The organism is Streptomyces sp. SS7 (assembly GCF_037993025.1).
Lineage (GTDB): Bacteria > Actinomycetota > Actinomycetes > Streptomycetales > Streptomycetaceae > Streptomyces.
Genome location: NZ_CP141223.1, coordinates 1,142,918 through 1,198,627 on the forward strand (window position 1 = coordinate 1,142,918; position 55,710 = coordinate 1,198,627).

Below are 55,710 nucleotides of genomic sequence, written 5' to 3' on the forward strand. Positions count from 1 at the left end.
GCCGCCGACGGCGGGACAGGTCACCACGGCGGTGGCGATGGGCGACGCGCTGACCGAGCGGCTGATCCGCGCGGGCATCCGCTTCCGGGTGGCGGCGAGCCGCTGAGCGGACCTGGGCGCCTGGCTCATCGGCGACGCCGCCCATCCCCTCGGACCGGTCGCCGGGGGAGCCGCGCCCTCCCCGGTGCCGTACGCCCCCATCGTCCGCGCCTCGTCCGCGCCACCGGGCACGAGGCGCCGCGGGGCCCGCGGGGCGGGATGCCGCTGTGCGGGGGCCAGGCGGCGGAGCGGGTCGACCGGGCCCCGCCCGGCACCGCGGCGCGCCGGCTCACCCCGGCCACTCGACGAGCGTGCAGGTCATGCCCACGATCCAGCCGAGGCCCGCGAGCACGGCGAGGATCAGGGCGGCGTTCACGGCGCGCTCGACGGGCCGGTCGGGGTCGGCGAGGGGCTTCGGGGCACGGTGCGTGGTCATGGCCCCAGCCTCGCGGCGGGCGGGCGGCGCCCGCATCCGTACGGATACTCAGACCGCGTACTCGGCCCCGGTACGCGGGCCGAGCACGCGGGCCGGGTGCCCCGGCGGTCCGTCAGGGGCCGCCCGTGGCCTCGCGCAGGGCCCGCCGGCACAGCGCGTCGGCCCTGCGGGTCGTCTCCGGCAGGCGGAACCGGGGCGTCAGGGCGAGGGTGTGGGCGCAGGCGTCCGCCAGGGTGGTGCGGTGGCCGACGGAGACGAAGACCGGCTTGACATCCCGTCGGGTGCGCAGGGCCCGGCCGACCTCCTCGGTGCCCGCGAGGAGCGGCGAGGAGGCTCCGCGCGGCGCGTCCGGGTCGTCGTACGTGAAGGTGAACGGGTTCTTCGCGACGCCGATCGTGGGCAGGCCGGTGAGGACGCCGAGGTGGCTCGCGAGGCCGAAGCGGCGCGGATGGGCGAGGCCGTAGCCGTCGCAGACGACCAGACCGGGCGGCACGGGCAGGGCGTCCAGGGCCGCCAGCAGGGTCGGGATCTCGCGGAAGGCGAGCAGACCGGGCACGTACGGGAAGGAGATCCGGCCGACGGCGGTGGCCTCTGCGACGACGTCGAGGTTCGCCGCGTCCAGCACGACGGCCGCGGCGGCGACGACGTCCCGTTCGTCGTCGTAGGCGACGTCCACCCCCGTCACCAGGCCGGTCCCGGCCGGCGGGCCCGGCTCGTCGAGCACCACCCGGACCCGCAGCTCGTCCTGGACGGCGCGGGCCTCCTCCTCGGTCGCGGGCCAGCCCGCGGGAATGTCTGCGGTCGTCATGGTGGTGACGAGCGTACGGCTCCCGCGCGCGGGCCCGCGATCGGATTCCCCGGGGCCCGGACCGGTCAGTTCTCCAGCCGTGCCGCCCGACCCTGTTCGCCCGCCGCCCAGCAGCCGCCGTCGGGGGCGCAGTCGACGGTGTCGTAGGAACCCGTGTCGAGGGTGCGCCAGGTGCGGCCGGCGTCGGTGGTCAGGTCGGTGCCGGTGGGGCCGACGGCGAGGGCGGCGGCGCGGCGGTGCGGGAGCCAGGCCACGCCGGAGCGGTAGGCGGGCGGCGGTCCGGCGGCGGGGCGCCAGCTGCGGCCGGCGTCGCCCGTGGTGGCGGCGGAGTCCGGGGAGGGCCGGCCGGCCCGGTAGTCACCGCCGACGGCGAGGCCGTGCGTCCGGTCGCGGAAGGCGAGCGCGAACACCCCGCGCGCGGGGTCGCCCGCCGGGACGGGCGTGTCGGCGGCGGTCCAGGTCAGTCCCCGGTCGGCGGAGTGCAGCACCCGCGCGCGCGCCGCGCCGCCGGTGGCCAGCCACACGTCCCTCGGCCCGGCGGAGACCAGGCACTGGCCGCCGGCCGCGAAGCCGGCCTCGCCGTCCAGGGCGGCCGGCATGCCGGTGTCCGGCAGCACCGTCCAGGAGCGGCCGCCGTCCGCGGTCGACAGGATGCGGAACCTGCCGTCCACCGGGTCGCTCACCGCCAGGCCGTGGCGGCGGTCGAAGAAGGTCATGCAGTCGTAGAACGCCCGGGCGTCGGTGTTGCGGAAGGACTCCCTCCAGGTCGCCCCGCCGTCGTCGGTGCGGTAGACCCGCGAGGCCTCGCCCTCGCCGATCGCCAGCACCACCGCGCGGCGCGCGTCGAACGCCTCGATGTCGCGGAACTGCAGGTCGGCGGCGCCGGGCGGCGAGACGTCCCGCCAGCCCGCCCCGCCGTTCGTCGTGCGCAGCACGGTGCCCTCGGTGCCGGACAGCCACGCGGTGTGCCGGTCGACCGCGGAGAGCCCGCGGAAGCGGACCGAGGGACTGCCGGTGTCCCTCGGCGCCCAGTGCGGACCGTCGTGCGCGCGGGCGGGCGCCGCGGGCAGCGTGGCCAGCGCCGCCGCGCAGACCGCCGCCGCGGCGGCCCACGCCCTTCTTCGCGCAGTTCTTACCGTCCTTACCGTGCGTCGCGTCTTCCCCAAGCGCCTCATGGCGCGGGAAGCTAGTCCACGGCCCCGATGGCGTCCAGAGGGCCTCGGCCGCCTCGGCCTCCCCGACCGCCGTGCCCGCAACGGCGGGAGAGGTGTGTCACTCCGGCGCATGAAGGCGGTGACCGAGGTCACTCGTCATCGGTGGGCACGGATCGGCCGAATCCAGCGTCTCTTCCTGTATCCGGTCCCCGTCCGGCCGGAAGTCCGTCCTCGTCAGCAAGGGAGCAAGGCGTTGTCCACCGTCATCGAGCAGCCCGTTGAGGCCCGCCTGGTCGCCGCCGCGCCTCGGATGCCGAGCATCCCCGCCATGCTGCACTACGACCGGAGCGATCCGTTCGCCGTCCGGATGACCTTCCCGGCCCCCGCGACCCTGGAGGGCGTCGAGGTCTGCTGGACGTTCGCCCGTGAGCTGCTGGCCGCGGGGCTGGAGCGGGCCGAGGGCCACGGCGACGTCCGCGTGCGCCCGTACGGGTACGACCGTACGGTGCTGGAGTTCCACGCCCCCGAGGGCACCGCCGTCGTGCACGTCCACTCGTCGGACATCCGCCGGTTCCTGAGCGCCAGCGGGGAGCTGGTGCCGGTCGGTCTGGAGCACCTCCAGCTCGATCTGGACCACGACCTGGCGCAGCTGATGCGGGACGCCTGCTGAACCGCGGGCGGCCGGTGTTAATCCTTTGACGGCGCCGCCGGCCCCTCCTATCGTCTGAAGCGGTCCTGTTGCCGCCGATTGGAGAAGGACGTTGCTCGTCTGAGGTCCTGAGACACCATGCCCCGCACCCGTGCGGGCGCTGCGTGCGACCTCGGCGTCTTCGAGCCGTCCTCGAGCGACAGGGCTTTCCTGTGCCCGCGCTCCCCCCACCCGCTCCCGCGGTGGTCGCCGCCCTCCGGTGTCTCGACACGCGTCTGCCCCTGACCGCACACGCACACCGCGAGGCCCCTTTGTCATCATCCATCACCTGCTCCTCCCTCTCCTTCTCCTGGCCCGACGGCACCGCCGTCCTCGACGGCCTCGACGCCTCCTTCGGCCCCGGCCGGACCGGGCTCGTGGGCGTCAACGGCACCGGCAAGTCGACCCTGCTGGGACTGGTCGCCGGGCTGCTCACCCCCACCGGGGGCACCGTGCGGGTCTCCGGCGAGGTCGGCCACCTCCCGCAGAACGTCACGCTCGACACCGCCCGGCGGGTCGACGACGTCCTCGGCATCGCCGTACAGCGGGCCGCCCTGCACGCCATCGAGGCCGGCGACGCCGCGGAGGAGCACTTCGAGGCCCTCGGCGACGACTGGGACGTGGAGGAACGCGCCCTGGCCACTCTCGGCGAGCTGGGCCTCGGCCACATCGGCCTGGACCGCACCGTCGGCGAGGTGTCCGGCGGCGAGTCCGTCCTGCTGCGGCTGGCCGCGCTGCTGCTGCGCCGCCCGGACGTCCTGCTGCTCGACGAACCCACCAACAACCTGGACCGGCACGCCCGTCGGCGGCTGTACGCGGCCGTGCAGTCGTGGCCGGGCATCCTGGTGGTGGTCAGCCACGACCGTGAACTGCTGGAGCTCGTCGACCAGATCGCCGATCTGCGCGCCGGGGAGATCACCTGGTACGGCGGCACCTTCTCCGCCTACGAGGAGGCGCTCGCCGGCGAGCAGGAGGCGGCCGAGCGCATGGTGCGCGTCGCGGAGGCCGATCTGCGCCGGCAGCAGCGCGAACTGGCCGACGCCCAGGTCAAGCTCGCCCGCCGCAAGCGCTACGGGCAGAAGATGTTCGAGCAGAAGCGCGAGCCGAAGATCGTCATGGGGGCGCGCAGGCGGGCGGCGCAGGAGTCCGCGGGCAAGCACCGCATCCTGCACGAGGAGCGCCTCACCGAGGCCAGGGAGCGCCTCGACGAGGCGGCGGAGGCGGTGCGCGACGACGACGAGATCCGGGTCGAGCTGCCGTTCACGGCCGTCCCGCCGGGGCGTGACGTCCTCACCCTGCGGGACCTGGAACTCGCCTACGGCGCGCGCGTGGCGGGCGGTCTCGATCTGCGCGGGCCGGAGCGCGTGGCGCTCGTCGGGCGCAACGGCGCGGGCAAGACGACCCTGCTGCGCACCGTCGCGGGGGAGCTGGCGCCGGTCGCGGGAGAGGCGCACGCGCACGTGCCGCTGCGCTTCCTGCCGCAGCGCCTGGACGTCCTCGACGACACGCTGACGGTCGCCGAGAACGTGGCGCGGTTCGCGCCGGGCGCCACGAACAACCGGATCCGGGCCCGGCTCGCCCGGTTCCTGTTCCGGGGCGCCCGCGCGGACCAGAACGCGGGCACCCTGTCCGGCGGGGAACGCTTCCGGGCGGCCCTGGCCGCGCTGATGCTCGCCGAGCCGGCCCCGCAGCTGCTGCTCCTGGACGAGCCGACGAACAACCTCGACATGGCGAGTGTGCGACAGCTCACCACGGCCCTGGAGTCCTACGAGGGCGCCCTCGTCGTCGCCAGTCACGACCTGCCGTTCCTGGAGTCGATCGGGATCACCCGCTGGCTGCTGCTGGACGGGGAGTTGCGCGAGAGCAGCCTGGAGGAGGTGACGGACCCGGCGTAGGCGGGGCCCTCCCGGCCGAGGGGCGGGCGGGAGCCAGGGGTTTTGTCCTGGTGGGCCCGCGCTGCATGATGGCGGACCGGCGCCGTGTCAGGGGCGCCGGTCGGACCGTCCGGCGCGACCCGCCGGCCCGGCCCGAGCCACCGCTGATTCGGAGACCCGTCCGTGCCCAGCAGGAAAGCCCTCGTCCGCCGCCCCGGCCCCCGTCTCGCCGAAGGGCTGGTGACCCACATCGAGCGCGAGAAGATCGATGCCGACCTCGCCCTCGACCAGTGGGAGGCGTACACGGAGACGCTGCGCGCGCACGGCTGGGAGACGATCGAGGTCGCCCCGGCCGACGACTGCCCCGACGCCGTGTTCGTCGAGGACAGCGTGGTCATGTACCGCAACGTGGCCCTGATCGCGCGCTCCGGCGCCGAGTCCCGGCGCCCGGAGACCGACGGGGTGGAGGAGGCCGTGGCCCGCCTCGGCTGCTCGGTGAACTGGATCTGGGAGCCGGGCACCCTGGACGGCGGCGACGTGCTGAAGGTCGGCGACACGATCTACGTCGGCCGCGGCGGGCGGACCAACGCCGCCGGGCTCCAGCAGGTGCGGGCGGCGTTCGAGCCGCTCGGGGCGCGGGTGGTCGCCGTACCGGTGAGCAAGGTGCTGCATCTGAAGTCGGCGGTCACCGCGCTGCCCGACGGCACGGTGATCGGGCACATCCCGCACGTGGACCGGCCCTCGCTGTTCCCGCGGTTCCTGTCGGTGCCCGAGGAGGCCGGCGCGCACGTGGTGCTCCTGGGCGGCCCGAAGGTGCTCATGTCGGCCGCCGCGCCCCGGTCCGCCGAGCTCTTCGCCGACCTCGGCCTCGAACCCGTCACCGTCGACATCGGCGAGTTCGAGAAGCTCGAAGGCTGTGTGACTTGCCTCTCGGTGCGGCTTCGGGAACTGTACGCCTGAGCGGGTGAGCGGATCACCCCTTCGGCCCTGGGACCTGCGGCTCCCGGAACTGCTCGGCACCCCGGGAAAACCCTTGGGGAGCCTGGCTGATCAGCAATCTTTACAGCGCCCTTAACCTACGGCTTCGTAACCTACGGTTTCGTAGCCTACGATCCCGTAGGTTCCGGCATTCGCTCGCCGGAGTGTTCCGCTCCGTTTTTCTGTCCCCCTGGAGTACCTCGTGACGATCACCTCCCCTCACCTCGGCAGCCCCGCCGTCTGGACCGACGCCAAGCTGCTGTACGCGCTCGAGGAAGTGGTCGAGACCGAGCTCAACCGGCATCTGAAGGTCGCCAAGGACTGGATGCCGCACGAGTACGTGCCGTGGAGCGACGGCCGTAACTTCCCCGGCTTCTTCGAGGACGGTGAGGCCTGGGACAAGGAGCAGTCCAAGGTCACCGAGATCGGCCGGATCGCGCTGGTGGTGAACCTCCTCACCGAGGACAACCTGCCCAGCTACCACCACGAGATCGCCTCCCTGTTCGGCCGCGACGGCGCCTGGGGCACCTGGGTGCACCGCTGGACCGCGGAGGAGGGCCGGCACGGCATCGTGATGCGCGACTACCTGCTCGCCTCGCGCGCGGTGGACCCGGACAAGCTGGAGCGGTTCCGGATGGAGCACATGAGCGAGGGCTTCGAGTCGGACAACCGCCACTCGATGCTGCACTCGGTCGCCTACGTCGCCTTCCAGGAGCTCGCGACCCGCATCTCGCACCGCAACACCGGCCACCAGTCCGGCGACCCGGTCTGCGACCGCATGCTGGCCCGGATCGCGACCGACGAGAACCTGCACATGGTCTTCTACCGCAACCTGCTGAAGGCCGCGTTCGAGCTGGCCCCCGACCTCACCATGCAGGCCGTGCGGGACGTCATCGTGAACTTCCGGATGCCCGGCCACGGCATGCCCGGCTTCGAGCGGTTCGCCGCGCAGATGGCCATCGGCGAGGTCTACAACCTGCGCATCCACCACGACGACGTCCTCCAGCCCGTGCTGCGCCACCTGAAGGTCATGGAGATCGACGGCCTCGGCGCCGACGGCCGCCAGGCCCAGGAGGAGCTGGGTCTGTTCCTCGGCGGCCTGGACTCGGAGGCGGCGAAGTTCGACGAGAAGCTGGCGGCGCGCAAGGCGCGCATGGCGGCGCGCGCCGGGGCCTGACGCCCGGGCTCGGGCCATCGAGGAGGGGCGCGCCGAAACAGCGGTGCGCCCTGTCGGGGGGTGTGCGGCATCATGCCGCCATGCTCGACGACACCACGCGCCCGGCGGTCGGCCTCCTGCCGGGCCTAGTCGTACTCCTCGTAGATCACGCCCTCGGCGGCCGTCGCGCAGCCGCATGCGCCGGACGCCGGTCCACGCACTGAGCAGGGGGCGGGGCGGCTGGATTCGAACCAGCGTGTTCCGGTTCTGGAGACCGGTGCGGCTGCCACTGCGCTACGGCCCCGCCCTTGTCGTGGAGTTTAAGCCTGGCCCGGAAGGGGCCGGGAAGCCGGGCCCACGCAGGGGACCCGCGGGGCGGGCCGGTCAGTCCTCGGGGAATCCCTCCGGTGCCGCCGGTGCCGTGCGGTGGACGCTGCGTACGGCGGTCACGTCCGGGGAGACCGACGGGGGCGGGACGTGGGCGCTGAGTGCCGCGAGGCGGCGTTTGACGCTGGTGGCGATGGACTGGCCGAGGACCAAACGGGTGGCCGTGGCGGCGCGGGGGGCGTGGTCGAGCAGACGGTGGGCCTCCGGGCTGCGCAGGCCGGTGTGGCGCAGGTACAGGTGGGCGAGGCGGTGTTCGCCGGCGGCCAGGGTCCGGCCGATGCGGTCGGCGGCCTCGAGGTCGAGCCGGTTGTCGGCCGCGCCGAGCACGGCGGCGGCGCGTACCCGGCCGAGGTCCAGCAGGGTCACCCCGGCGGCCGTGGCCGCCTCCACCAGTACGGCGGCGGCCCGGGGTCCGATGCCGTTGCTGGCGACGGACAGCCGGGTGAGCCGCCCGTACGGCGCCCGGGACAGCGCGTCGGCGAGCCGGAGGGCGCCGGGGTCACCGAGCCGGGCCGCGGACACGTACAGCTCGTCGACGGCCCCCGAGGCGATCACCGCGGCGAGCGCCTCGGCGCCCGGCGGGCCCAGCGGGTTGCCGCCGACGAACAGCCGCTCGATGCGCCGGCCGCCGTCGGCGGCGGCCAGGAGCGCGTCGGCGAGCCGGGCCGCGCCGGACGCGGTGAGGCCCGTCTGGACGAGGTCGAGGGTGCGCAGGGTCCGCGCGGACTCGATGAGTTCGGCGGCCGCCCGGCCCGCCCCGCCGCCGAGCGGGTTGCGCTTGAGCCAGACACCGGTGACGACCTGCGGAGAGGCGCGCAGCTGGTCGGCGATCCGGCAGGCGCCGCCGGCGGTGATGCCGTTGCACCCGAGGTAGAGCGTCTCGACCGGCGCCTCGGTGCCGGCCACGGCCGCGGCCCCGTCGTCGCCGAGGGCGTCGGTGCCCAGCAGCAGGTGCCGTACCGGCGACGGGCCGTCGCCCAGGGCCTCGGCGATCAGCGCCGCCCCCTCGGCGCCCAGCGCCTGCTTGCACAGGTCCAGACGCCCGTCCGGCAGCGCGGTCCCCGCCGTGAAGTCCAGCCGCTCCCCCGCCGGCCGCCCGGCGCGCAGCCAGTCGAGCAGCGGGGCGAGATCGGCGAGCGGCCGGGGCACGACCGGGGGCACTCCGGCGAAGCCGGCCGGCCGGTTCTCCTCGTTCACCACTCCGCCTCCCGGTAGTCCTTCAGGAACACGCCCGACACCGGGTCCCCGGCCTCGCCGCGCACGATCGGGTCGTACACCCGGGCCGCGCCGTCGACGATGTCGAGCGGGGTGCGAAAGCCGGCGTCCGCCATCCGGGCCTTCTTCGGCGCGGGGTTCTCGTCGGTGATCCAGCCGGTGTCGACGGCGCACATGTGGACGCCCCGGGCGGCGAGTTCGGCGGCGCTGGTGCGGGTGAGCATGTTCAGGGCGGCCTTGGCCATGTTGGTGTGCGGGTGCCCCGGCATCTTGTTGCGCACGGTGAACCGGCCCTCGACGGCGGTGACGTTGACGACGTACCGGCGCGGGTGCGGGGAGGCGAGCAGCAGCGGCAGCAGCCGGTCGCACAACAGGGCGGGGGCCACGGCGTTGACGAGCTGGGTCTCCAGGACCTCGGCCGCATCGAGCGCTCCGAGCGTCGCCGACCAGGAGTTCTCCGGGGAGGGGTCGGGCAGCAGACCGGCCTCGTCGGCCTCGCGCAGGGCCGCGGGCAGCGCGGCGGCCCCGCCCGGGAGCATGCGCATCGGCGTGAACCCGGGGGCCCTGCGCGCCCCTCGGGGCAGCGCGTCGACCTCGCCGGCCGCGAGCAGGGCGTACGCCTGCGGAGGGCGGCGCACGGTCTGGGCCGCGTTGTTGACGAGGATGTCGAGGGGCCGGCCCTCGGCGCGCAGGTCCTCGCACAGGCCCAGCACCTGGCGCGGGTCGCGCAGGTCGACGGCGAGCACGGTGAGCCGCTCCAGCCATCGGTCGCTGCCCGGCTCGGCCCGGAAGCGGCGCACGGTGTCGTGCGGGAACCGGGAGGTGACCTGGACCTCCGCGCCGTCGCGCAGCATCATCAGCGCCAGCTGGAAACCGATCTTCACCCGGCCGCCGGTCAGCAGGACGCGCCGCCCGCGCAGATCGGTGCGCAGGGCGCGGCGGGCGGTGTTGTCGGCGGCGCAGCCGGGGCAGAGCCGGTGGTAGAACGTGTCGACCTGTCGATACGGCGACTTGCAGACGTAGCAGGTGCGGGGCCGCAGGAACACGCCTCCCGCGCCGGTGTCGGCGCCGGTCAGGGGCGCGTCCTCGCGCCGGTCCGGGGCTCCGGTGGCGGTGGCGGCCATCGCGGCGGCGTCGGCGGCCGACAGCTCGGCGCCGCGGGCCTTGCGGCGGCGCAGCCGTCCGTCGCGCGTGAAGGACGCGGCGACCTGCTCGGCGCGCAGCCGTACGGGATCGTCGACGGGCAGCGCGCGCAGTCTGCCCACCAGCGCGTGGAAGGCGGCCAGTTCCGTCTCGGTGACCGGCGCGGTGACCGCCGCCCGTCCGCTCTCCTCGCCCATCCGTCCCCGCCCCCGTGCTCGCCCTACCGCGGTCCCGGCCGGATTCGAACCGGCGTCTCCACCTTGACAGGGTGGTGAGTCTGCCTCTGCTCTACAGGACCCTCCGCGCCCGGACGACCGGATTCGAACCGGCGTATCCGGCTGGGCAAGCCGGCGCGACTGCCTCTGCGCTACGTCCGGTGGCGCCCTCGGATCCTAACCGCACCCCCGCGACGCGGTCTCCGGATTTTCGCGGCGGCCCTGCCCGGCGCGCCCGGTGACGGGTCAGCAGGACGCGCGCCTGATCTGGAGGCGCTCCTTCTCGGACAGCCCGCCCCAGACACCGAAGCGCTCGTCGTTGGCCAGGGCGTACTCGAGGCAGGCCACGCGCATGTCGCACATGCCGCAGATGCGCTTGGCCTCGCGCACCGAGCTGCCGGGCTCCGGGAAGAAGAAGTCCGCCCCGGTCTGCGCGCACAGCGCCTGGCTCTGCCAGCCGAGGTCGGACGTGGGGATCGTGTCGGTATGCATGGCCAGGATCGTGCCGCGCGGCGAAAAACGTTCGATCAACGCCGGATATACGCGGCGGGCGCTGGCCTCCGGCCGCCCCGATGATGACGCCGTGAGGGGCCTCGGCGCACGGCGGCGCGCGGAACGCGCCCTGCGGTTGTCGGGGGGCGGTGCAAGACTCGGCAGTGCAGGCAACGGGACCCTTGTGAGGAGGGCGCAGATGCTCACCACGCGTTTCGTCGACGGCGCTCCGAACTGGATCGATCTCGGCACGCCCGACATCGACGGCGCCACCTCCTTCTACGGCGCCCTGTTCGGCTGGCGCTTCGAGTCCGCGGGTCCGGACGCCGGCGGTTACGGCTTCTTCCGGTCGGAGGGCAGAACCGTCGCGGGCGGGATGCAGACCACGCCCGCGCAGGGGCCCCCGTCCTGGACCGTGTATTTCCAGTCGTCGGACGTGGAGGCCACCGCCCGGGCCGCCGAAGAGGCCCACGGCCGGGTGCTCTTCGCTCCCATGGACGTGATGGGGCAGGGCACGATGGCGATCGTCGCCGACTCGGCGGGGGTGCCGTTCGGGCTCTGGGCGCCCGCGCGGAACAAGGGCGTGGACCTGGCCGGCGAGCCCGGTTCGCTGTGCTGGGTGGAGCTGTACACGCCGGACGTCGCGGCGGCGGCCGCCTTCTACTGCACGACGCTGGGTCTGGAGACCTCCGCGGTCCCCTTCCCCGGTGGCGTGTACACCAGTGTCAACCCCGCGGGCGCGGGCGAGGACGCCATGTTCGGCGGGTTCGTGACGCTGGCCGACGATCCGATCGAGGCGCGGGACGGGGCGTACTGGCTGCCCTACTTCGAGGTCACGGACGTGGACGCGGTGGCCGCCGAGGCGGAGTCGCGGGGCGGCCGGGTGCGGATGCCGGCGGCGGACGTCGAGGGCGTGGGCCGGATCGCCCGCCTGGCCGACCCCTACGGGGCACGCTTCGCGGTGATCAGAAGCGCGCAACGCGACGGCTGAGACAAGACCGGCCGACGGCCCCGCTCCAGCGGAGACACGGGGCACCCGGGAGCAGCCGACGCCCGCGTCGGACGCCGACGGCGGGGCTGCGGGGACCTGAGAAACCGGGGCGGTGGGCCGGCTCGGGCCGAGGCGCGAGGTGGCCACGTGCGGGCGGGCCGACGGCCGGGCGCAGGCCGAGGGGGTCGCCTGCGCGCGCGACCCGGTTCAGGCCGAGGCGCGGTGTACCAGGGTGGTCGGCAGGACCACGCCGGCCGGGGGCTCCTCGGGGGTGCGCGGGTCGAGGCGGCGCAGCAGGAGGCGGGCCATGATGCGGCCCATCTCCTCGATGTCCTGACGGACCGTCGTCAGCGGCGGGTCGGTGGCCTCGGCGACCGGCAGCATGTCGTCGAAGCCGACCACCGCCACGTCCTCGGGCACCCGCCGCCCCCGCTCGCGCAGCACCCGCAGCGCGCCGGAGGCGGTGAGGTCGTTCGCGGCGAACACCGCGTCCACGTCCGGGCGTCGGTCCAGGAGGGCGCGCATCGCGCGCTCGCCGCCGCCGGGCGTGAAGTCGCTCTCCACGACGAGCCGAGGATCGGCCTCGCCCATGACGTCCCGGTAGCCGTCGAGGCGGTCGGCCGCCGAGGTCTGGTCGAGCGGGCCGGTGAGGTGCGCGATCCGGGTGCGGCCGAGGCCGAGGAGATGGCGCACGGCCTCGCGGGCCCCGCCGCGGTTGTCGCTGTCGACGTACGCCACCCCGGCGTCGCCGTCGCTCCAGCCCGGGCGGCCGCCGAACACGGTGGGCAGACCGGCGCCGCGGATGAGGCCGGGGAGCGGGTCGTCGAGGTGGAGGGAGAACACCAGGGCGCCGTCGACATGGCCGCCGGCGAGATAGCGGGCGACCCGGGTGTGGTCGTCGCGGCCCTCGGTGAGCAGCAGGACGAGCTGGTTGTCCTGGGCGGTCAGCTCCTTGCTGATGCCGCGGAGCTGGAGCGCGAAGAACGGGTCGGCGAAGACCCGGGTCTCGGGTTCGGCGATGACGACGGCCACGGCGCCGTGCCGTCTGGTCACCAGGGAGCGGGCCGCCTGGTTGGGCACGTACCCGAGTTCCTCCACGGCCCGCCGGACCCGCTCCACCAGGGGTTCCCGGACCCCGTCCCCGCCGTTGACGACCCTCGACACGGTGGCCCTGGACACCCCGGCGCGCGCGGCCACGGCCTCCAGGGTGGGACGCTGCGCGGTCTCGGTCACGTCGGGGCTCCTCCTCGGACCTCAATGGGTGCGGATCAGGATAGCTCCGCGAGGTGGCCGGTGAGAGCGCTCTCGGATCAGGGGGCCGTCGGCCCGGGCGGCGGGGCGTCCTCGCCGCGGGCCCGGCTCGGCTGGACCCGCTTCGGCTCGCCCGGCATCTTCGGGTACTCCGGGGGGTACGGGAGGTCGCCGAGGCCGTGGTCGTGCTCGTCGCGGCGGGCGAGTTCCAGGAGGGGCTCCAGGGAGAAGGCGTGCTCGTCCATGTCGGCGTGGACGTCGCCGACAGCGGCGAAACGGGCCGGCATCGTCGCGAGGTCGAAGTCGCGGGGGTGCGCCTCGCCGACCTCCTCCCAGCGCAGGGGCGCCGAGACGGGGGCGTGCGGGCGGGGCCGTACGGAGTAGGCGGAGGCGATGGTGCGGTCCCGGGCGGTCTGGTTGTAGTCGAGGAAGATGCGCTCGCCGCGCTCCTCCTTCCACCACTTGATCGTCACCCGGTCCGGCATCCGCCGCTCCATCTCCCGGCCGACGGCGATGGCGGCGCGCCGCACCTGGGTGAAGGTCCACTCCGGCCGGATCGGCACGAAGACGTGCAGGCCCCGGCCGCCGGAGGTCTTGGGCCAGCCCCGCAGGCCGCCGAACTCGTCGAGCACGGCGCGTAGTTCGTGGGCGGCTCGGACGGCGTCGTCGAAGTCGGTGCCGGGCTGCGGGTCGAGGTCGATGCGCAGTTCGTCGGGGCGGTCCACGTCGTCGCGGCGGACGGGCCAGGGGTGGAAGGTGAGCGTGCCGTACTGGGCGGCCCACAGCACGGCCGCCTCCTCGGTGGGGCACATCTCGTCGGCGCTGCGCCCGCTGGGGAAGGTGATGTGGGCGGTGGGGATCCAGTCGGGCATGTTCTTCGGGGCCCGCTTCTGGAAGAAGGACTCGCCGGTCACGCCGTCGGGGTAGCGCTCCAGGGTGGTGGGGCGGTTGCGCAGGGCACGCAGGACGCCGGGCGCGACGGCCTGGTAGTAGCGGGCGAGGTCCAGCTTGGTGAAGCCGCGCTCCGGGAAGAAGACCTTGTCGGGACTGGACAGCCGTACGGTCCGGCCGCCCGCTTCCAGTTCCACCGCATCAGCCATGCGAGCCACGGTAGGCGCACCCCCCATGACGCGCATACCGGGCGATCCGCCCGCCGCGTTCGCCGTTTTCGCCGTGGGGGACGGTCGACCGCCGCCGTTTCCGCCGTGGGGGACGGTCGCCCGGCCGGAGCGTCGGCTACGGCCGGGCGAGGGACGAGGGCGCAGCTTCGATGGCCCTCGCCCCCTCTTCGGAGCCGTCGCCCGCGCGGATGGGTGCGGCGTGCGGGTGTCCTGGGCGGCTCGTAGAGTCGAAGCCATGGATCTTCCGGTGATGCCGCCCGTGAAGCCGATGCTCGCCAAGTCGGTGGCGGCGATCCCGGCGGGGATGCAGTACGAGGCCAAGTGGGACGGGTTCCGGGCGATCGTGTTCCGCGACGGCACCGAGGTCGAGCTGGGCAGCCGTACCGGGAAGCCGCTGACCAGGTACTTTCCCGAGCTGGTGGAGGCGCTGAAGGAGCGGCTGCCCGAGCGGTGCGTGCTGGACGGGGAGATCGTCGTCGCGCGGGAGGGGCGGCTGGACTTCGACGCGCTCACCGAGCGCATCCACCCGGCCGAGTCGAGGGTGCGCACGCTGGCGGAGCGGACACCGGCCTCGTTCGTGGCGTTCGACCTGCTGGCGCTGGCCGACACGGCGCTGCTCGACGTACCGCTGAGCGAGCGGCGGGAGCTGCTGACCAGGGCGCTGGCGGGGGTGACGCCGCCGGTGCACGTGGCGCCCGCGACGACCGACGTCGAGGTGGCCCGGCGATGGTTCGAGCAGTACGAGGGCGCGGGCCTCGACGGGGTGATCGCCAAACCGCTGACCCTGCTCTACCGGCAGGACGAGCGGGCCATGTTCAAGGTGAAGCACGAGCGCACCGCCGACGTGGTGGTCGCCGGCTACCGCCTGCACAAGAGCGGGCCGGTCGTCGGGTCGCTGCTGCTGGGCCTGTACGACGACGGGGGCGCCCTCCAGCACGTGGGCGTGTCCGCCGCCTTCCCCATGAAGCGCCGGGCCGAACTGATCGAGGAGCTGGAGCCGTTGCGGATGGCGGACGTCACCGGGCACCCGTGGGCGGCCTGGGCTCAGGAGGCGGCCCATGAGACGGCGCGGCTGCCGGGGGCGCCGAGCCGCTGGTCGGGCAAGAAGGACCTGTCCTGGGTGCCGCTGCGGCCGGAGCGGGTGGCCGAGGTGGCGTACGACCACATGGAGAACGGGGCGCGCTTCCGGCACACGGCCCGCTTCCGCCGCTGGCGCCCGGACCGCACCCCGGAGAGCTGCACGTACGGCCAGCTGGAGGAGCCGGTGCGCTACGACCTCGCGGAGATCCTCGGGACGCCCCCGCAGCCTCCGAAGGCGCCCCCGCCGGCCCGCTGACGCACCACGCCGACTCACGGCGTCATGAGGATCTTCACCGCGCCGTCCTGCTTGCGCTGGAACATCTCGTACGCGTGCGGCGCCTCGGCCAGCGGCAGCCGGTGGGTGGCGAAGTCGTCGACGCCGAGCGGGTCCTCGTCGGTGAGGTACGGCAGGATGTCGTCGGCCCAGCGGCGCACATTGGCCTGGCCCATGCGGATCTGGACCTGCTTGTCGAACAGGGTGAGCAGCGGCAGCGGGTCGGCCGTGCCGCCGTAGATACCGGTCAGGGAGAGGGTGCCGCCGCGCCGCACCAGCTCGATGGCGGTGCGCAGGGCGGCGAGCCGGTCCACGCTGAAGCGTTCCGCCAGGGGACCGCCGAGCGCGCGCGGCAGCACCGCGGCGGCGTTCTGGACCAGCCGGGCGGCCGCGCTGCCGTGCGCCTCGGTGCCGACGGCGTCGATCACGGCGTCGGGGCCGCGCCCGTCGGTCTCGTCGCGCAGGGCGGTGACCAGTTCCTTCTCGCTGTCGAAGGCGCGCAGGTCGTACGTCTCGACGCCGCGCGCCCGCGCCCGGCGCAGCCGCTCGCCGACCAGGTCGACGCCGAACACCCGCCCGGCGCCGCGCAGCCGGGCGATCCGGCAGGCCATGTCGCCGATGGGGCCGAGGCCGAGCACCGCGACACTGCCGCCGGGCGGGACGTCGGCGTAGGCGACGGCCTGCCAGGCGGTGGGCAGGACGTCGGAGAGGTACACGAACCGGTCGTCGGGCGGGCCCTCGGGGACCTTGATCGGGCCGAACTGGGCCTGCGGGACGCGCAGATACCCGGCCTGGGCGCCGGGCACCGCGCCGTACAGCCGGGTGTAGCCGAACAGGGCGGCGCCCATGCCCTCGGCGCTGACCTGGGTGGTCTCGCACTGCGTGGGCAGGGAGTTGAGGCACATCCAGCAGGTGCCGCAGGCGATCTGGAACGGCACCACGACCCGGTCGCCGGCCTTCAGATCGGGCACCGCGGCGCCGACCTCCTCGACGATGCCGATCGGCTCGTGGCCGAGGATGTCGCCGGGGGTCATGAACGGGGTGAGCACCTCGTACAGGTGCAGGTCGGAGCCGCACAGCCCCGTGGACGTGATGCGGACGACGGCGTCCGTGGGTTCCTGGATCTGCGGGTCGGGCACGGTCTCCACCCGGACGTCCCGCTTGCCCTGCCAGGTCACTGCCTTCATGGTGCCGCGCTCCCTCCGCCGGTCCGGCCCGTCCCGGCGGGCCCGGGGCATCCGGTTCCCGGCTGGGCCCCGGGTACCCGGACCGCGGGCCCCGTCACACCGGACCCGTCCACGCGCAGGCGCGACCGGTCGGACGAGCGCACAATCGAGGGACGGAGACGGGGTGGCGATGGTGGGTGAGCGACGCGGGAGACGCTCCAGGGCGGCGGTCCGGGCGACACCGGCCGGGGTCCTGCTCGCCGCCGCCCTCGCCGCCTCCCTGTCCCTCACCGCGGGCTGTACGACGTCCCGCTCGCCCGCGCCAGACGACGGGCGCAGCACGTCGGGGCGGCCGGAGGACACCGGTCCGCCCGCCACGTCCCTCGGCCCGGTGCTCGCCGTGAAGATCGACAACGCGGACGCGGCCCGCCCGCAGACCGGGGTGGACGCCGCGGACGTCGTCTACGTCGAGCAGGTCGAGGGCGGGCTGAGCCGGCTGATGGCGGTGTACGCGAGCAGGCTCCCGCAGGCGGTGGGGCCGGTGCGCAGCGCCCGCGAGTCGGATCTGGAGCTGCTGGGCCAGTTCCGGCGGCCGCTGCTGGCGTTCTCCGGTGCGCAGCACAAGCTGCTGCCGCTGATCGACCGGGCGCCCCTGGACGCCGTGACCCCGGGCGACGCGTCGAGCGCATACTTCCGCGGCCCGGACCGGGCCGCCCCGCACAATCTCTACCTGCGCCCGGACCGGCTGCTGTCCTCGGCGCCGGGCGCGGCCGCGCTGACCACCGGTTTCCGTTACGGCCCCGCGCCCTCCGGCGGCCGGACGCAGGCCGCGCGGACCGTGCGCTATCCGGCGGCCCGCTTCACCTTCACCTGGTCGGCGGACCGGGCCCGCTGGCTGGTCTCCATGGACGGCACGCCGACGGTGACGGCCGACGGGCAGCGGGTGGCCCCGGCCACGGTGGTGGTGCAGTACGTGCGGACGCGCGCCTCGGCGTTCCACGACTTCCTCGGCAACAACACGCCGTACACCGAGACGGTGGGCTCGGGGACGGCGGAGGTGCTGCGCGACGGACGGGCCTACGACGTGCGCTGGAAGCGGCCGACGGCGCGGGACGGCACCGACTTCACCACCGCCGACGGCAATCCGGTCGACTTCGCGGAGGGGCAGGTGTGGGTGGTCTTCGCGAAGGCTCCGCCGGACACCCCCTAGACGGGTCGGACACCCCCCGGATACGGGGGGGAGACGGGGCCTGGGCGGTCAGCCGTGCGGCACGAGCCGTTCCGGGGGGTTGCGCAGGCCTTCCGCCGCGTCCGAGACCCTGCGGATCAGATCGAGGAACTGCTCCTGCTCCGCGGCGGAGAGCGGGGCGAGGAAGACCTGGTTCATCCGGGCCGTGCGGACGCTCAGCCTGCGGTGGGTGCGCAGGCCGTCGTCCGTGAGGCGCAGCAGGGAGCGGCGGCCGTCCCGGGGATCGCGGACCTTGTCGAGCAGCCCGCGGCGGCCGAGCCTGCTGATGACCTCGGCGATGGTCGACCGGTCGAGACCGACGCGCTCCCCCACGGTGCGCTGGTCCAGTCCCGGCTCGGCGACGAGCGCGTTGAGGACGGCGAACTGCGGGGAGGTGATCTCCTCGGAGACCATCGTGTTCCACAGCAGGTAGTGCGCCTGCTGCAGCCGCCGGGCGAGGTGCCCGGGGTGGGTGGTGAGGTCCAGCGCGGCCATGTGCACTCCCCGTCCGAATCAGTCCGTGCACTGAACAATACGCGCCCGCCTGCCCGCCTGCGCAAGCGGCCCGACGTCTTCCCAGCTCTTGACGCTCTTCAGGCACCAGTGGCAGCGTGGGCCACCTCGCTGGAATACTCAGTGCGCTGATTAATTCGCAGAGATGGAGCTCCACGGATGGACAAGGTGGTCGCCACGGCCCGGGAGGCGGTGGCCGATATGCCGGACGGCGCGTCGCCGGCGGACCCGCGCCGCCGAGGACGGCTCGCCGCAGATCCTCGACGCATGCGCCCTGCCGTTCACCGGCAGGCGGTGCGTGAACCGGGTCGTCACCGACCTCGGGGTGATCGACGTGACCCCGGACGGGCTCCGGCTGACCGAGGTCGCGCCCGGGGTCGGTGTCGAGGAGGTCGTCGCCCGGACCGGCGCCGAGCCGACCGTCCCGGAGGACCTGCGGTGCACCAGGTCCACGTCGTCGACGCCCTCCGTGAGCCGCTCCCCCGGACGGCCGCACTCCTCGCCGGTCTGCGCACCTCGTGGCCGGGCGTCACGATCAACCGGCTGTGCGCCTCCGGCGCCCGGCCCGCCGGCACCGTCGCCCACCGGCTCGCCCGCCGGGGCGGCGGGACCGGTGTCACCGCCCTCCGCAACGGCGTGGGCCAAGGCCTCGCCCTCGCCCTCGTCCTCGTCCTCGTCCTCGTCCTCGAACGTTAGGCCTCCAGGAAACGTCATGACACTCACTCAGCACGACATCGACCAGGAGATCGCGGCCGAGCGCGCCGCGTACGACAAGCGCCTCGCCGACGGCGCGCCCGTCGAGCACCAGCCGCGCCGCGACTACGCGCCGTACCGCTCCTCGGTCCTGCGCCACCCGAAGCAGCCGCCCGTCACGATCGACGTCTCGAAGGACCCGGAGCTGGTGGAGCTGCACTCCCCCGCCTTCGGCGAGCGCGACATCACCGAGATCGACAACGATCTGACGCGGCAGCACGCCGGCGAGCCGATCGGCGAGCGCATCACCGTCTCCGGACGGCTGCTGGACCGCGACGGGCGCCCGATCCGCGGCCAGCTGGTCGAGATCTGGCAGGCCAACTCGGCGGGCCGGTACGCCCACCAGCGCGAGCAGCACGACGCCCCGCTGGACCCGAACTTCACCGGCGTCGGCCGCACCCTGACCGACGCCGACGGCCGGTACCACTTCACGACCGTCCAGCCGGGCCCCTACCCGTGGCGCCAGCACCTCAACGCCTGGCGGCCCGCCCACATCCACTTCTCGCTCTTCGGCACGGCGTTCACCCAGCGGCTCGTGACCCAGATGTACTTCCCGAGCGACCCGCTGTTCCCCTACGACCCGATCATCCAGTCGGTGACGGACGACGCGGCCCGCCAGCGGCTGGTCGCGACCTACGACCACAACCTGTCCGTGCCGGAGTTCTCGATGGGCTACCACTGGGACATCGTGCTGGACGGCCCGCACGCCACCTGGATCGAAGAAGGACGCTGACCTGCCATGACGAAGATCGACACAAGCCGTCCGGAGACCGTGCTCCCCACCCCGTCGCACACGGTCGGCCCCTTCTACGGCCATGCCCTGCCGTTCCCCGGCGGCGGCGACATCGCCCCGCTCGGCCACCCGGACACCGTCGCCCTCCAGGGGTACGTGTACGACGGCGCGGGCGACCCGCTGCCGGACGCGTTCGTGGAACTGTGGGGCGCCGACCCCGACGGCCGGGTGCCGCGGGTCGACGGCTCGATGCGGCGCGACCCGGCCACGGGCGGCTTCCTCGGCCGCAACGGCGTGGAGTTCACCGGCTGGGGCCGCGTCCAGACCGACACCGACGGCCACTGGTCGGCCCGCACCCTGCGGCCCGGGGCGCGCGGGAACAGCGCCCCCTATCTCAGCGTGTGCGTGTTCGCCCGCGGTCTGCTGGTGCACCTGTACACCCGGATCTACCTGCCGGGCGACGAGGCCGCGCTCGCCGCCGACCCGCTGCTGGCACGGCTCGACCCGGCGCGCCGGGCCACGCTGATCGCCACGGACGGCCCGCTGGGCACCTACCGTTTCGACATCCGCCTTCAGGGCGAAGGCGAGACGGTGTTCCTGGAGTTCCAGTGACGGACGCCCGACCCGAGTCCGGTCTGCTCTCCCCGGGGTGGACCGGCTCCCCCGCCGCCCTCACGACGAGCGACGCCGCCTATCTGCGGGCGCTGCTGGACGCGGAGGCCGCGCTGACCCGTGCCCAGGAGGGACTGGGCCTGGCCCCCGAGGGCGCCGGCGCCGCGGTCACCACGGCCGCGGCCGGCGCGTTCGACGCGCACTCCCTCGCCGTACGGGCCCGCGACGGCGGCAACCCGGTGATCCCGCTGGTCGCGGACCTCACCCGGGCCGTCGGCGGCACCTTCGGCCCGTACGTCCACCGGGGCGCGACCAGCCAGGACATCATGGACACGGCGACGATGCTGGTCGCCGTGCGCGCCCTCGGGGCGATCCTGGCCGACCTCGGCCGTACGCAGGAGGCGCTCGCCCGGCTCGCCGCCGCGCACCGGGACACGGTGATGCCCGGCCGGACCCTCACCCAGCACGCCGTACCGACGACGTTCGGGCTGAAGGCCGCCGGCTGGCGTTCCCTCGTCCTGGACGCGCGCGACCGGATCACCGCCGTACGGGGCTCCCTGCCCGCCCAACTCGGCGGCGCCGCCGGGACCCTGGCGGCCTTCACGGCGTACGGCGCCCCGGACGCGACGGCACTGGTGGGCGCGTACGCGCGGGAACTCGCGCTCGCCGAACCGGTGTTGCCGTGGCACACGCTGCGCACCCCCGTCGCCGACCTGGCCGGCTGTCTCGCCTTCGCCGCGGGCGCGCTGGGCAAGGTCGCGGCGGACGTCCTCACCCTCGCCCGCACCGAGATCGCCGAACTGGCCGAGGGCAGCGGGGGCGGCTCCTCCGCCATGCCGCACAAGGCGAACCCGGTGCGCTCGACGCTGATCGCGGCCGCCGCCCTGCGCGCACCGCAGCTCGCGGCCGTGCTGTTCGGGGCGCTGACCGCCCCGGACGAGCGGCCGGCCGGGCCCTGGCACGCCGAGTGGGAGCCGTTGCGGGACCTGCTGCGGCTGGTCGGCGGCGCCGCCCGGGACGCGGCCGAACTGACCGAGGGCCTGCGGGTGCGCCCCGAGGCGATGCGCGCCGGCCTGGACCTCACCCACGGACTGATCGTCTCCGAACGGCTGTCCGCCGAGCTGTCCGCGGTGCTGGGCCGGGCCCGGGCCAAGGAGCTGCTCACCTCGCTCGCCCCGCGCACCTACGCCGAGGGCCGCCCGCTCGCCGAACTCCTCGCCGAGGAACCCGACGTGCAGGACGTCGGCCTCGGCGACCTCACCGACCCCGCCCGCTACACCGGCTCCGCCGGTGTCCTCACCGACCGTGCGCTGGAGCGACGTTGACCGAGGAACTGCTCAACCACCGTGCCGAGGGCCCCGCTTCCGCGCCCGCGCTGCTGCTCGGCCCCTCCCTGGGCACCTCGTACGCCCTGTGGGACAAGGTCGCGCCCGAGCTGTCCGTCACCCACCGGGTGATCCGCTACGACCTGCCCGGGCACGGCGGTTCCCCCGCCTCCCTGATCGGCCCGGGAGCCACCGTCGGCGACCTCGCCGCGCTGGTGCTCGCGCTCGCCGACGCGCTCGGCCTGGAGCGGTTCGCCTACGCGGGCGTGTCCCTGGGCGGTGCGGTGGGTCTGCATCTCGCGCTGCACCACCCCGAGCGGGTGTCGAAGCTCGCGGTGATCTGCTCCTCGGCCCACTTCAACGGCAGCAGGCCGTGGCAGGAGCGGGCCGCGCAGGTGCGCGCCGAGGGGCTGGAGAAGCTCGCCGCGAGCGCCGACGCCCGCTGGTTCACTCCCGGGTTCACCGTGCCGGAGCTGGTCGCCGACCATCGCGCGGCCGACCCCGGGGGCTATGCCGCCTGCTGTGACGCGCTGGCCGCGTTCGACCTGCGGGAGCGGCTGGCGGAGATCGACGTGCCGACCCTGGCGATCGCGGGGCGCCGGGATCCGGCGACCCCGCCCGCGCATCTGCGGGAGATCGCGGACGCGGTGCCGGACGCGGCGCTCGTGGAGATCCCGGGCGCCTCGCACCTGGCGCCCGCCGAGCGGCCCGAGGCGGTGCTGACCGCGCTGCGGAGCCACTTCGACGGCGGGGCCAAGCGGGGCATGGAGGTACGGCGCCAGGTGCTGGGCGACGCCCATGTGGACCGGGCGCAGGCCCGGCAGTCCCCGTTCACCGCCCGCTACCAGGACTTCATCTCGCGCTACGCGTGGGGCGAGATCTGGACCGACCCCACGCTCAGCCGCCGGGAACGCAGCATGATCACGCTGACCGCACTGGTCGCGCACGGCCACTACGACGAGCTGGCCATGCATGTGCGGGCCGCGCGGCGCAACGGGCTGACGCCGGACGAGATCGGGGCCGTGCTGCTCCAGACGGCCGTGTACTGCGGGGTCCCGGCGGCGAACTCGGCGTTCGCGACGGCACAGCGGGTGCTGGAGGAGGAGGACTGACCCCGACGGCGGCGCGGCCGGCCACCACGCACGGGCGCCGGCACGCCCCCTCCCCCGGCCGGCACCCTCACCCGGCCCCGGACCAGCACCCCCACCCGGCTTGCACCGGCACCCCTGCCCGGGCCCCTCACCGGCACCCGGCCCACACCCAGACCGGCACCCGCACCCGGCGCCGCGCCCACACCCCTCACACCGCTCCGCACCCACCCGGGCACCCTCGCCCGGCCCCACACCCACATCCTCACCCAACCTGCACCCACACCCGGCCCCGCACCGGCACCCGCACCGCGCCGAAAGGACTCAGCCCGTCCCCAACGCCCTCTCCGCCTGCTCCACCAGTCCGTCCGCCCCGCAGGTCCGCGCCAGGGACAGCCCCCGGTTCAGTTCGGACACCGACCGCGACAGAATGCCGTACTCGATCCGCGCGGCCGCATGCTCGTACTGGCTCGGCGAGGACTCCAGCAGCGTGACGGCCTGGTGGGCGAGCCGGACCGCCCGCTGACCGGTCTCCAGCGCGGCGGCGCACCGCAGCGCCTCCCCGATCGCGGTGTCGGTGCCGAACCGCTCCGCCCGGCGGCGGACGTCCGCGGCGAGCAGCGCCGCACGGGCCGGGTCGACGGTGGCGAGGGCCCGGGCGAGGTCGGCCGCCCAGGGGACCATCACCGGGTTGAGGTGGCCGCGGACGGCCGCCGCCTTCTCGGCCTCCTCCAGTTCGTTGATCCCCTCGGCGGTGCGGCCCACGGCGAGCAGCAGCCGGCCGCGCACCGAGCGGGGGTCGGGCAGCACGATCGTGGACGGGTAGGGCGGGGCGAAGCCGCACTCCTCCGCGACCTCCCACGCCTCCTCGACATGGCCGCGGCAGAGCAGCACGTCGACCAGGTTGCAGGTGGCCGACCAGTACAGCGGCAGTCCGCGGCCGACGCGCTCGGCGAGCCGGAGGGACTTCCGCAGGGACTCCTCGGCCTCCTTCAGCCTGCCGCGGCGGCGCAGACCGAGTCCTAGGTAGGCGTGCGCGAGGGCGAGATGGCCGCCGCTCCAGCCGGCCGACTCGTAGGTGCGCAGGGCCTCGTTGAAGAAGGTGTCGGCCCGGTCGAGCCGGTCGGTGTAGGCGTAGGAGCTGGAGAGCATCATCAGCAGTTCGATGCCCCAGACCTGGTCGGTCCAGCCGAGGCCCGGGGCGAGACCGCCGTTGACCAGGGCGCGGTCGCAGTACTCGACGACCTCCTCCGCGTTCTCCCCGCGGGTCACCGCGTCGAAGCCGCGCAGGATGAGCAGGGCCCGCTCGGCGTTGTCACGGCCGGTGCAGGTGGCGGCGAGGGCGGTGAGCTGCTCCGAGCGGTTCGGGGAGATCGCCTCGCCCGCGTGCACGCACTCCCACATGAACTGCACCGCCTGCAGCCGCATCTTCGCCGGGCCCGGGTCGAGCCGGTTCGCCTCCGCCTCGACCGTGCGGACGGCCTCCTCCATCTGGTCGTTGTGCAGCAGGGCCTGGGAGAGGCGGTAGACGGCGTCGATCCGCAGGTCGCCCTCCAGACCGGGCAGGGCGAGCGCGGTGCGCAGGTGCTCGACGGTGCGGGCGGGCGCGGTGAGGAGGGTGGCACAGCCGAGGTCGTACAGCACGTGCGCGTGGACGTCCGGGTCCGGCGGTTCGGCGAGGGCGCGCTCCAGACAGCGGCGGGCCGCGTCCGGGGCGCCGACCGCGAGGTGTTCGCCGGCCGCTCCGCGGAGCTGCTCGACGAGTTCCTGGTCGCCCTCGGGGTGGACCTGGATGAGGTGCCGGGACGCGGCCGCGAGTCCCTTGCCGGCCTCGGTGACGATCTTGGCGGCGATGCCGTGCATCGCGGTGCGCAGGCTGGCGGGGATGCTGTCGTAGACGGCCGTGGCGATGAGCGGATGGACGAACTCCAGGTCGCCCTCGGCGGCGGGCAGGGCGGCCGGGTCGGGTTCGGTGAGGATACGGGCGGTGCGCAGCAGTTCGGCGCAGCGCACCGCGGTGTCGCGGCCCATGACGGCGAGCCGGGACGCCTCGTCGATGGAGATGCCGACGCCGCCGAGGATGGCGGCCGCCATGGCGAACCGGGTGGCCTCGACGCCCAGTTCCTCCAGGCGGTCGACGAGTCCGCCGCCGCGGGCCGCCCGGTTCAGGGGCCGCAGTTCCGCGGCCGAGGCCTCGGTCGGTTCCAGGCCCTTGTCCTTGACCTTGGCGAGGAGTTCGACGGTGTCGTAGGGGTTGCCGTCGGTGACGGCCCACACCTCGCGGCAGAACGCGGCGTCCGCGTGCTCGCCGAGGGTGGCGCGGGTCAGTCCGGCGACGGAGGCCGGGGTGAGGGTGGTGATGCTGGTGACGCGGGGGCCGGCGGCCTCGCCGATCGTGTCGAGGTAGCGGCCCCGGTCGCCGCCCACCTCCTCGGGCCTGCGGGCGACGACGACCAGGACGGAGAGGCGGTCGAGGCGTTCGGTGAAGGCCGCGAGCCAGCGCAGGGTCTCCTGGTCGGCCCAGTGCGCGTCGTCGATCAGCAGGACGAGGGGGTAGCAGCGGGTGGCGAGCCGGCTGACGGCGGCCACGAGTCCGTCGCACACGTGCTGCGGGTCGGCGGGGGTGTCGCCGGGTTCCGCCACGCCGAGCGCGGGGCCCGCGATGTCGTACCAGTCGCCGAGGTACTCGCGGGCCTCCTCGGGCAGCAGGGACAGCAGCGCGGGCTGGAGCAGCTGCCGTACGACGTTGAAGGGGACGGACCTGAGCGTCTCGCCGCCGCGGGCCGACCAGATCGCGCAGCCGCGGTCCTCGGCGATACGGCGGGTCTCGGCCAGCAACGCGGTCTTCCCGACCCCGGCCTCGCCCCGGAGCACCAGCAGGTGGCCCGAGGAGGACCGGTCGGCGCAGAGCGCGTCCACCGCCCGCGTGATGGCGGCGATCTCCTCGTCGCGCTCCCACAGGGAAGCCGAGGCGGCCCCCGCCGGCCGTGCCTCCGTCATCCCGCTACCTCCCCGAGTATCGCCCGGACGACGTACAGAACTCGAGCGTAGCCGTCCGGAGGGCGCCGTGTAGGCAGTCCGCGCAGGTCTTGCCTCCACGAGTGACACGACGGACCCCGGCCCGGCCGGACGGGCCTGCGGCGCGGGCCCCGAAACGTCAACGACCGTCGACGTACCCCGATTTGACGTCGAATTCACGCCAAGCGCGGCGCCGGGCCGGTGCGGGCCCGGGTGACGGATTCCCCTCCCTCTCATCCGCCTTTCACCGATGCCTCATACGGTTAGGGCATGACGCAGGTGACTCCTCCCGGGTGGTACCCCGACCCGGGGCAGACGAATGACGGTCCCGCCACCGAGCGCTGGTGGGACGGCAAGGCGTGGACGGACCAGACCCGCCCCGCGGGCTCGGCCGCCGCATGGGGTCCGCCGGCGCAGGCGCCGACCGACGGCGCGTATGCGGCGTATCCGGCCTATCCGGTGTACCCGGCCCCGCCGGACGGCACCGGCCCGCGGCGCGGGCTGCGCACGGGCATAGCCGTCGCGGTGGCGGTCGCGGTCCTCGCCAGCATCGGGGTGGGCGTGTACGCGCTGTCCAAGGGCGACGGCGGCAGCGGTGGCGGTACGGCGCAGGGGCCGGGGGGCCAGGGCGGACCGGGCGGGGGCGGCGGGTCGGACGGCGGACCCGGCGGCTCGGGCGGCTCCGGCGGGGCCTCGCCGTCGCCGCGGGAGTCGGAGGCGCCGAAGATCAGGAGCGGGTCGGTGACCGACGCGCTCAACGGGATCAGCATCCCGATCCCGAGCGGCTGGTACGGGCAGGAGGGCAGCTCCGGCGCGGCCGTGACGTCCGATTCGTCGTACAAGTGCCCGGGCGACACCTCCAAGTCCTGCACCAAGGGCGGTGTGTACTCCTCGCCCGTGGAGCTGCTGGGCACCAAGGGCGACACCGCCGAGGAGGTCGCCAAGGCGGACATCGCCGAGAACGCGGAGCAGTCCTACGGCGGCGACACCTACGGGGCGATCACCTCGCACCAGGTGCTCGCCTCCAAGGCGGTGACCGTCGCCGGGCAGAAGGGCTATCTGGTGCGCTGGAAGGCGATCACCAGCAAGGGCGCCGACGGGTACGTGGAATCGCTGGCGTTCCCCTCGCCGGCGGACGCCAAGCGGCTGGTGGTGCTGCGGTTCGGCCTGGACGCCGACCAGAGCGTGTCCGTCATCGACACCATCACGAAGGGCATCAAGGTCGCGTCCGGCTCGGGCAGCGGCACCGACGTGTGAGGCCCGGGCGATCGGCCGGGTGGGGCGCCCCTCCGCTCAAGGGGAACCCCACCCGGCCGGTGGGCGCGCGCCGCCCCCGTCCCCACGGTGCGGCGCGAGCAGGTCACCGTCCGGTCATCCCGTGGACGGCGGCCTGGGTCCTGGCGGCGACGGGCTGTCGAGCCCGAGCGCGGGCAGTACGGCGGCCTCCACGAACCGGACCAGGTAGTCCGGGTCGGCGAACTCCCCGTCCACGACGGGCCGGGCGCGGACGACGCCGAACATCTGCGCGGGGATGTACTCCAGGGCGGGGTGGTCGGCCGGGACCTCCCCCCGCTCGACGCCGCGCCGCAGGATCGCGCGCAGCGCGTCGATCTCCGGGTCGATCAGCGCCTCGCGCAGGGCCCGCGCGAGGTCCTCGTCGCCGTGCACCGCGTGGCCGAGGGCCTGGAGCAGCGTGCCGTCGTGCGACGACCAGCGGCCCGTGGCCCGCGCGGCCTCGCACAGGTCGCCGGCGAGGGAACCGGTGTCGATGCCGGCCAGCCGCCCGGTCCTGCGGGACCGCAGCGCGGCCACGACGAACTGGGGCTTGGTCTTCCACTGCCGGTAGAGCGTGGACTTGCTGCACCGGGTGGTGGCGGCGACGCCCTCCATGGTGACCGCTTCGTATCCGCAGGCGCGGATCTGTTCGAGGACGGCGTCGAAGAACTCCTTCTCACGCTCGGGCGTGATCTTGGAGCGGCGCGTTGCGGCGACCGGCTCCGGTCCCTCCGCGGCCTGCGACGTCATCGCCTCTGCCTCGCTTTCTCTCGCTGTCCTTCTCGCTGTGCTTCCAGTGTGTCGTATCTCAATCGATACGCAAGTGTACCGGTACTCGCTCGTATCGGTACAGTACCGTATCGGTACGATGCCGTATCGATCGATCAAACGCACCACCGTCCAGTGAAGGGGCCGGGGATGAATGCCCGCACCGAGCCTGAAACAGCGGAGCCGGTCCAGCCGGCCCGGCCGCCGATAGTCAGGGAGCTCCTGCTCGTCGCAGGGCTCTTCCTCGTCTACAAAGTGGGGCGGCAGCTGGCCACGGGCCACACCGCCGAGGCCTTCCGCAACGCCGCTGACGTGTGGCACGCCGAACGCCGGCTGCACCTGCCGGGCGAGGGCGCGGTGCAGTCCCTGCTGCTGCACGGGGACGTCCTGGTTCGGGTCGCGAACACCTACTACGCGACCGTGCACTTCCCGGCCACGCTGGCCTTCCTGGTCTGGCTCTACCTGCGGCGCCCGGCGCACTACGTGTGGGCCCGGCGGGTGCTGGCCGCCGTCACCGCGGCCGCCCTGGTGCTGCATCTGACGTTCCCCCTCGCCCCGCCCCGGATGCTCACGGCGGCGGGCCTGACCGACACCGCGCGCGTCTACGGCCCCTCGGTGTACGGACCGCCGCAGACGGACCAGTTGTCGAACCAGTTCGCGGCGATGCCCTCACTGCACTTCGGCTGGGCCCTGATGGTCGCGGTCGGGCTGATCGTGGCGACCCGGTCGCGATGGCGCTGGCTGTGGCTGCTGCACCCGCTGGTGACGCTGCTGGTGATCGTGGGGACGGCGAACCACTACTGGCTGGACGCGATCGTGGCGGGCGCCCTGCTCGGCGCGGCGCTCGCGGTGATCCGCGTGCCCGTCCGGACGGCGGCCACGACCGGCCGCGGCGGCCCGCGCCCGGTCCGGGCGAAGGCCGGGGACCACGTCCTGGTGGGGGCGGGCCGATGAACGCCACCCTCGTCGCCGTCGTCCTCTCCCTGTTCTCGGCCGTCGCCTACGCGGCCGCGGCCGTCGCCCAGGAGCGGCTCGCCTCCCGCTCCCCCGGCGCCGGGCTGGTGCGCATGCTGGGCCGGGGCGCCTGGTGGGCGTCGGTGGGCCTGAACGCCGCGGCGGCGCTGCTGCACGTGGTGGCCCTGAAGTACGGTCCGCTGACCGTCGTGCAGCCGCTGGGCGCGCTGACGCTGGTGGCCGCGGTGCCGATGGGGGCCCGGGTCGCCGGACGGCGGGTCACCGCGGCCGAGTGGCGGGGCACCGCCTTCACCCTGGCCGGGCTGGGCGCGATCCTGGTCACGGCCTCGGGCCCGGCCCCGGAACACGCGCTCAGCGGCTCCGAGGCGGTCGCGGTGGCGGGGGCCACGGCGGCACTGATCGGCCTGCTGGCCCGGCCCGGCACCCGGCCGGGACTGCGGCACGCGAGCGCGTCCGGCATCGTCTCCGGGGTGGCCTCGGCACTCACCCAGACGGTGACGGTGGCCGCCACCGACCGCTCCGGCTCGCTGCTGAGCGTCCAGGTGATCGGGGTGGCTCTGCTGGTCGCGGCGTTCGCCACGGCCGGGCTGCTGCTGTCGCAGACCGCCTACCGGGGTGGGCTCGGCGCGCCGCTGGCGATGGTGACGCTGGCCAATCCCGTGGCCGCGGCGGCGATCGGGCTGGTACTGCTCGGCGAACGGCTCCAGGGCGGGCCGGCCGGGGTGCTGCTCGCGCTGGCGGGGGCGGGGCTCGCCGGACGGGGCGTGGTGCTGCTGTCGCGGGCCACGCCGGAGCCGCTGCCGGTCCACGACGAGGAGCACCCGGTGGCCGCCGTGCTCAAGCTGAAGCCGGAGACGGCCTCCGCCGAGCCGGCCCTGCTGCCCCGGCCCCTGACCGGACCGGAGCACCTCACCCCGCTGTGACCGGGCGTCAGCCGAGCCCGCGGGCGTCCTGCTTGAGCGCGGTGTCGACCGTCAGGGCGGTGGCGACGACCAGGCTCAGCAGCGGTTCGGGCAGCTGGTAGTGGATCTGCAGGACGTAGTTGTCGGCGGTGGTGAACATCGTCTTGGCGAGGCCCTCCCAGGTCTTGGTGATCCGGGCGACCTCGCTGCCCGCGTGGTCGACGACGGCGAAGTTCCACGCCCGCCAGTTCTCCGCCTTGATCGCGCCGATCTGCTGACCGCCCGCGTTGATGGCGAAGTTGATCTTCCCGAAGACGTTCTGCTGGACGATCTCGCCGACCTGCTGTCCGTCCGGGCGCGTCACGATCACCCGGGACTTGAATATCTTCGCCGGCCGGGTGAGGAGCAGCACGGGCTGTCCGTGGGCGTCGCGGATCTCCAGCCGGTGGGTGAGGTACTGGTCGATGCTGGCGACGAACCGAATGATCTTGCGCAGGGTGCTCTGGCCGACCTGGACGACCGAGCCGAGCTGGTCGCCCTGCTGGTCCATGACCTTGTACTCGTTGGTCAGTTCGATGAGCTTGGCCTTCTGGTTCACCACCAGGACCGGCTCGCTGAACAGCGTGCCGCCGCCGGGGCCGCTCGGGGCGACCCCGGCCTCCTGCTGCACCTGGCGCTGGACACGCGGGTTGGGCCCGCTCTGCTGGGCCGGGACGGCCGGCGCGGGCTTGCCCTGCTGGTCGGCGTGCGTGTGCTCGGTCCACTGGGTGCCGTCCCAGTAGCGCAGCGTCTGGGCCGCACCGTGCGGATCCGGGTACCAGCCTGCAGGTGTGTTCGAATGCGTGGTCACCGGGGCACATTACCGCGAGCCCACCGACACCCGACCGGACCCGCCCGCTCCCGGACGCTCGCCCTACTCCGTGACGATCGCCGGGTCGCTGACGCCGGGGTGTCCGTTCTCCACATGACCGGCGAACCGCCGTACGAAGTCCGCGTCGCCGTCGGCGGTGACGGTGACGTCGTACCAGCGCCGGCTCCGCGTCAGGTCGACGCGGTGGCGGACCAGGGCGCCGGGGCGCACCCGTACGGAGGCGGGGTGGCCGCCGTAGCCGTCGGTGAGCCTCAGCACGGCCGCGTGGGCGGTCTTGTTGGTGAAGGTGAGCTCGAGGCCGTCGCCGCTGTGCCGGGCGATCGCCTCCAGCCCCGCCTCCTTGCCCCGGAAGGTGCGCAGGAACCCGTTGGGGCCGTGCACGGTGAGGTCGTAGGAGCCGCCGGAGGCGGCCGGGTTCCAGGTGTCGGAGACCGTCCTGCCCGAGCCGGTGGTGTAACTCCAGGGCCCGTCCGCGCGGTTGCCGGAGGTGACGAGGAAGGCGGCCCCGGCCTTGGCGCCGGAGGCGAAGGTGAGCGTGATCTCCCCGGCCGCGCCGTGCGCCGAACCGTCCACGAACGGCGCGTACTTGAGGGGGCGGGTCGGGCGGTGGCCGGGCTCCTGCTTGGGCAGGGCGGGGTGCGCGGGCGGCGTGGGGACGTAGTCCGGGTGGCGGTCGCGGTCCGGCGGCGCGTAGCCGTCGGTGCCGGGCAGCGAGACCGGGCGGGTGTCCTTGCGGCCGAAGTCGAACGCGGAGGTCAGGTCGCCGCAGACGGTGCGCCGCCAGGGGGAGATGTTCGGCTCGTGGACGCCGAAGCGGCGCTCCATGAACCGGATGACCGAGGTGTGGTCGAAGGTCTCGGAGCAGACGTAACCGCCCTTGCTCCAGGGGGAGACGACCAGCATCGGCACCCGCTGGCCGAGGCCGTAGGGGCCGGCGACATGGCCGCTGTCGCCCTTGAACACGTCCGGCCCGGTGTCGACGGTGGACCGGCCCTGGGCGGCGGAGGCGGGCGGGAACGCCGGGACGACGTGGTTGAAGAAGCCGTCGTTCTCGTCGTAGGTGAGGAACAGGGCCGTTTTCGACCACACCTCCGGGTTCGAGGTGAGGGCGTCGAGGACCTGGGAGACGTACCAGGCGCCGTAGTTCGCCGGCCAGTTGGGGTGCTCGGTGAAGGCCTCGGGGGCGACGATCCAGGAGATCTGCGGCAGCTTCCCGGCCTTGACGTCCGCCCGGAGCCGGTCGAAGAAGCCCTCGCCCCTGCGGGCGTCGGTGCCGGTGCGGGCCTTGTCGTAGAGGGCGTCGCCCGGCTGGGCGTCCTGGTACTGGGTGAAGTAGAGCAGTGAGTTGTCGCCGTAGTTGCCGCGGTAGGCGTCCTGGATCCAGCCCCAGCCGCCCGCCCGGTCGAGGCCGTCGCCCACGTCCTGGTAGATCTTCCAGGAGACGCCCGCCTTCTCCAGCCGCTCCGGGTACGTCGTCCAGTGGTAGCCGGCCTCGTCGTTGCCGAGGACCGGACCGCCGCCCTTGCCGTCGTTGCCGGTGTAACCGGTCCACAGGTAGTAGCGGTTGGGGTCGGTGGAGCCGATGAAGGAGCAGTGGTAGGCGTCGCAGACGGTGAAGGCGTCGGCGAGCGCGTAGTGGAACGGGATGTCCTGACGGTTGAGGTACGCCATCGTCGTCGCGGACTTGGCGGCGATCCAGCCGTCGTACTTGCCGCCGTGGAAGGCGGCGTGGCCGTCGTTCCAGCCGTGCGGGAGGTCCTGGAGGAAGGCCATGCCGAGGTCGTCGGCGTCGGGGTGGAAGGGCAGCACGTCCTTGGTCCCGTCGGACTGGTGCCACACCGGGCTGCCGTTCGCGAGGGTCACCGGACGCGGGTCGCCGAAGCCGCGGACGCCTCTCAGCGTGCCGAAGTAGTGGTCGAAGGAGCGGTTCTCCTGCATCAGGACGACGATGTGCTCGACGTCCTCGATCGACCCCGTGCGGTGGTTCGCGGGCAGCGCCGCGGCACGCTCGATGCTGCCGGAGAGCGCGGTGAACGCGCTCGTGGCGCCCGCGAGTTGGAGGAAGCGGCGCCGGTTGACCTCGGACATGGGTGAGGGACCTCTCGTGCGGAAGGTGTGTCTCACGTGACGGGAATCGAGTGTTCCAAGGGCATCGAACGTGAGGGAAGGGTGCGGTGGCGCCCGCGTGAAAGTCGCCGGTACGCGAGATGTGCAGCCCCTCAAGAGCGCGCCAAGCACAAGAGGTCCGGCGCGGCACTACTCCCTTAGGGTGACCTGATTCCGGCCTGATCCGGACCAACCCTCCCGGTATGGACCACCGGTGGTGCGGCCGGGCCCCGCCGGGGACCGGCGGCACGCCCCGCGGGTCCACGACCAGCACATGAAGCGCTTGCGTCCACGGCGCCCCACCCATACCCCGGACGGAAAAACACATGATTCGGTTGTCTTCCGAATCAAGGGATCAAGAGCGCTTTTCCGTCATCTTTCACGGCAAGATCACAAAACCCGCACAGACACCTCACTAAGTTGACGCCGACAGATGCGGAGACGACCGGCCTCGGAGGGGGAGCCGGCGTTCCGCGAGGGGGGTGCGCCGGCTCCGGGGGAGCCGCGCCCGCCCCTGCCCGGGGGAGGGGACTTCACCGCATGCAGCGGACCACACGCACCACCACGCCGACGGCCACGCCACCGGACACCCGGGCCCCGGCCCGCTGAACGGCCCACCCACCGACCGGAACACGAACCACCCCACACCTCGGCCGTGGAGCCCACCCATGCACGTTCCCCACGGCGCGCGCCGCTCCGGCGCGGCGCGCGTCACCCTGCTCACCGAAGGCACCTACCCGCACAGTCACGGCGGCGTCAGCGTCTGGTGCGACCAGCTCGTCCAGGGCATGCCCGACCTCGACTTCGACGTCATCGCCGTCACCGGCACCGGACGCGAGCCGCTCGCCTGGGAGTTGCCCGCCCAGGTCGCGCGGGTGCGGTCCGTGCCCCTGTGGGGCGACCCGCCCGCGGGCCGCCCGCCCCGCGGCCGCGCCCGCAACCGACTGGCCTGCGCCTACGAGGAGTTCCTCGCCGCGCTGCTCGACCCGCGCGCCGAGGGCGGCTTCGGGCCCGCCCTGTACACACTGGCGCGGGCCGCGGCCGACGGCGGGCTCAGCCCCTTCCTGCGCGGCGACCGGGCGGTCGCGGTCCTCACCTCGGTGTGGAACCGGCCGGGCCTAGCCGTGCGCGAGGCGCGCCCGACCCTGCACGACGCGCTCACCGCGACCGCGCTGCTGGAGCACGCCCTGCGCCCGCTCACCGCGCCCGCCCCCGAGAAGGGCGTGGCGCACGCCGTCAGCGGCGGCCTGGCCGTCCTGCCGGGCCTCGCCGCACTGGACCGGCACGGTGTGCCCCTGCTGCTCACCGAGCACGGCGTGTACCTGCGCGAGCGCTACCTCGGCCACCGCACCGCGCCCTACCGCTGGCCGGTGAAGGCGGTCGTCCTCGGCTTCTTCCGGCTGCTGGCGGAGGAGACCTACCGGCGGGCCGCGCTGATCACCCCCGGCAACCGCTACAACCGGCTGTGGGAGGAGGAGGGCGGCGCCGCCCCGGAGTCGATCCGCACCGTCTACAACGGCGTGGACCCGGCCGCGTTCCCGCCCGCCGGACCCGAACCCGAGGACCTCACCCTCAGCTGGGCCGGCCGGGTCGACCCGATCAAGGACCTGGAGACCCTGATCCGGGCCTTCGCCCTGGTCCGCGCCGAACTCCCCGGCTGCCGCCTGCGGTTGTTCGGCGGCACCCCGCGCGGCGGCGAGGCCTACCGGGAGCGGTGCGAGGCGCTCGCCGCCGAGCTGGGGCACGCGGACGCGGTCACCTTCGAGGGCCGGGTCGACGACATCAAGGACGCCTACGCGGCCGGCAACGTCGTGATGCTGTCCAGCATCAGCGAGGGCTTCCCCTTCACCCTGATCGAGGCCATGTCGTGCGGGCGGGCCACCGTCTCCACCGACGTGGGCGGGGTGCGCGAGGCGGTGGGCGACACCGGGCTCGTGGTACCGCCCCGCGACCCCCGGTCGATGGCCTCGGCCGCCCTGCAGCTGCTCGGCGACCCGGTACGCCGCCGCGCGATGGGCGAGGCCGCGCGGCTGCGGGTGATCGAGCAGTTCACCCTGCGCCGGACCATCGACACCTTCCGCTCCATCTACCTCGAACTGGCCGCGCCGGCCCGGGAACCCGCGGCGATACCCGTGCCGCCCCGGCCGCTCGCGCCGGTCGGCACGGTGGCGGGATGAGCGGGCCGATCTCCCTGGAACCCGGCGGCTCCGAACGGGACACCCTGGCCCTGCGCCTCGCCGAGACCCGCCCGCCGCGCCGCCGGCCGCGCCGGCCCTCCGACGAGACCACGCTCACCCTGCGGCTGCCGCGGCGGGGGCCCGACGAGGAGGCGGTGAGCGAACTGGCCGCCGAACTCGCCGACCGCATCGGGCCCGCCGTCCACCCCTACGAGGTGGCCGCGCTGCTGGAGGCGGAGGGCCTGCCGGCCGCCCTGATCAAGGAGCGCTACGGCCACCCGGGGCTGTTCTCCCTGGCCGCCGCGCTCTACGAACGGGTCCCGCGCACCTTCCCCGACCCCTCCCCCGCGGCCGACGTATGGCGCCCGGACACCGTGCGCTGTCTGCTGCGCGGCGTGCTGTTCGCCCTGCCGGGGCTCGCCTTCCTGCTCACCCGTCCGCTGTGGAACGCCGCGGACCACGCCCCCGCGCTGATCGTCGCGGGCCTGCTCTCCTGGGCCTGGGGGCAGGGACTCGGCCACCGCGCCCACCTGAGGATGACGGCCGGCCGGCGCGCGGCGGGCCGTGCGCTGCTCACCGGCGCGCCCGTCGGCGCCGCCCTCGCCACGGCGGCGGCCGTGCCGTTCGCCGGGAGCCTGCCGGTGCTCCTGGCCGCCGCCGCGCAGTCGCTGTACCTGGCGGCGGCGGGCGTCCTGCTGGTGCTGGCGCGGGAACGGCTGCTGCTCGCCGCGCTCTCCCCCCTGGTCGTGGGGGCTCTCGTCCTGCCGTGGGCGGAGCCGGGCGAGGCACTGCGGGCCGGACTGCCGGCGCTGGCCCTGCTGGCCACGCTGACCGCGACCGCCCTGGCGCTGCGCACGGCCCTCGCCGCGACCACAGCGCCCCCCGCGCCCACTTCGCCAGCCGGAAACCGTCCGCGGCTCAGGTGGTCGGTGCCGTACGGTCTGTTCGGACTGGCCGCCGGGGTGCTGGTGCTCCTCGAGGGGCGCGAGGAGCCGTACGCGGTGATCGTGCTGACCGTCAGCATGGGGCCCGCGGAGTGGCTGCTGTACCGCTACCGCGGACTGTCGGTGGCGGCCCTGCGCGCCACCGCGACCCCGGCCGGGTTCCTGCTGCGCTCGGCCGGCGTCCTCGCCCTCTGTCTGCTCGCCTATCTGCTGCCCCTGGTGCCGGCGGCCCTGGCCACCGGGGTGGCGCCGGCCGCGCTGCTGCTCCTGGCGGCCACCCTGTGGACCGCGCTCCTGCTCCAGGCCTTCGGTACCGCCTGGCCGTCCGCCGTCGTCTGTCTCACCGCCGCCGCTGGCGCCGGGGCGGCCGCCCTCCTCGGTCTGCCGCCCGGCCCCGCCGACGCGCTCCGCCTGGCCTGCGCGGGCGCCGCACTCTGTCTGACGGCGTACGCGCTGTGGCAGCTCGGCCGCCCCGCACCGCACGCCTGAGCGCCCCCGCGCACGGGCCGCACGGCTCCCCACCCTTCCCCACGCCCCACGCCCCACGCCCCCCACTGCACTCCCGCACACACGCACACACGCACACACGCACACACGCACACACGCACAACCAAGCGGAAGGAACCCGGAGTTGACCTCCACACCGCTCGCCGCCGTCACCGGAGCCGAGGGATTCATCGGCTCGCACCTCACCGAGGCGCTGGTCGCCTCGGGGCACCGGGTGCGGGCCATGGCCCAGTACAACTCGTTCTCCTCGTACGGCTGGCTGGAGACCCTGCACCCGGACGTCCTCGACCAGGTGGAGATCGTCCTGGGCGACGTCCGGGACCCCGGCTCGGTGCGCGGCCTGCTCGAAGGCGCCGACACCGCCTACCACCTGGCCGCGCTGATCGCGATCCCGTACTCCTACCGGGCGCCGCACAGCTATGTGGACACCAATGTCACCGGCACGCTGAACGTGCTGGAGGCGGTGCGCGCCCTCGGCACGCCCCGGCTGGTGCACACCTCCACGAGTGAGACGTACGGCACCGCGCAGACCGTGCCGATCACCGAGGACCATCCGATCAACACCCAGTCCCCGTACGCCGCTTCGAAGGCGGGCGGCGACCGGCTGGCCGACAGCTACCACGCCAGCTTCGACACCCCCGTGGTGACGCTGCGGCCGTTCAACACCTTCGGGCCGCGCCAGTCCATGCGCGCGGTCATCCCCACCGTCATCGGCCAGGTGGCCGCCGGGGAGCGCACCCTCACCCTCGGCGATCTGCGCCCCACCCGCGACTTCACCTTCGTCAAGGACACCGCGCGGGCGTTCCTCGCCGTCGGCACCGCGCCCGCCGGGCGAGTGGTGGGACGCACCTTCAACGCCGGCACCGGCGGGGAGATCTCCGTCGGCGACCTGGTCGCGCTGATCGGGAAGGTGATGGACACCCCGCTCGACGTCCGCGAGGACAGCGCCCGGGTCCGGCCCGCGAACTCCGAGGTGATGCGGCTGGTCGCCGACGCGAGCCGGCTCGCCGCCGCCACCGGCTGGCAGCCCGCGCACACCCTGGAGGAAGGGCTCGCGCAGACCGTGGAGTTCTTCCGCGACCCGGCCAACCTGGCCCGCTACAAGACCGGCATCTACAACATCTGACCGTCCGGCACGAACACGCACCGAGTACCACACCAAGGGGGAGACCCATGCACGCAGTGATCCTGGCCGGGGCAAGGGCGTCCGGCTGAGGCCGTACACCACCGCGCTGCCCAAACCGCTGGTGCCGATCGGCGACCAGCACGCCATCCTGGAGATCGTGCTGCGCCAGCTGGCCACGGCCGGCTTCACCAGCTGCACCATCGCCATCGGCCATCTCGGCGAGATCATCCGCGCCTACGTCGGCGACGGCGCCGCCTGGGGCCTGCGCATCGACTACGCCACCGAGGAGAGCCCGCTGGGCACGCTCGGCCCGCTGCTCACCCTGCGCGAGGACCTGCCCGAGTCGTTCCTGGTGATGAACGGGGACGTCCTGACCGACCTCGACTACGCGGACGTCCTCGGCGCGCACCGTGCCGCGGGGGCGCCGCTGACCATCGCCACGTACGCCCGCAAGGTGCACATCGACTTCGGGGTGCTGACCACCGACTCCTCGAAGGTGGTCGCCTTCACCGAGAAGCCCAGCATGGACTACCGCGTCTCGATGGGCGTCTACGGCCTGTCCCGCTCGACGCTGGAGGGCTACACGCCCGGACTGCCGCTCGGCTTCGACGAGTTGGTCATCGACCTGATCAGAGCGCAGAACCCGCCGCAGGCCTACGAGTTCGACGGGTACTGGCTGGACATCGGGCGCCCCGACGACTACGACCGCGCCAACGCGGAGTTCACCACCCGCAAGTCCCATCTCCTCAAGGGGGCCTGAGCACCCCATGCGCATTCTCGTCCTGGGCTTCACCGGCTATCTCGGAGCCCATGTCGCCGCACGGCTGCGGGCCCTGCCGGGCGCGCTGGTCCTCGGCGCCGGCCGCTCACCGGACGCGGACCACACGGTTGATCTCGCCTCGGTCCGTCCGGCCGAGCTGGCCAAGACCCTGGCCCTCGCCGCGCCCGACGCGGTGGTCAACTGCGCGGGCGCGACCGGCGGCGAAGCGGTGACCCTCGCCGAGGTCAACGCGCGCGGCCCGGCGGTGCTGTGCGCGGCGCTGCGGGAGGCGGCCCCGGGGGCCCGGCTGGTGCAGCTGGGCTCGGCCGCCGAGTACGGTCCGGGCGTCGCGGGCAGCCCGGTCACCGAGTCCGACGCGACCTGCCCGGCCGGCCCGTACGGCGCGACGAAGCTCGCGGGCACGGCGGTGGTGACCGCGTCCGGTCTGGACGCGGTGGTGCTGCGGGTCGGCAACCCGGTGGGTCCCGGCGCGCCGCCCGCCGGACTGCCGGGCCGGCTGGCCGCGCTGCTGCGGGAGGCGGGCCGGGACCCGGACGCGGTCCTGCGCCTCGGTGACCTGTCCTCCTACCGGGACTTCGTGGACGTCCGGGACGTGGCGCACGCGGTGGAGCTCGCGGTCACGGCGCCCGGCCCCCTGCCGCGCATCCTGAACGTCGGCGGGGGCCGCGCCGTGCCGGTGCGCGAGGTGGTGCTCGGGCTGGCCTCGCAGGCCGGGTTCCGGGGACGGGTCGAGGAGGGTGCGGGCGGCGGACGGTCGGTCCGCTCGGGCGAGGTGTCCTGGCAGTGCTCCGACGTCACGGCCGCCGAGCGGGCCCTGGGCTGGCGGCCCGCGCACACCCTCGACGACGCGCTGGCCGCGCTGTGGGAAGGCGACGGCACGCCGTGAGCCTGCTGATTCCGCTGTACGTGCACCCCGTCGACGATCCGGGCGCCTGGCACCGTCTGATCCAGGGTGCGGGGCGCACGTACGGCGTGATCCTCAACCCCGCGAACGGGCCCGGCGCGGGCCCCGACCCCGCGTTCGCCGCGGCGGCCGGAGCCCTTCGGGAGGCGGGCACGCGCGTCCTCGGGTACGTCGACACCGACTACGGGGTGCGTCCGTGCGCCGACGTGGTGGCCGACGTCCGCCGGCACCAGGCGTGGTACGCGGCCGACGGCTGCTTCCTCGACCGGGTGACGGCAACCCCGGACGGGCTGCCCGCCTGTCGCCGGCTGGTGCACGGCGTGCGCCGGACCGGTGCCGGGACGGTGGTCCTCAATCCGGGGGTGCACCCGGCGCCCGGCTACGCCCGCCTCGCCGACCTGACCGTGACCTTCGAGGGGCACTGGTCCACGTACGTCTCGGCGTTCACCCGGCCGGCGTGGACCACCCGGCACGCGCCCGAGCGGCTCTGCCACCTCGTGTACGGCGTCCCGGCGGCGCTGGTGCCGCTCGCGGTGCGCACCGCGGGCGAGCGGGGCGCGGCCGTGTCCGGTCCCGTCACGGGCGTACTTCCCAATCCTGGGGGTGAGTTCGACCCCCGCACTGAGCGGAACAGGACGATGAGGCACACGGCAAGGGCACTCCTGCTGGCCGGCGCGCTGGCGCTGGCGGGCTGCTCCGGCACGGGGGGGGCGGGGACGGCGGGTCACCGCCGGCCTCCGGTTCGCCCTCCGGTACGGCGGACTCCTCGACCGGGGCGCGGTGGCGGCCGCGGCCGGGGCTGGCCTGGCAGTGGCAGCTCAACAGCCGGGTGGACCCGTCGGTGGACGTGCCGGTTTACGACATCGACGGCTTCGAGAACACGGCCGCGGACGTGGCCCGGCTGCACCGGGACGGGCGCAGGGTCATCTGTTACGTCAACGTCGGCGCCTGGGAGGACTTCCGGTCCGACAAGGGCGCCTTCCCGAAGTCGGTGCTGGGGCGGCAGAACGGCTGGGCGGGCGAGCGCTGGCTGGACATCCGGAAGATCTCCGTGCTGCGGCCGATCATGGAACGCCGTTTCGACATGTGCCGCGACAAGGGCTTCGACGCGGTCGAGCCGGACCTGGTGGAGGGGTACGGCAACAAGACCGGCTTCCCGCTCACCGCGCGCGACCAGCTCCGCTACAACCGCATGATCGCGGAGCTGGCACACGACCGGGGCATGTCGGTGGGCCTGAAGAACGACCTGCCGCAGATCCCGCAGCTGCTCCCCCACTTCGACTTCGCGGTCAACGAGGAGTGCGCCCAGTACGGCGAGTGCGCGCGGCTCACTCCGTTCATCGAGGCCGGCAAGGCGGTCTTCCACGTGGAGTACGCCGAGCCCACGAGCAGCTTCTGCGCCGAGTCGCGGCAACTGGGGCTGTCGTCGATGCAGAAGAAGCTGGAGCTGGGGGTCTGGCGCAAGCCCTGCTGAACCCGCGGCAGGCGCTCCGCGGTCCGGGTTCCTCAGCCCGTACGGCCGACCGCGCTGCGGTCCCCGCGGTCGGACCGCGGGGGTGTGGTCGAGGTGGCCTCGGCGACCTCGCGTTCGAGGGCGTCGAGGGCCTCGCGGGCGGCGGCGATCCGGGCGAGCAGCAGCCCGCGGTCCTGCGCGGGCGGGGCGGGCGGCCGGCGGGTGTCCTCCATCTCGCGGGCCCGGCAGACTGCGGGCGACCGCGGTGAGCAGGACACGGAGCTGGGGCAGGAAGCGGGCGGTGCGCAGGACGCGGGCCAGCCGGAGCAGGCGCAGCACGGTGGTGTTCTCGCGTACGACCGGCAGGAAGGCGCACAGGACCACGGCCAGGTCGAAGAGGTTCCACGGGTCCTGGGGAAAGCCCCGGGGGCGGTCGGCGTGCGCGCCGATCCGGACGAGGATCTCGACGGTGAACACGACGAGGCAGGCGTGCTCGGCGAGCCGTAACCAGCGGTGCCACTCCTCGACCAGACCGGAGTACGTCTCCACGCCGAGCAGTGCCGCGTTCAGGAGGATCACGGCGAAGACGGTCAGCGCGAACCAGCGGGCCTCGGTGACGGTGCGGCAGCGGTGCGCGAGGTCCCGGCGGGCCGCCCCGGACGCGCTGACGGTCGCCTGGTGGTACTGCTCGGACATCCTGCTGCCGACACTCCTCGGATCGTACGGTGTTTCCGCCAACGCGGCCGGAAGGCAGGCTTGTTGAACGATCGCCTCCCGGGGGATACTTCTACAGAACTGTAGACGACCTCGGGAGAGAGCGGACCCGTATGTTCGGCATGAGCGAGCTGGCACTGATCCTGGTGGTCGTCGTCGTGATCCTCGCGATCAAGAAGCTGCCCGAGCTGACCCGTTCGGCGGGCAAGGCGGCCCGCATCCTCAAGAGCGAGTCCGGGGCCCTGAAGGACGAGGACGCCCCCGGCCGGGCCCCGTCGGCGGCCCGGATCGTCCCCGGCGCGGTCGTCGACCGGGACGACTCCGCCCCGCGTCCCTGACCGCTTCGCCGCTCGGTCAGTCGTCCGAGTCGGGCTTGCCGCGGGCCGCCGCGTAGGCCTGGGTGGGCGTCATGGGGACGCCGTTCAGCTCGACCGTCCGGTACCGGCTGACCTCGGCGCAGGTCCTGGCCTCGTCGGCGGTCTGGGCGTGGGCGTGGGAGACGGCGGCCCCGGTGTCGGCGGGGGCGGGCGAGGAGGTCCCGCCGGGGTAGGTGGTGCCGCTCGGCCAGTCGCTGCCGATGACCAGGGTGACGCCCGTTCCGCTCCCCTGCCTCAGATGGGAGGACGGCAGTCCGAGCGCCTTCGCGGCCGTCCGCGCCGCGCCCTGCTGTCCGGTGCCGTAGGTGAGGGTCGTGGTGGTCGCCGGGCTCGGGGCGTTGGCGGTGGTCGTGGCGGAGTCGAAGCCCGCGTCGGTGAGGGCGCCGGCGACGGCGGAGGCCCGGCCGGTGATGGTCGTGCCGTTCTCCACGGTGACGGCGACCTCGGACGCGGGGACCGCCGGACCGGTGGCCTTGGCCGTCGCGGAGGCCGCCGCCGACTTCCCGCCGGAACCGGTGGTGAGCGACTGGTCGTTGGCGATGGTGGAGAAGAGCGTCTTCGCGCCCGCGCCCACCACGACCCGGTCGCTGTCCGCCGGATCGGGGGCCGTCTGCATGGTGGTGAACGTCATCCGCTTGGTGGGGACCTTGTTCAGGTCGGCCGCGAGCCCGATCAGCTTCTTCACGCTGCCGAGGCCGTCGTCCACGGTGAGCGCCTTGGTGGCGGCGTCGGCGAGGCCGTAGACCGCGGTGGGGTCGGTGAGCGTGCCCGCGCTCTTGAACTTGCGGATCATCGCGCTGAGGAAGATGTGCTGGGAGACGGTACGGCCGAGGTCGCTGCCGTCGCCGAAGCCGTGCCGCGAGCGGACGAACTCCAGCGCGGCGACGCCCTTGAGGGTGTGGGTGCCCTTGGACAGCTTCAGGTGCGAGTAGGTGTCGTAGACGTCGGCGTCCACGCACACGGAGACACCGCCGACCGCGTCGGACATCTTGACCACGCCGGAGAAGTCGAGCTTGACGAAGTGGTCGATGGGGATGCCGGTCAGCTCGTGGATGGTGGAAACCTGGCAGGCCGGGCCGTACTGCAGGGCGCTGTTGATCTGGCCGTAGTAGCCGGACGTGGACTGCCCGGTTTCACTGTCCTTGCAGGCCGGGACGTTCGTCATGGTGTCGCGCGGGATGCTCATGACGGTGGCGTTGGAGCGGTCGGCCGCTATGTGGACCACCATCTGCACGTCCGCGTTGCCGTTGCCGGACTGCACCCCGGTCCGCGAGCAGCCGCCGCCGAGTCTGCAGTCCGCCTTGCTGGTGCGGCCGTCCGAGCCCATGACCAGGATGTTGATCGGGGTGCGGCCGAAGGCGTCGGCCTTCTCCTTGCCGCCCTTGCCGTCGATCGAGACGCTGTTGATGTTGCCGTTGAGGTGCTGGTAGAACCACCAGCCCGCACCGGCCGTCCCCAGCACCAGCAGCGCCAGGCACAGTCCGGCGATCCGCAGCACCCGCCGGCCGCGCCGCACCGGCCGGCCGCGGCGTGTCCCCCGGCCGGGGCGTCTGCGCGAGGCCGCCCGTGCCGCGGTCCGGCCGCCCGTCGGAAGCGGCTCGTCGGGCCCCGCCGTGCGCTGCCCGGGCACCCGGTCGGTGCGGCTGCGCGTGGCCTGGCCGGCCGGACCGTCCCACGGGTCGCTCATTCACCACTCCTCCGAACGGTCCGACAGATGCACACAGGTAGAGGCGGCAATCGGGATCGAGGTTGCTTGCGTAGTTGCGCAATCTAACAAAGCCCTGACCGGAGCAGCCCCGGTCCCGGGCGAATTCACAGGTGAGGGATCTCATGCAACCCGAGGAGCGGGTTTCGCCTCAGGGGGCCCGGGGGCGGGCCTCAGTCGCCGGCGCCGGGCAGTCGTCGTACCGGCACGGCCCTCTGGTGGGCGCGGGCGGTCAGCTGGCCGACCATCACGCGCACCACGGTGACGACGTCCGGGTCGTTGAACGTAGTACACCTGCCGCCGCCCCTCGCGGCGCGAGCCGACGAGTCCGGCGAGCTTCAGTTTCGCCAGATGCTGGCTCACGGCGGGCAGCGCACCGCCGACGCGGTCGGCGAGCCGGGTGACGTCGCTCTCGCCCTGCGACAGGGCCCACATGAGGTGCAGCCGGGCCGGAGCGGCGAGCAGGCCGAACGCGGCGGCCGCCTCGTCGAGCACCTCGGCGGACGGGTCCTCGAAGCGACCGACGCTGGTTGCCACAGCCCTCTCCCGTCCCCTGCGCGTCACCGCCGACGCACGTGCGGGTACCCAGTGTAGGCGTCGGCGGCGGCACCGGGAGCCGCCGAAGGACCCACCTCCGCTTGACGGTTTGCGCAATGTCCTGAACGAGTGACAGAACCGCGACGACTCGAACGCAGTGACCTGTGCGGGCTCGCCCGCCACCCCGTCGCGTCTCTAGGGTTGCGCAAACAGGCAACTCACCATGGGGCCGGTGACCCCGGGGAACGGGTGCCGCCCGAGCGACTCGACTGGAGACACGACGACATGGGCATCATCGGCTGGATCATCCTCGGCCTGTTCGCCGGAGCCATCGCCAAGGTCCTGCTGCCCGGCCGCGACCCGGGCGGCCTGATCGGCACCACCCTCATCGGCGTCGCGGGCGCCTTCGTCGGCGGCTGGCTCTCCTCCCGGTTCCTCGACCGCCCGGTGGAGAACCACTTCTTCGACCTCTACACCTGGGGCGCGGCCATCGGCGGCTCGCTCGTCCTCCTCGTGGCCTACCGGCTGCTGTTCGGCAACTCGCGGAACTGAGCGGGGCACGGCGGGAACTTGTCCGACCACCCGTTAGTTTCTACATTGTTGTAGATATCGAAGAGGCGGCGACCGCCTCCGGAGCGGCCGTCGCCGACCGACCGTACGACCGTATGGAGTTCTCATGGCCCTGTGGGACCGCATCAAGGAATCCGCGTCGTCGATGCAGACGCAGCTCGTGGCGAAGAAGAACGACCTCAAGAGCGGCGCCTTCCGCGACGCGAGCATGGCGATGTGCGCCCTGCGTCGCCGCCGCCGACGGCACCATCGATCCGTCCGAGCGGCGCCGCGTGGCCCAGCTCATCGCCACCAACGAGGTGTTGCAGAACTTCGACGCCACGGATCTTCAGCGCCGTTTCGACGACAACCTGAACAAGCTGACCGCCGACTTCGACTTCGGCAAGGTGAGCGTGCTCCAGGAGATCGCCAAGGCCAAGAAGAAGCCCGCCGAGGCCCGTGCCGTCATCCAGATCGGCATCGTCATCGGGGGCGCCGACGGCGACTTCGACAAGACCGAGCAGGCGGTCGTCCGCGAGGCCTGCTTCACCCTCGACCTGCCGCCGCACGAGTTCGACCTCTGACGGACCGGCGCAGGGGGCCTTGCCGTCGGCCCGGCCGGCCTGATCGGGACGACGGGCCCTACAGGGGTGTCGCGGCGTACAGGATGAGGAACATGCTCACCGCGGAGTTCGCCGAGGACATCGCGGAGACGGCCGTGCCGGCGGCGGCGCCCCACGCCGCGAGGCCCACGGCGGTGAACGCCGAGGGCCAGCCGCGTCCGACCGGGGCCGGGCCGAGCAGGGCCGCCCCCCGGCGCGGCACCGGTCCCGCCGCGGCGAAGCCCGCCAGCGTCGGCACGGGGGTGCCGCGGGAGACCAGGGCCGCCTTGCCGATCGCGCGGGCCACGGTACGGCGGCTGCCCACGGCCTGGGCCGCGTCCTCGTCGGCCCACCGCTCCGTCGTGTAGGAGACGGCGGTGCGCAGCGGCCGCAGGAACGGGTTGGCGCGCGCGGCGAGCCGTACCGCCAGCAGGAACCGGTGGTGCCCGGCCGTCAGATGGGCGCGCTCATGGGCGAACAGGGCCCGCCGCTCGGCCGGTTCGAGGCCGTCCAGCAGGGCGGTGGTCACCACCACCCGGCCCCGCCGGCCGCCCGGCAGCGCATAGGCGTACGGCACCCCGTCGGGCAGGACGACCACCTCGGTACCCGGCAGCCCGGCCAGCGCGCGATGCGCCCCGCGCCGTACCCGCCCGTGCCGCCACAGCGTCCGCCCGCAGGCCGCGAGCACCGCGACCAGCGCGGGGATGGCCGCCTTCCCGGCGACCTCGTCGTAGGGCACCGCCGCCCGCACCTCGGGGTCCGACCACCCGTCGGGCAGCGGATTGCCCGGCAGCTGGGCCGTGCCCACCACCATGACCAGTCCCAGACACACGGTGCTGCACACCGCCATCACCACCGCCACGCCCGACAGCAGCCGGGTCGCCGCGCGCGGATGCAGATGCTGCTCCGCCAGGCGGGCCACCGGCCATGCCGTCAGCGGCAGCACCAGCGGCAGAAAGACGAACACCCCCATCGGGTTCGGGCCTTCCCCTTCACTCGCCGTCGGAACGGCCGAGCAGCTCCCGCAGCAGCCGCTCGTCGTCCGGACCCAGACCGGTGACGAAGCTGGCGAGCACCGCCTCGCGGTCGCTCTCCGCGTCCAGCACCCTGCGCATCCGGTGCGCCGCGAGACCCGCCTGGTCCCGGCCGGCGTCCAGGCGAAGGACCGGCCCGCCCGTTCCCGGGTCACCACGCCCTTGGCCAGCAGCCGGGTCAGGATCGTGATCACCGTCGTATAGGCGAGGTCGTCACCGAGGCGCTCCTGCACCCACCCGGCGCTCACCGGCCCCTCCGCCTCCCCCAGCACCGACAGCACCAGCGCCTCCAGTTCGCCCTGTCTGCGCCGCCGCGGACCCTGCCGGTCGTCCGTCACGCCCTTGTCTCCCTTCCGCCGCCGACGCTTTTGCGGCCCGCCATCGTATCGACGCCCCCGGTTCACCCGACGCACCGCGCACCGCCGCTCCGGTCGACTACACCAGCGTAGAAGAACGGCCGGAGAAGGGCACCGGGCGGGCGGCCGGGGCCGCCGGACGCTCCCGGCGACGGACGTCACGGGACATCAAGTCCTGTGCCTGGCAAGGGAGTTGTTCGACCAGCCGGACACACAGAGTCTTCACACAATGGCCGATGTGAAGGTATCTGAAGATTAAATCAACGGGCGTAGGGTGTCCGATCATGCAAGGCCCGAACGACCTCACACGGTCCCCCCGTCTCGCCGATCTGGCGGCCCTCGTCCGGCTGCCCGCCGCCCTGAGCGTGCCCGGTGACGTACTCGCGGGCGCGGTCGCGAGCACCGGACGCGTCCGGCCCCGTACCGTCGCCACGATGGCGTCGTCCGTCGCCCTCTACTGGGCCGGCATGGCGCTCAACGACTACGCGGACGCCACCGTGGACGCGGTCGAACGCCCCGAACGCCCCCTGCCCTCCGGCCGCGTCGCCCGCCGCACCGCGCTGGCCACCGCCGGCGGGCTGACCGCCGCCGGCCTCGGTCTCGCCGCCCTGGCCGGCGGGCGCGCCGCACTCGGAGTGGCGATACCGCTGACCGGACTGGTCTGGGCGTACGACCTGCGCCTGAAGTCCACCCCCGCCGGGCCCGCCGCGATGGCGGGGGCACGCGCCCTGAACGTACTGGCCGGCGCCGACCCGGGCCGCCGTACGGCGGCGCTCCCGGCCGCGCTGCTGGTCGGCGCCCACACCTACACCGTCACGGCACTGAGCCGCCACGAGGTGACGGGCGCGCCCCGCTCCGTACCGGCCGCGACCCTGGCCGGCACCGCGGCCACCGCCCTCGCCGCCGGCGCGCTCCCCTACGCAGGGGCGCTCGCCTTACCACGGCCGCCACGGCTCACCGGACGCGGAAGACCCGCGGGGCGGGCGGCCCGCATCGGTGCCGCCGCCGGAGCGCTCGCCTATCTGACCACGTACGGCGGCGCGCAGGCCCGGGCGGCCCACCGCCCGTCCGCGCGACACGTCCGGGAGGCCGTCGGCGCCGGAATCCTGTCGCTGATGCCCCTCCAGGCGGCGCTGACCGCCGGCGGCGGCGCCCCGGCCCTGGCCGGTCTGCTCGCCGCGGCCCACCCGACGGCCCGCCGACTGGCCCGGAAGGTGTCGCCCACATGAGCACCCTCCCCGCCCCGCCCGCGCGGCTGCGCTACGGCTTCGGGACCAACGGCTTCGCCCACCACCGTCTCGACGACGTCCTGACCGTCCTCGCGGACCTGGGCTACGACTCCGTCGGGCTCACCCTGGACCACGGCCACCTCGACCCCTTCGCCGCGGATCTGCCGCGCCGGGTCGGCCAACTGGCCTCCCGCCTGGACCGGTTGGGTCTCGCCGTGATGGTGGAGACCGGGGCGCCCTATCTGCTCGACCCCTGGCGGGGGCACGTCCCCACCCTGATGTGCGCATCCGGCGCCGAACGGCGCCTGGACCTCCTCGCGCGGGCCGTGCGCGTCGCGGCCGACCTCGGCGCCCCGGCCGTCCAGCTGGCCAGCGGGCCGGCCCCCGAGGGCGTCCCCCGGGAGGAGGCCCTCAAGCGGCTGACCGGGGGCTGCGAGGAGGTCCTGGAGATCGCCCGCGAGCACGGGGTGGCCCTCGGGTTCGAACCCGAGCCGTACATGTTCGTCGACACCGTGCAGCGCGTACTGGAGCTGCGCCACCGGCTCGGCGACCCGGATCTCTTCGGTGTCACCCTCGACATCGGCCACGCCCACTGCGTCGAGGACGCCCCGCTGCTCGACTGTGTCGCGGCGGCGGCACCTCATCTGGTCAACGTGCAGATCGAGGACATGCGGCGCGGGGTGCACCGGCACCTCGAACTCGGCACGGGCGAGATCGACTTCCCACCGGTCCTGGCCGCGCTCAAGGCCGCCGGCTACCGCGGACCCGTCTCGGTGGAGATCCAGGGCGCGGCCCTGAACGCGCCCGAAGTCGCCCGCACGTCACTTGAGTTCCTGCGGGCCGCCGAGCCGCACTGACGGCTCGTCGGCGCCGACGTCTCGTCATCTCCGTTTTCCCGGTACGGCGGTCGCCGTACGCACGCCCGACGAAGGAGGCATGTGCCGTGGACCCTCGCATCCCGACCGCCCTCGACCAACGGCTGACCGCGGACGCGGCGGCCTGGCTGACCGACGCGGTCGCCCGGATCGGCCAGGACCCGGCGGCGGTACGGGGCCTCTTCCCGGCCGTGGGCCGGCGCTGCGGCCGCGACCCGCTGATCGCCGGCTGGACGGTGGCGGACGCCGCCCGCGCCCGGCTCCTCACCGCCCTGCCGCTCGCCGGCGCGGCGCTCGGCGAGGAGATCACCGCCCTGCACCGGTACGGCGACCCCGCCGAGCAGCGGGCGGTGCTGCTCTGTCTGGCCCTGCTGGAGGACGCGGACGCGTCCTTCGCCGATCGGGGGCTGCCCCTGGTGCGGGCGACGCTGCGCGGCAACGACACCGATCTGATCGAGGCGGCCCTCGGACCGTACGCCGCGCGTCACCTGGACGCCGAGGGCTACCGGCAGGCCGTGCTGAAGAGCGTCTTCTGCGGCATCCCGCTCGCCCGGATCGCCGGCCTGACGGACCGCGCCGACCGCGAACTCGCCCGGATGCTGGCCGACTTCGCCCATGAGCGGGTCGCCGCGGGCCGAGATGTGCCGGCCGACGTCTGGCCCGTGCTGCGCGCCCACCCCGGCACGCTGGAGGCCTCCGGGCTGTCTGCGGAGACCGGGTCCGCCTCCCCCGGCCGCCGCGACGCGGCCGTCCGGGCCCTGGCCGCCTTCTCCGCCGCCGCCGTCTCCACCTCTCCCGAGACGGCTCCCTGACCGGACGCAGACGCAGACACGGACACAGGCAGAGCCACAGCCACAGCCACAGCCACCGACACAGACACAGACTCAGACACGGACACAGCACCCGCAGGAGCGGTCTGATGCGCATCTTCGACCCCCACATCCACATGACCTCCCGCACCACCGACGACTACGAGGCCCTCTACGCGGCCGGGGTCCGGGCGGTGGTGGAGCCGTCGTTCTGGCTCGGCCAGCCGCGCACCTCGGTGGACAGCTTCACCGACTACTTCGACGCGCTGCTCGGCTGGGAGCCCTACCGCGCCGCGCAGTTCGGCATCCGGCACCACTGCACCATCGCCCTCAACCCCAAGGAGGCGAACGACCCGCGCTGCGCCGGGGTCCTGGACGTGCTGCCGCGCTATCTCGCCAAGGACGGGGTGGTGGCCGTCGGGGAGATCGGCTACGACTCCATGACGCCCGAGGAGGACGAGGCACTGGCCCGTCAACTGGCCCTCGCCGTCGAGCACGCGCTGCCCGTGCTGGTGCACACCCCGCACCGCGACAAGGCCGCCGGCACCCGCCGCACCCTCGACGTGGTCCGGGAGTCCGGCATCCCGCCCGAGCACGTCCTCGTCGACCACCTCAACGAGCTCACCGTCGCCCTGGTGGCCGACAGCGGCTGCTGGATGGGCTTCTCCATCTACCCGGACACCAAGATGAGCGAGGACCGCATGGTGCGGATCCTCCAGGAGCACGGCACGGCGCGGATGCTCGTCAACTCCGCGGCGGACTGGGGCCGCAGCGACCCCCTGAAGACCCGCAAAACCGCCGACGCGATGCTGGCCGCCGGTTTCGACGAGGACACCGTCGACCAGGTGATGTGGCGCAACCCGGTGGCGTTCTACGGGCAGAGCGGGCGGCTGGACCTCGCCGACGTCGAGGCCGACGGAAGCGCCCTGTTCGAGGGCAACTCCGTCAAGCGCGGCGGGGAGTGAGCCCGGGGTGCGTTTCCGACACGGCGACGGCACCACCGTCCACCTCGCCTACTGCAGCAACGTCCACCAGGCGGAGGACCTGGACGGGGTGGTGGGCCAGCTCGCCTCCCACGCCGAACCGGTCCGTCAGGCCCTCGGCGCCGATCTGCTCGGCATCGGGCTGTGGCTGGCCCGGGACGTGGTCACCGAGCTGTCCGCCCGGCCCGCGGCGGTGCGCCGGCTGCGGGCCGAGCTGACCTCGCGCGGCCTGGAGACCGTCACCCTCAACGCCTTCCCCTACGAGGGTTTCCACCGCGAGGTGGTCAAGAAGGACGTCTACCTCCCCGACTGGACCGACCCCGCCCGGCTGCGCTACACCGTCGACTGCGCCCGGATCCTCGCCGGGCTGCTCCCCGACGACGCGCGGCGCGGCAGCGTCTCCACCCTGCCGCTGGCCTGGCGCACCCCCTGGCCGGCCGCGGCGCGCGACACCGCCCGCCGGTCCCTGGACCGACTCGCCGCCGAGCTCGCCGAGTTGGAGCGGGAGACGGGCCGGGCCATCCGGGTCGGCTTCGAACCGGAGCCGGGCTGCGTGGTGGAGAACACCGTCCAGGCCGCCCGGGAACTCGGCGGGCTGGACCCCGAGCGGCTCGGTGTCTGCCTGGACACCTGTCATCTCGCGGTGCAGTTCGAGAACCCGGCGCATGCGCTGCGCCGCCTCGCCGACGCCGGCCTCCCCGTCGTCAAGGTGCAGGCCTCCAGCGCCCTCCAGGCCGACGACCCCACCGCCCCCGAGGCGCGCCGGGCCCTCGCCCGCTTCGCCGAACCGCGCTTCCTGCACCAGACCCGTACGGCCCCGGGCGGCGTCGTGAGCGGCGTGGACGACCTCCCGGACGCCCTCGCCGGCGGCCTGGACCCCGGCTCCCCCTGGCGGGTGCACTTCCACGCGCCCCTGCACGCCGCACCCGAACCGCCGCTGAGCACCACGGCCGCCGAACTGAGCACCGCGCTCAGGGAGTTGCTCGGCGGCCCGCAGGCGGTCTGCGACCACGTCGAGGTGGAGACCTACACCTGGTCCGTCCTGCCCGAACAGCTGCGGCCACAGGACCGCGAGGGTCTCGTCGCGGGAATCGCCGCCGAACTGGCCTGGTCCCGCGCCCGTTTCGAGGAACTCGGCCTCGTCGCGACGACCGACACCGCCCGCCCCCGCAAGGAGCCCGTCCCATGACACGCCTCGTCGTCCTCGACATCGTCGGCCTCACCCCCCGCCTGCTGCGCCACATGCCGGCCGTCTCCGCCGTCGCCGCACAGGGCTTCAGGGCCCGGCTGGACCCCGTCCTGCCCGCCGTCACCTGCTCCGTGCAGTCCACCCTGCTGACCGGCGCACCGCCCGCCGAGCACGGTGTCGTCGGCAACGGCTGGTACTTCCGCGACCTCGGCGAGGTCCTGCTGTGGCGCCAGCACAACGCCCTGGTCGGCGGCGAGAAACTCTGGGACACCGCCCGCCGCTCCCGGCCCGGCTACACGGTCGCCAACGTCTGCTGGTGGTACGCCATGGGCGCCGACGTGGACTACACCGTCACCCCGCGCCCCGTCTACTACTCCGACGGCCGCAAGGAACCCGACTGCTACACCCGGCCGCCCGCCCTGCACGACGAACTCACCGACCGGCTGGGCCCGTTCCCCCTGTTCACCTACTGGGGTCCCAACGCGGGCCTGCCCTCCAGCCAGTGGATCCTCGCCGCCGCCCGCCAGATCTTCGACGAGAAGCAGCCCGACCTCACCCTGGTCTACGTACCCCACCTCGACTACGAGCCCCAGCGCTCCGGCCCCGGCTCGTCGCGGTCGGCCCGCGAGGCCCGTCGCCTCGACGACGCGCTGCGGCCCTTCCTCGAGCATCTGCACCGCGAGGGCGCCACCGTCGTGATCCTCAGCGAGTACGGCATCGCGCCCGCGTCCCGCCCGGTCGACATCAACCGCGCGCTGCGCCGGGCCGGACTGCTGGAGGTCCACACCCAGGACGGAATGGAGTACCTCGACCCGATGACGTCCCGCGCCTTCGCGGTCGCCGACCACCAGATCGCCCACGTCTACGTCCGCGACCCGGCCGACCTCGCGAAGGCGGCCGAGGTCGTCGCCGGACTCGACGGGGTGGACGAGGTGCTCGACGAGCAGGGCAAGGCCCGGCACGGACTCGCGCACGAACGCTCGGGCGAACTGGTCGCGGTGGCACGGTCCGACGCCTGGTTCACGTACTACTACTGGCTGAACGACGCGCGCGCCCCGGACTTCGCCCGCCAGGTCGAGATCCACCGCAAGCCCGGCTACGACCCCGCCGAGCTCCTCTACGACCCCACCGTCCCCGGCGTCAAGGCCCGTGCCCTGGGCCAGGTCGCACGCAAGAAGGCCGGTCTGCGGTACCGCATCCGGACCGTCCCGCTCGACCCCTCGGGCGTCCGGGGCAGCCACGGCCGGCTCCCGGAGGACCCCCAGGACAGCCCTGTCCTGCTGTGCTCACGGCCCGGCCCCGCGCGCGACCGGATCGCCGCGACCGAGGTCAAGGACCTGCTCCTCGACCTGGCCGGCCTCACGCACTGAGCGGCCCGCGCTCCCCCTGCGGTCCCCCGCCCCTGCGGTCCCTGCCCCTCTCCCCCACCTCCGCCCCCGGAAGAGCCCCCCGCCATGCACCCCACGGACACCCCACCGCCCCTCCCCCGCCACCGCCCCCTCCTCGACCCCGCCGCCGAGTACGGACGCTGGATCACCGAACGGCCCCTGGCCAGGATCACCCTGTGGGGCGACACCCACCCCTGGCTCGTCACCCGGCACGAGGACGCCCGGGCCGTCCTCGGCGATGCGCGCTTCAGCGCGCGCAACGTCCGCCCGGGCTTCCCCGGCCTCCAGCCGACGCCCCCGCCGCCCACCCCCGGCCAGCTGTTCTCCATGGACCCGCCGGACCACACCCGGCTGCGCCGCATGCTGATCCCCGAGTTCAGCTTCCGCCGGGTCGAGCAACTGCGCCCGGCCGTACGGCGGATCACCGGCGAACTCCTCGACGGCCTGGCCGCGAAGGGCGGTCCGGCCGACCTGGTGGAGCACTTCACCCTGCCGCTGCCGCTCCTCGTCATCTGCGAACTGCTCGGAGTGCCGTACGCCGACCGGGAGTTCATCCACCGGCACGCCGCCGCCTTCGCCACCGTCTCCGCCGGACCCGAGGCGATGCGGGCCGGCTGGGCGGCCCTCTTCGGCCACCTCCGGGAACTGCTGGCGGCCAAGGCGCGCGAACCCGGCGACGACCTCACGAGCAAGCTCGCCGTCGAGCGGGTGGCCACCGGCGAGGCCACGGCGGAGGAGGCGGCGGGCATGCTGGTCCAGCTCCTCATCGCCGGTCACGAGACGACCGCGAGCATGCTCTCGCTGGGCGTCGTCGCCCTGCTGCGCCACCCCGACCAGCTGGCCGCCCTGCGCGCCGACGACGGCCTCGTCTCCGGCGCGGTCGAGGAACTCCTGCGCTACCTCACCATCGTCCACATCGGGCTGCGCCGCGTCGCCGTCGAGGACGTCGAGGTCGGCGGGGTGACGATCCGCGCCGGCGAGGGCGTGGTCGTCGCCCTCCAGTCCGCCAACCGGGACCCCGCGGCCTTCGAGGACCCCGACACCCTCGACCTCACCCGGGACGCCGGCCGCCAGCTGGCGTTCGGCCACGGCCCGCACCACTGCCTCGGCCAGTCGCTCGCCCGCGCCGAACTCCAGATCGCCCTGCCGATGCTCTTCGACCGTCTGCCCGGCCTGCACCTGACCGGCCCGCCCGCGGAGGAGCACGCGTTCGAGGGCCGCGCGGTCCACGGCGTGTCGAGGCTGCCGGTGGCCTGGTGACCCGGGTCCGGCCACGAACCGGACCGGCCCGGGTCGGCGGGGTGCGCACCGCCGGCCGGCGGTCTTCGCGCCGGTCCCGAGGCCCGTACGGCCTCAGCCGCGCGGCCAGTGCAGCGCCGTGGCCGCGGTCGCGGCGGTGACCACGGCCAGCCGGTCGTAGTCGAGGAGGTCCGCCGTGTCCGTGGGGCGGTGGTAGTGCCGGTTGCGGAAGTTGGCGGTGCTGGTCAGCATGAGCGCCGGGATCCGGCGGTTCCAGAACGAGGCGTGGTCGCTGCGCCCGAGATGGTTCGCCGGTGGCACCGCGAGGCCGATGAGCAGACCCAGCGGCCCTTCGGGACGGCGGTCACGGAGGGCGATCGACGGGAGGGCCGGCAGTGCCGGACCCGCGCACGCGGCCGCCCGCTGCCACAGGGCGGCCGCACCCCGTGTGGAGCGCCGGTGGACCACGAGGGTGAAGTCCCCGCGGAAGCGGTGCGCTCGGACCTCGCGGGCGGCCGTGGGGAAGGCCAGTCCGAAACCCGCGGGCAGCCGCTGACCACCCGGCTCGGGCGCGAAGTACCCGACCGACTCCAGACAGATCATGCCCGCGACCCGTTCCCGCCGGTCGGTGAACCGGCGGGCGGCGTACCGCGACCCGATCAGTCCCAGTTCCTCCATGTCGAAGCACATGAGGGTGACGGGCGGCGGCTCTTCCAGCGCGCCGAGCAGCCGGGCGGTTTCCAGCAGGACCGCCACACCGGAGGCGTTGTCGTCGGCTCCCGGGCTCGCGTCCACGGAGTCCAGGTGCGCTCCGATCAGCACCGTCGGCCGCCGCGGGTGCCCGGGGAGTCGCGCGAGCAGGTTGGCTCCCGTCAGCCGCCGGTGCAGGCGCAGCTTGAGGGGGAGGAACCGGTGCCCCTGGCGGTCGGTCGCGCCCGGCTGCCAGCGCAGGTCGAACGGCTGTCGCTCGACCTGCCATCCGGCGGCCGACAGCTCGTCCGTCACATGGCGCTCCGCCTCGGCCATGGCGTCCGGCGTGCGCGTACGGCTGCGTGGGGACGCCGCCAGGACGTCGACGTCACGCCGGAGCCGTGCCGGGTCGACCTGCCCGGCCAGCCCCCGCATCGTCGACTCGATCATGTGGAGACTCCGTCCTCGTGCCGGGCACCGCAGCCCGTTCCGGTCAGTGCGGCGGAGGCAGCGTAGGCGGTGAGCGGCGCCGGTGTCAGGGCCGCGACAGGTACCGACAACGCCTCGACGAACCCGGTTGACAGGCCACGAAACCGCACGTGACGCTTGCAGGGCCGCTCTCCTGCCGGACACCGACCGCACGGGCCTTGACACCCAGGCGCACGACGCCGAACAATTCCGGCTGCAAGCAGCCGAATGAAACGATTCAAAACCTCGCGTCCCCCGGACCTCTCTCTTCCGCGGTCTCCAGGGCGCCCCTCCTCCCCGCCCTCACCGCACATCGACAGCAGGAGCCCGCATGTCTTCAGTAACGCGCCGGTCTGCCCTGCGCTCGGCCATAGCCGTGGCGCTCACGCCCACCCTGGGCTCGGTGCTGCTGCCGGGGCTTGCTCCCGTGGCATCGGCC

The 55,710-nt window shown here is 74.0% G+C and carries 49 protein-coding genes, 3 tRNA genes and 7 pseudogenes (2 of these 59 only partly in view); 35 read left to right on the forward strand and 24 right to left on the reverse strand.

Going from position 1 to position 55,710, the window contains the following annotated elements; all coding sequences use genetic code 11:
* Positions 1-106, forward strand: partial view of a saccharopine dehydrogenase NADP-binding domain-containing protein gene (locus U5640_RS05130; protein ID WP_340374603.1) — the 3' portion only. Its footprint begins 1,067 nt before the window's first position; the window shows 106 of its 1,173 coding nt (coding positions 1,068-1,173); its start codon lies beyond the left edge, outside the window; the stop codon is at positions 104-106.
* 222 nt (positions 107-328) lie between these two features.
* Here U5640_RS05130 and U5640_RS05135 read toward each other — a convergent pair whose 3' ends face one another.
* From U5640_RS05135 to U5640_RS05145, 3 genes are all read right to left on the reverse strand, one after another.
* A complete protein-coding gene (locus U5640_RS05135) occupies positions 329-475 on the reverse strand; it encodes a hypothetical protein (protein WP_340374604.1) in 147 nt (48 codons plus the stop codon).
* Positions 476-587: 112 nt separating this feature from the next.
* Positions 588-1,283 (reverse strand): endonuclease V, encoded by a 696-nt coding sequence (locus tag U5640_RS05140; protein WP_340374605.1) that lies wholly within the window; start codon positions 1,281-1,283, stop codon positions 588-590.
* A gap of 65 nt (positions 1,284-1,348) precedes the next feature.
* Positions 1,349-2,458 carry an oxidoreductase gene (locus tag U5640_RS05145; RefSeq protein WP_340374606.1) on the reverse strand — a complete coding sequence of 370 codons (1,110 nt, stop codon included), beginning with the start codon at positions 2,456-2,458 and terminating at the stop codon, positions 1,349-1,351.
* Between the two features lie 232 nt (positions 2,459-2,690).
* Here U5640_RS05145 and U5640_RS05150 point away from each other — a divergent pair, with 232 nt between their 5' ends.
* From U5640_RS05150 to U5640_RS05165, 4 genes are all read left to right on the forward strand, one after another.
* Positions 2,691-3,107: an SsgA family sporulation/cell division regulator gene (locus tag U5640_RS05150; protein ID WP_340374607.1), complete on the forward strand. Its 417-nt coding sequence runs from the start codon at positions 2,691-2,693 to the stop codon at positions 3,105-3,107.
* Between the two features lie 290 nt (positions 3,108-3,397).
* The gene (locus U5640_RS05155) at positions 3,398-5,020 is read left to right on the forward strand and encodes an ATP-binding cassette domain-containing protein (RefSeq protein WP_340374608.1); all 1,623 of its coding nucleotides are present in this window, start codon (positions 3,398-3,400) and stop codon (positions 5,018-5,020) included.
* Positions 5,021-5,182: 162 nt separating this feature from the next.
* Complete coding sequence (gene ddaH / locus U5640_RS05160) at positions 5,183-5,959, forward strand: dimethylargininase (protein WP_340374609.1); 777 nt, start codon at positions 5,183-5,185, stop codon at positions 5,957-5,959.
* A gap of 220 nt (positions 5,960-6,179) precedes the next feature.
* Positions 6,180-7,154 carry an acyl-ACP desaturase gene (locus U5640_RS05165; protein WP_340374610.1) on the forward strand — a complete coding sequence of 325 codons (975 nt, stop codon included), beginning with the start codon at positions 6,180-6,182 and terminating at the stop codon, positions 7,152-7,154.
* A gap of 209 nt (positions 7,155-7,363) precedes the next feature.
* Here the strand turns inward: U5640_RS05165 and U5640_RS05170 are convergent.
* The 6 genes from U5640_RS05170 to U5640_RS05195 all read right to left on the reverse strand — a co-directional run bounded on the left by U5640_RS05170 (position 7,364) and on the right by U5640_RS05195 (position 10,585).
* Positions 7,364-7,439 (reverse strand) — tRNA-Trp (locus U5640_RS05170).
* 78 nt (positions 7,440-7,517) lie between these two features.
* Positions 7,518-8,717, reverse strand: coding sequence for a ribonuclease inhibitor (locus U5640_RS05175; RefSeq protein WP_340374611.1), 1,200 nt, complete (start codon positions 8,715-8,717; stop codon positions 7,518-7,520).
* A complete protein-coding gene (locus tag U5640_RS05180) occupies positions 8,714-10,075 on the reverse strand; it encodes an SDR family oxidoreductase (protein WP_340374612.1) in 1,362 nt (453 codons plus the stop codon). Before U5640_RS05180 ends, U5640_RS05175 begins: the two co-directional genes overlap by 4 nt.
* Before the next feature lie 29 nt (positions 10,076-10,104).
* A tRNA-Asp gene (locus U5640_RS05185) sits at positions 10,105-10,176 on the reverse strand.
* Positions 10,177-10,183: 7 nt separating this feature from the next.
* Positions 10,184-10,255: transfer RNA gene (locus U5640_RS05190), tRNA-Gly, on the reverse strand.
* 84 nt (positions 10,256-10,339) lie between these two features.
* Positions 10,340-10,585 carry a WhiB family transcriptional regulator gene (locus U5640_RS05195; RefSeq protein WP_340374613.1) on the reverse strand — a complete coding sequence of 82 codons (246 nt, stop codon included), beginning with the start codon at positions 10,583-10,585 and terminating at the stop codon, positions 10,340-10,342.
* Between the two features lie 199 nt (positions 10,586-10,784).
* Between U5640_RS05195 and U5640_RS05200 the strand changes: the two genes are divergently transcribed.
* Complete coding sequence (locus U5640_RS05200; RefSeq protein WP_340374614.1) at positions 10,785-11,576, forward strand: VOC family protein; 792 nt, start codon at positions 10,785-10,787, stop codon at positions 11,574-11,576.
* A 207-nt stretch (positions 11,577-11,783) separates the two neighbouring features.
* Here the strand turns inward: U5640_RS05200 and U5640_RS05205 are convergent, their stop codons facing one another.
* Positions 11,784-12,809 (reverse strand): LacI family DNA-binding transcriptional regulator, encoded by a 1,026-nt coding sequence (locus tag U5640_RS05205; protein WP_340374615.1) that lies wholly within the window; start codon positions 12,807-12,809, stop codon positions 11,784-11,786.
* A 77-nt stretch (positions 12,810-12,886) separates the two neighbouring features.
* Positions 12,887-13,927 carry a non-homologous end-joining DNA ligase gene (gene ligD / locus U5640_RS05210; protein ID WP_340374616.1) on the reverse strand — a complete coding sequence of 347 codons (1,041 nt, stop codon included), beginning with the start codon at positions 13,925-13,927 and terminating at the stop codon, positions 12,887-12,889.
* 256 nt (positions 13,928-14,183) lie between these two features.
* Between ligD and U5640_RS05215 the strand changes: the two genes are divergently transcribed.
* Positions 14,184-15,284, forward strand: coding sequence for an ATP-dependent DNA ligase (locus U5640_RS05215; RefSeq protein WP_340374617.1), 1,101 nt, complete (start codon positions 14,184-14,186; stop codon positions 15,282-15,284).
* Between the two features lie 14 nt (positions 15,285-15,298).
* On the opposite strand, the gene U5640_RS05220 is transcribed toward U5640_RS05215, so the two are convergent.
* Complete coding sequence (locus U5640_RS05220; protein WP_340374618.1) at positions 15,299-16,489, reverse strand: zinc-dependent alcohol dehydrogenase; 1,191 nt, start codon at positions 16,487-16,489, stop codon at positions 15,299-15,301.
* Positions 16,490-16,658: 169 nt separating this feature from the next.
* Between U5640_RS05220 and U5640_RS05225 the strand changes: the two genes are divergently transcribed.
* A complete protein-coding gene (locus U5640_RS05225) occupies positions 16,659-17,678 on the forward strand; it encodes a DUF3048 domain-containing protein (RefSeq protein WP_340374619.1) in 1,020 nt (339 codons plus the stop codon).
* Positions 17,679-17,726: 48 nt separating this feature from the next.
* Here U5640_RS05225 and U5640_RS05230 read toward each other — a convergent pair whose 3' ends face one another.
* Positions 17,727-18,191 (reverse strand): MarR family transcriptional regulator, encoded by a 465-nt coding sequence (locus U5640_RS05230; RefSeq protein WP_340374620.1) that lies wholly within the window; start codon positions 18,189-18,191, stop codon positions 17,727-17,729.
* 253 nt (positions 18,192-18,444) lie between these two features.
* On the opposite strand from U5640_RS05230, the pseudogene U5640_RS05235 reads away from it, so the two are divergent.
* The 6 genes and pseudogenes from U5640_RS05235 to pcaD form a co-directional block, all read left to right on the forward strand.
* Positions 18,445-18,645, forward strand: a pseudogene (locus U5640_RS05235) (succinyl-CoA--3-ketoacid-CoA transferase); the annotation flags it as partial.
* A 2-nt stretch (positions 18,646-18,647) separates the two neighbouring features.
* Complete coding sequence (locus U5640_RS05240; protein ID WP_340385694.1) at positions 18,648-18,905, forward strand: hypothetical protein; 258 nt, start codon at positions 18,648-18,650, stop codon at positions 18,903-18,905.
* A 16-nt stretch (positions 18,906-18,921) separates the two neighbouring features.
* A complete protein-coding gene (gene pcaH, locus U5640_RS05245; protein WP_340384946.1) occupies positions 18,922-19,695 on the forward strand; it encodes a protocatechuate 3,4-dioxygenase subunit beta in 774 nt (257 codons plus the stop codon).
* 6 nt (positions 19,696-19,701) lie between these two features.
* Entirely contained in the window at positions 19,702-20,307 is a 606-nt protein-coding gene (gene pcaG, locus U5640_RS05250; RefSeq protein WP_340374621.1) for a protocatechuate 3,4-dioxygenase subunit alpha, read from the forward strand.
* Positions 20,304-21,632: a 3-carboxy-cis,cis-muconate cycloisomerase gene (pcaB, locus tag U5640_RS05255; RefSeq protein ID WP_340374622.1), complete on the forward strand. Its 1,329-nt coding sequence runs from the start codon at positions 20,304-20,306 to the stop codon at positions 21,630-21,632. The genes pcaG and pcaB overlap by 4 nt, the downstream gene beginning before the upstream one ends.
* Positions 21,629-22,744, forward strand: coding sequence for a 3-oxoadipate enol-lactonase (gene pcaD, locus U5640_RS05260; protein WP_340374623.1), 1,116 nt, complete (start codon positions 21,629-21,631; stop codon positions 22,742-22,744). Before pcaB ends, pcaD begins: the two co-directional genes overlap by 4 nt.
* A gap of 300 nt (positions 22,745-23,044) precedes the next feature.
* On the opposite strand, the gene U5640_RS05265 is transcribed toward pcaD, so the two are convergent.
* The gene (locus U5640_RS05265) at positions 23,045-25,720 is read right to left on the reverse strand and encodes an AAA family ATPase (RefSeq protein WP_340374624.1); all 2,676 of its coding nucleotides are present in this window, start codon (positions 25,718-25,720) and stop codon (positions 23,045-23,047) included.
* Positions 25,721-26,008: 288 nt separating this feature from the next.
* On the opposite strand from U5640_RS05265, the gene U5640_RS05270 reads away from it, so the two are divergent.
* The gene (locus U5640_RS05270; protein ID WP_340374625.1) at positions 26,009-26,995 is read left to right on the forward strand and encodes a DUF2510 domain-containing protein; all 987 of its coding nucleotides are present in this window, start codon (positions 26,009-26,011) and stop codon (positions 26,993-26,995) included.
* Positions 26,996-27,109: 114 nt separating this feature from the next.
* On the opposite strand, the gene U5640_RS05275 is transcribed toward U5640_RS05270, so the two are convergent.
* On the reverse strand, positions 27,110-27,763 hold the full coding sequence (locus U5640_RS05275; protein WP_340374626.1) for a TetR/AcrR family transcriptional regulator C-terminal ligand-binding domain-containing protein: 654 nt from the start codon (positions 27,761-27,763) through the stop codon (positions 27,110-27,112).
* Between the two features lie 168 nt (positions 27,764-27,931).
* Between U5640_RS05275 and U5640_RS05280 the strand changes: the two genes are divergently transcribed.
* Both U5640_RS05280 and U5640_RS05285 read left to right on the forward strand, forming a co-directional pair.
* Positions 27,932-28,735, forward strand: coding sequence for a phosphatase PAP2 family protein (locus U5640_RS05280; protein ID WP_340374627.1), 804 nt, complete (start codon positions 27,932-27,934; stop codon positions 28,733-28,735).
* A complete protein-coding gene (locus tag U5640_RS05285) occupies positions 28,732-29,679 on the forward strand; it encodes a hypothetical protein (RefSeq protein WP_340374628.1) in 948 nt (315 codons plus the stop codon). Before U5640_RS05280 ends, U5640_RS05285 begins: the two co-directional genes overlap by 4 nt.
* A gap of 7 nt (positions 29,680-29,686) precedes the next feature.
* Here the strand turns inward: U5640_RS05285 and U5640_RS05290 are convergent, their stop codons facing one another.
* Positions 29,687-30,508: a phospholipid scramblase-related protein gene (locus U5640_RS05290; protein ID WP_340374629.1), complete on the reverse strand. Its 822-nt coding sequence runs from the start codon at positions 30,506-30,508 to the stop codon at positions 29,687-29,689.
* A 63-nt stretch (positions 30,509-30,571) separates the two neighbouring features.
* Complete coding sequence (locus tag U5640_RS05295; RefSeq protein ID WP_340374630.1) at positions 30,572-32,617, reverse strand: phospholipase C, phosphocholine-specific; 2,046 nt, start codon at positions 32,615-32,617, stop codon at positions 30,572-30,574.
* Between the two features lie 686 nt (positions 32,618-33,303).
* Here U5640_RS05295 and pelF point away from each other — a divergent pair.
* The 7 genes and pseudogenes from pelF (at position 33,304) to U5640_RS05330 (ending at position 40,548) form a co-directional block, all read left to right on the forward strand.
* Positions 33,304-34,812: a GT4 family glycosyltransferase PelF gene (gene pelF, locus U5640_RS05300; protein ID WP_340374631.1), complete on the forward strand. Its 1,509-nt coding sequence runs from the start codon at positions 33,304-33,306 to the stop codon at positions 34,810-34,812.
* Positions 34,809-36,245, forward strand: a complete 1,437-nt coding sequence (locus tag U5640_RS05305; RefSeq protein WP_340374632.1) for a hypothetical protein — start codon at positions 34,809-34,811, stop codon at positions 36,243-36,245. The genes pelF and U5640_RS05305 overlap by 4 nt, the downstream gene beginning before the upstream one ends.
* Positions 36,246-36,387: 142 nt before the next feature.
* A complete protein-coding gene (locus tag U5640_RS05310; protein WP_340374633.1) occupies positions 36,388-37,389 on the forward strand; it encodes a GDP-mannose 4,6-dehydratase in 1,002 nt (333 codons plus the stop codon).
* Positions 37,390-37,436: 47 nt separating this feature from the next.
* Positions 37,437-38,149, forward strand: a pseudogene (locus tag U5640_RS05315) (sugar phosphate nucleotidyltransferase).
* 7 nt (positions 38,150-38,156) lie between these two features.
* Entirely contained in the window at positions 38,157-39,056 is a 900-nt protein-coding gene (locus U5640_RS05320; RefSeq protein WP_340374634.1) for an NAD-dependent epimerase/dehydratase family protein, read from the forward strand.
* Positions 39,053-39,673 (forward strand): annotated as a pseudogene (locus U5640_RS05325) (spherulation-specific family 4 protein); the annotation flags it as partial. The gene U5640_RS05320 and the pseudogene U5640_RS05325, both read left to right, overlap by 4 nt.
* Positions 39,674-39,765: 92 nt before the next feature.
* Entirely contained in the window at positions 39,766-40,548 is a 783-nt protein-coding gene (locus tag U5640_RS05330; protein WP_340384948.1) for an endo alpha-1,4 polygalactosaminidase, read from the forward strand.
* Between the two features lie 32 nt (positions 40,549-40,580).
* On the opposite strand, the gene U5640_RS05335 is transcribed toward U5640_RS05330, so the two are convergent.
* The gene (locus U5640_RS05335) at positions 40,581-40,760 is read right to left on the reverse strand and encodes a hypothetical protein (protein ID WP_340374635.1); all 180 of its coding nucleotides are present in this window, start codon (positions 40,758-40,760) and stop codon (positions 40,581-40,583) included.
* Between the two features lie 7 nt (positions 40,761-40,767).
* Positions 40,768-41,223, reverse strand: a pseudogene (locus tag U5640_RS05340) (ion transporter); the annotation flags it as partial.
* 131 nt (positions 41,224-41,354) lie between these two features.
* Here U5640_RS05340 and U5640_RS05345 point away from each other — a divergent pair.
* Entirely contained in the window at positions 41,355-41,579 is a 225-nt protein-coding gene (locus U5640_RS05345) for a twin-arginine translocase TatA/TatE family subunit (protein ID WP_340374636.1), read from the forward strand.
* Positions 41,580-41,595: 16 nt separating this feature from the next.
* Here the strand turns inward: U5640_RS05345 and U5640_RS05350 are convergent, their stop codons facing one another.
* Both U5640_RS05350 and U5640_RS05355 read right to left on the reverse strand, forming a co-directional pair.
* A complete protein-coding gene (locus U5640_RS05350) occupies positions 41,596-43,305 on the reverse strand; it encodes an LCP family protein (RefSeq protein WP_340374637.1) in 1,710 nt (569 codons plus the stop codon).
* A 191-nt stretch (positions 43,306-43,496) separates the two neighbouring features.
* A pseudogene (locus tag U5640_RS05355) lies at positions 43,497-43,860 on the reverse strand (metalloregulator ArsR/SmtB family transcription factor).
* A 285-nt stretch (positions 43,861-44,145) separates the two neighbouring features.
* Here U5640_RS05355 and U5640_RS05360 point away from each other — a divergent pair.
* Together U5640_RS05360 and U5640_RS05365 are read left to right on the forward strand one after the other, a co-directional pair.
* Complete coding sequence (locus tag U5640_RS05360) at positions 44,146-44,412, forward strand: GlsB/YeaQ/YmgE family stress response membrane protein (RefSeq protein ID WP_055636868.1); 267 nt, start codon at positions 44,146-44,148, stop codon at positions 44,410-44,412.
* A 124-nt stretch (positions 44,413-44,536) separates the two neighbouring features.
* Positions 44,537-44,993 (forward strand): annotated as a pseudogene (locus U5640_RS05365) (TerB family tellurite resistance protein).
* A 58-nt stretch (positions 44,994-45,051) separates the two neighbouring features.
* Here U5640_RS05365 and U5640_RS05370 read toward each other — a convergent pair.
* Entirely contained in the window at positions 45,052-45,984 is a 933-nt protein-coding gene (locus U5640_RS05370; RefSeq protein ID WP_340374638.1) for a M56 family metallopeptidase, read from the reverse strand.
* Between the two features lie 19 nt (positions 45,985-46,003).
* Positions 46,004-46,383, reverse strand: a pseudogene (locus tag U5640_RS05375) (BlaI/MecI/CopY family transcriptional regulator).
* Between the two features lie 302 nt (positions 46,384-46,685).
* On the opposite strand from U5640_RS05375, the gene U5640_RS05380 reads away from it, so the two are divergent.
* The 7 genes from U5640_RS05380 (at position 46,686) to U5640_RS05410 (ending at position 54,134) form a co-directional block, all read left to right on the forward strand.
* The gene (locus U5640_RS05380; protein ID WP_340374639.1) at positions 46,686-47,630 is read left to right on the forward strand and encodes a UbiA family prenyltransferase; all 945 of its coding nucleotides are present in this window, start codon (positions 46,686-46,688) and stop codon (positions 47,628-47,630) included.
* Positions 47,627-48,487: a sugar phosphate isomerase/epimerase family protein gene (locus U5640_RS05385; RefSeq protein ID WP_340374640.1), complete on the forward strand. Its 861-nt coding sequence runs from the start codon at positions 47,627-47,629 to the stop codon at positions 48,485-48,487. The genes U5640_RS05380 and U5640_RS05385 overlap by 4 nt, the downstream gene beginning before the upstream one ends.
* Positions 48,488-48,573: 86 nt before the next feature.
* Positions 48,574-49,317 carry an EboA domain-containing protein gene (locus U5640_RS05390; RefSeq protein ID WP_340374641.1) on the forward strand — a complete coding sequence of 248 codons (744 nt, stop codon included), beginning with the start codon at positions 48,574-48,576 and terminating at the stop codon, positions 49,315-49,317.
* A gap of 107 nt (positions 49,318-49,424) precedes the next feature.
* A complete protein-coding gene (locus U5640_RS05395; RefSeq protein ID WP_340374642.1) occupies positions 49,425-50,279 on the forward strand; it encodes a TatD family hydrolase in 855 nt (284 codons plus the stop codon).
* Between the two features lie 7 nt (positions 50,280-50,286).
* The gene (eboE, locus tag U5640_RS05400) at positions 50,287-51,486 is read left to right on the forward strand and encodes a metabolite traffic protein EboE (protein ID WP_340374643.1); all 1,200 of its coding nucleotides are present in this window, start codon (positions 50,287-50,289) and stop codon (positions 51,484-51,486) included.
* Positions 51,483-52,856, forward strand: coding sequence for a nucleotide pyrophosphatase/phosphodiesterase family protein (locus U5640_RS05405; RefSeq protein WP_340374644.1), 1,374 nt, complete (start codon positions 51,483-51,485; stop codon positions 52,854-52,856). The genes eboE and U5640_RS05405 overlap by 4 nt, the downstream gene beginning before the upstream one ends.
* A gap of 84 nt (positions 52,857-52,940) precedes the next feature.
* Positions 52,941-54,134 (forward strand): cytochrome P450, encoded by a 1,194-nt coding sequence (locus U5640_RS05410; RefSeq protein ID WP_340374645.1) that lies wholly within the window; start codon positions 52,941-52,943, stop codon positions 54,132-54,134.
* 93 nt (positions 54,135-54,227) lie between these two features.
* Here U5640_RS05410 and U5640_RS05415 read toward each other — a convergent pair whose 3' ends face one another.
* On the reverse strand, positions 54,228-55,253 hold the full coding sequence (locus U5640_RS05415; RefSeq protein WP_340374646.1) for a M28 family peptidase: 1,026 nt from the start codon (positions 55,251-55,253) through the stop codon (positions 54,228-54,230).
* A gap of 349 nt (positions 55,254-55,602) precedes the next feature.
* Between U5640_RS05415 and U5640_RS05420 the strand changes: the two genes are divergently transcribed.
* Positions 55,603-55,710: the beginning of a discoidin domain-containing protein gene (locus U5640_RS05420; protein ID WP_340374647.1), read on the forward strand. The gene runs 3,255 nt beyond the window's last position; only the first 108 of its 3,363 coding nucleotides appear in the window; its start codon is at positions 55,603-55,605; the stop codon falls past the right edge of the window.

What these genes read in the sequence shown, in the direction of transcription:
- U5640_RS05320 (WP_340374634.1), top strand. Translation starts at nt 38,157, where the DNA reads ATGCGCATTCTCGTCCTGGGCTTCACCGGCTATCTCGGAGCCCATGTC.
- U5640_RS05305 (WP_340374632.1), top strand. Translation starts at nt 34,809, where the DNA reads ATGAGCGGGCCGATCTCCCTGGAACCCGGCGGCTCCGAACGGGACACC.
- U5640_RS05215 (WP_340374617.1), top strand. Translation starts at nt 14,184, where the DNA reads ATGGATCTTCCGGTGATGCCGCCCGTGAAGCCGATGCTCGCCAAGTCG.
- U5640_RS05415 (WP_340374646.1), bottom strand. Translation starts at nt 55,253, where the DNA reads ATGATCGAGTCGACGATGCGGGGGCTGGCCGGGCAGGTCGACCCGGCA.
- U5640_RS05225 (WP_340374619.1), top strand. Translation starts at nt 16,659, where the DNA reads ATGGTGGGTGAGCGACGCGGGAGACGCTCCAGGGCGGCGGTCCGGGCG.
- U5640_RS05195 (WP_340374613.1), bottom strand. Translation starts at nt 10,585, where the DNA reads ATGCATACCGACACGATCCCCACGTCCGACCTCGGCTGGCAGAGCCAG.
- U5640_RS05335 (WP_340374635.1), bottom strand. Translation starts at nt 40,760, where the DNA reads ATGGAGGACACCCGCCGGCCGCCCGCCCCGCCCGCGCAGGACCGCGGG.
- pelF (WP_340374631.1), top strand. Translation starts at nt 33,304, where the DNA reads ATGCACGTTCCCCACGGCGCGCGCCGCTCCGGCGCGGCGCGCGTCACC.
- U5640_RS05135 (WP_340374604.1), bottom strand. Translation starts at nt 475, where the DNA reads ATGACCACGCACCGTGCCCCGAAGCCCCTCGCCGACCCCGACCGGCCC.
- pcaH (WP_340384946.1), top strand. Translation starts at nt 18,922, where the DNA reads ATGACACTCACTCAGCACGACATCGACCAGGAGATCGCGGCCGAGCGC.
- U5640_RS05265 (WP_340374624.1), bottom strand. Translation starts at nt 25,720, where the DNA reads ATGACGGAGGCACGGCCGGCGGGGGCCGCCTCGGCTTCCCTGTGGGAG.
- U5640_RS05220 (WP_340374618.1), bottom strand. Translation starts at nt 16,489, where the DNA reads ATGAAGGCAGTGACCTGGCAGGGCAAGCGGGACGTCCGGGTGGAGACC.
- U5640_RS05285 (WP_340374628.1), top strand. Translation starts at nt 28,732, where the DNA reads ATGAACGCCACCCTCGTCGCCGTCGTCCTCTCCCTGTTCTCGGCCGTC.
- U5640_RS05180 (WP_340374612.1), bottom strand. Translation starts at nt 10,075, where the DNA reads ATGGGCGAGGAGAGCGGACGGGCGGCGGTCACCGCGCCGGTCACCGAG.
- U5640_RS05295 (WP_340374630.1), bottom strand. Translation starts at nt 32,617, where the DNA reads ATGTCCGAGGTCAACCGGCGCCGCTTCCTCCAACTCGCGGGCGCCACG.
- U5640_RS05230 (WP_340374620.1), bottom strand. Translation starts at nt 18,191, where the DNA reads ATGGCCGCGCTGGACCTCACCACCCACCCCGGGCACCTCGCCCGGCGG.
- U5640_RS05360 (WP_055636868.1), top strand. Translation starts at nt 44,146, where the DNA reads ATGGGCATCATCGGCTGGATCATCCTCGGCCTGTTCGCCGGAGCCATC.
- U5640_RS05410 (WP_340374645.1), top strand. Translation starts at nt 52,941, where the DNA reads ATGCACCCCACGGACACCCCACCGCCCCTCCCCCGCCACCGCCCCCTC.
- ligD (WP_340374616.1), bottom strand. Translation starts at nt 13,927, where the DNA reads ATGGCTGATGCGGTGGAACTGGAAGCGGGCGGCCGGACCGTACGGCTG.
- U5640_RS05270 (WP_340374625.1), top strand. Translation starts at nt 26,009, where the DNA reads ATGACGCAGGTGACTCCTCCCGGGTGGTACCCCGACCCGGGGCAGACG.
- U5640_RS05370 (WP_340374638.1), bottom strand. Translation starts at nt 45,984, where the DNA reads ATGGGGGTGTTCGTCTTTCTGCCGCTGGTGCTGCCGCTGACGGCATGG.
- U5640_RS05145 (WP_340374606.1), bottom strand. Translation starts at nt 2,458, where the DNA reads ATGAGGCGCTTGGGGAAGACGCGACGCACGGTAAGGACGGTAAGAACT.
- U5640_RS05280 (WP_340374627.1), top strand. Translation starts at nt 27,932, where the DNA reads ATGAATGCCCGCACCGAGCCTGAAACAGCGGAGCCGGTCCAGCCGGCC.
- U5640_RS05275 (WP_340374626.1), bottom strand. Translation starts at nt 27,763, where the DNA reads ATGACGTCGCAGGCCGCGGAGGGACCGGAGCCGGTCGCCGCAACGCGC.
- U5640_RS05140 (WP_340374605.1), bottom strand. Translation starts at nt 1,283, where the DNA reads ATGACGACCGCAGACATTCCCGCGGGCTGGCCCGCGACCGAGGAGGAG.
- U5640_RS05395 (WP_340374642.1), top strand. Translation starts at nt 49,425, where the DNA reads ATGCGCATCTTCGACCCCCACATCCACATGACCTCCCGCACCACCGAC.
- U5640_RS05345 (WP_340374636.1), top strand. Translation starts at nt 41,355, where the DNA reads ATGTTCGGCATGAGCGAGCTGGCACTGATCCTGGTGGTCGTCGTCGTG.
- U5640_RS05380 (WP_340374639.1), top strand. Translation starts at nt 46,686, where the DNA reads ATGCAAGGCCCGAACGACCTCACACGGTCCCCCCGTCTCGCCGATCTG.
- U5640_RS05405 (WP_340374644.1), top strand. Translation starts at nt 51,483, where the DNA reads ATGACACGCCTCGTCGTCCTCGACATCGTCGGCCTCACCCCCCGCCTG.
- pcaG (WP_340374621.1), top strand. Translation starts at nt 19,702, where the DNA reads ATGACGAAGATCGACACAAGCCGTCCGGAGACCGTGCTCCCCACCCCG.
- U5640_RS05200 (WP_340374614.1), top strand. Translation starts at nt 10,785, where the DNA reads ATGCTCACCACGCGTTTCGTCGACGGCGCTCCGAACTGGATCGATCTC.
- U5640_RS05350 (WP_340374637.1), bottom strand. Translation starts at nt 43,305, where the DNA reads ATGAGCGACCCGTGGGACGGTCCGGCCGGCCAGGCCACGCGCAGCCGC.
- U5640_RS05385 (WP_340374640.1), top strand. Translation starts at nt 47,627, where the DNA reads ATGAGCACCCTCCCCGCCCCGCCCGCGCGGCTGCGCTACGGCTTCGGG.